The sequence below is a fragment of the Rhodococcus shunpengi genome, assembly GCF_048381395.1.
Lineage (GTDB): Bacteria > Actinomycetota > Actinomycetes > Mycobacteriales > Mycobacteriaceae > Rhodococcus.
This window is the reverse complement of record NZ_JBLWIU010000015.1, coordinates 57,672-115,342: the sequence shown is the minus strand read 5'-3', so window position 1 is coordinate 115,342 and position 57,671 is coordinate 57,672. Positions and strand designations below refer to the sequence as shown.

Genomic DNA, 57,671 nt, shown 5'->3' with positions numbered 1-57,671 from the left:
GCCGTCAACGCTTCACGATGTGGTCTCGGTCATCTCTGTGCCGGTTCGGCGCGTTGGCGTGTCGGTGATCGCCGGAAGTGGCACATCGTTGTGCGGGTGATGTCCCTGCGACGTCAGCTCCGGGCGGCGGAGCCGTCTTCATCCCAGTCGGGTAGGGCCGGCACTCGGGTGGCGAGGGCGGTATCGGCGACGATCAGCACGACTGCGATTGCGCGAGCCAGAGGCTGGATTACGAGGCTGGAAATCATCAGAAAACGGTCTTCCTTGGTCGTGGGTCGTCCGGTGGAGCCGGGGCGTCCCGTCGGGAGAACGGGTCTGCCGATCGTGGTCGGACCTGCCATCTACGTGCCGGAGTTGATCGTCCGGGCGGATCGGCTCGGACGACAGCAGCGGTAGTCGATTGTTCAACCATAATTATGCTACTCGGTTCCGAAAATCAAGTCGATCATGCCACGGAACCGAACGAGCAGCCGACATCGATGGTGCACCCTCCGATCGGATGTCCGAATCTCTTCTGCATGAGCGGTACCGTCCATGTTCGCAGGTGAACGTAAAGAGGATTCCGATAAGGGGGCGGGATTGGACGGTGAGAGCGATCGGCATACCGACTGTCCCGCAGGTAAATACCGGCGAACGGCACCGGCGGGACATGGCGAGCTCATCGACCGAACGGATGGCACACAGCCCCGCCCTGCGCCGCACGGTATGGAGGGCCCGGATGCCCTGCCCGTTGGAGGAGGGGGGACAGGCAGGGCATCCGGGACGGGGTCGGTTCACCGACCGGGATCCACGGTCCGCCGACAGGGGGTGACGGGTCGTGGTGGGTGTCGCAAGATCATGTTGTCGGTCGCTTCGCGCGTCGCCTATCTTTACGGTACCGGGTACCCAAAATCAAGTCTCGGGTCGGAAAAAGGGGGGAACGCGATGGCTACCGGCAGACGTGGACGTCCACAGGTGTCGTCTCGTGCGCAGGTCGAGGCCGCCGCGTTCGAGTTGTTTCTCGAACGGGGCTATGCGGAGACATCGATCATGGACATCGTTGCGGCCGCAGGGATCAGCAAGACCACCTTCTTCCGGTACTTCTCCAGCAAAGCGGCACTCGTGTGGTTTCCTTTCGAGGAAAGCACCCGCGATCTGCAGAGCGCCTTCGACACGGTCGGCGATGAGGTGCCGGTCATGGAAGCGATCCGGGCCGGGGTGATCGATACGGTAGCGGCCCGACTCGACGACGAGGGCGTCTGGACCGCCCAGATTCGGATCCTCGACGCCTCACCGGAACTCCAGGCCGAGGGTGCGCAACGGTGGTTGGTGTGGTCCGAGGTCGTCTCGACGTTCGTTGCGTCCCGTGTCGGTACGCGTCCGGCGGCGGTGGTGCCGGCTGCTGTCGGGGGTGCGGTGCAGTCCGTGGTGCTCGCCGTCCTGCGCGAGGGAGTGAGGTCTCCCGCATCCCCCAGTGAGGTGTTGACCATACTCGATAGGTCGTTGGCTTCGCTGGGGCACAGCCTGCAGAAGTGGATCGACGAACAACCTTGTAAGTAAGGCGCATCGGCCTCCTGCGCAGTGGCGGAACCTACGTGCGAGATGTGCCCGAGGGCCAGTGACGTGCGCACCGTCGATGTACCGGATCGATGCACCGCCGGTGGTGGTGGTTTGCCCGCGGACGGGACTCACCGTTTCCCGGCCCGTTGCCGTCCGGAATGCCGGCCGTCGATCGTGAGGCGCTGCATCGTGCCGAACCGCCGGCCCGGGCAGAGTTCGTCGCCGCTCGGCCCGATGGGGAACTGGTGAAGTATCTGGCCGGTGAAGCGCGTGGCGCCACTGGGTTCGGTATTCGCGACACTTCGAGCGATCGGAGTGGGTGCGCAGGTGCGAGTCGCACTTGTTCGGATGTCGAACTGCATCGCAGGCCGTGCCGGTGATGCACATCTCGAAAATTCCTCGCACACGATTTGTTCGTGCACGATCGATTCCAGTACGCTCGTCCTGTGACCACAGGTGACCTCGCTTCGATCGGGCTGGGGAACGACGACCTCTTGGCGTTGGACCGACAGGTCTGCTTCGCGCTTGCCGTTGCCAACCGGGCCGTCCTGGCTGTCTACCGGCCCATCCTCGAGCCGCTGGGGCTCACTCACCCGCAATACCTGGTGATGTTGGCGCTGTGGGGGAAAGCTCCGATGTCGGTCAAGGCGATCGGCGAAGCGTTGGCGCTGGACTCGCCCACGCTCTCACCTTTGTTGAAGCGCCTCGAAGCCTCGCAGCTGATCACTCGTTCGCGCAGTCGTGTAGACGAACGTCAACTGGTCGTCGATCTCACTGCCCGAGGTCGCGCCCTGCGGAACGAAGCCGAGAAAGTCCCGGTCGCCGTAGTCGAGAAGCTCGGTGTCTCGCCCGCGGAGCTCCAGGAGCTGCATCGGGCACTGACCCGTCTCAATGATGCTGCAGCACATGCAACAACCAGTTCGGATCGACGTCCGTCCCGAGATCCATCCGAGCCACCGGATACAACGAAGGGAACGCTGTGACGACCCCACTTCGCACACGACCTACCGTGATTCAGCGCCTGGCCTATGTGGTTGGCCGCCCCTTGCCTCCGCAGATGCAGGACTGGGTCCGTAACGACATCCTGGGGCCGGGTGGCGTGCGCCGATATCTTCTTCGGTGGAATGTGCCGGTCATCCCGCTGCTGCTGTTGTTCCTGCTGATCCCGGGACCGGTATGGATTCCCGTCTCGATGATGATGTTGCTGCTCTTGCCCTGGATGTACTTTTCTGTGGCGTTGATGAGCATCTGGCAACGTCATCGACTCCAGCAACACGGTCTCGATCCGGATCTGCTCAGTGCGAAGGCACAGGCGCGCGCCTCGCGTGAACGCGAGGATTACGAACGCCGGTTCGGTCGCGCAGCCTAGACAGTACGGGCAGCTCTGAACGCGGAGTCAGGGTTGCGGACCGGCGCCTATCTCACCCACGTTGGCGGATTGCCGGGCGGCAGGGCCCCTGCCCGGCTCTTGCGGCGGTGGTGGGATGCCCCGGCATCGAGGCACGACCGCACGGTCTACGGCCGATTTCGGTACCGCACACGGTGCACGAGGGGCGTCCTCGTGTAACCGGTGAGTGAGTGGTGCACATGGCGGCGACAGTCGTCGTTCGGCGTAGCGGTGCTGCGCAGACCGGGAAAGGAAGGTCAGCCCGCCGGCATCGCGGCAGGGCTATCAGGCAACGCGAGGGTCTGTCGCGGAGTTGCTCGGTGGCCGAGGAACACCGGCCGATTCGCGTGACCGAACAACAGGGGAAGCAGGTCGCGGGCAGCGACGGTTCCGTACCAGCCGCGGTGCGCGAACGATTCCCCGAATCGAGTGACTGCGTCGGGCCGCACGGTGGGTCCGACGACGAGGAGCGGGGTGGGGTCGGCGGTGTGCAGGACGCCGTCGGCCGAGGGAGTGGCGTGATCGCCGGTGATCGCGACAATGGCGCGCTCCGACAAGGACTCGAAGCGTTCGAACGCCGGGTCGAGCGCTTCGAGTACGTCCAGCTTGGCGCGTGGCTGTTTGGTGTGCCCGGCCTCGTCGGTGGCCTTGGTGTGGATGTGGACGAAGCGTGCACCCTCGTCGATCAAGTGCTCGGCCGCCTCGATACGTGTGGTCATATCCACACCGTGATCGGTGGCGGGAGGCAGGTGATGGTGCCGCATCCCGAGGAGCCCAGCGATGCCCCGATAGAGGCGGGTGCTGGTGACGGCAGCTCCTGCCACGCCGGCGTGGGTGAGGAAATCCGGCACGGGTCGCCGGCTGCCCGACCATTTGGTGGTCATGACGTCGAGAGCGGGGCGTCCGTCGGCGGCGCGTACTGCGTTGACCGGACTCGTGAGGAGATGACGCCGGGCGGTCAGCAGCAGTTCGTTGAGGCGTTCGGCCAGATCTGTCGCCTCCGGACCGGCCGATGTGACCTGCAACCAAGGGTGGAAGTCTTCGAAGAAGGGGTCCGAGTCGGTGACGTCGCCGCGGGTGTGGTGCGGGAGGACGAGCACCGCTTCCCCTCGACCGACCGGATGAAGCTGCGCGTCGGCCTTGTCGAACAGCGGTGCCAGTTCCTCGAATAATCGATCGGCGTCGGCAGCGTCGTCCTTACCTACGCGCCCGGTGATCCATACCTGTCCGTTCTGGACGCAGGACGTGCGTAGTGCGGCAAAAGTGGTCGCGGCGTCGAGCGGTAGGTCGATGCCCGCGCCGACTCCTTCGAGGACGGCACGTCCGGGAAACGGTATGTCGGAGTATCCGAACATGGCCCAATGGGCCAGTTCGGAGGCGGGGGCGCGTCCCCATCCGAACGGTATGTGCCACCCGCTGCTCCCGCGGGCGGTCAATCGGTCGAGGACGGGGGTGCGTGCCGCCTCAGCGGGGGTCCGGCCCGACAACTCCGGGACGGGTCGGTCCCCGAGCCCGTCGAGAGTGACCAGGATGACGGGCATCCGATCGTCGTCGAGGCGGGGCTGGGTTTCGCCGTAGCCGGGCATCCTCATGGCTGTTCCTCCAGCACGCTCGTGGCGATGAGCTCGCTGAGCAACGCCACGGTGGCTGCGGGCACGTGGTGTCGCCAGCTGTCGTCACCGGCCAGCATCGCCTGGCGGATGTCGGTCGCGTTCAGCTTGGTTACCGGGTCGCCGTCGACGACGGTTACCGCGTAGCCGGCCTGCGCGAGCCATCTGGCTTTGTCGTGTTCCCAGTCGCTGAAAACCCGCACGAAATGCCGTGCCGAGTGGGGTACATACTGCGGCCAGAGCTGCGGTTGGGTCAGGTCGAACGGCACGATGGTCACTCGTCCGGCCCGGACGTGGTCGGTCAGGGCAGCGTCGAGCAGGCGGGCCCGCTCGAAGTAGGTGAACGGATTGGCCGCCCGGGTGTGTCGGTGCGCCGAACTTGCTTCTTCGTGGTGTGCGCTCGGATCCGGGTTGGTGATCGCCACCACCAGGTGATCGCACTCGTTCAGGGCGATCTCGAACAGTTCCATGTGCTGATTGTGCACAGGCTGGAATCGGCCGGTGACACAACCGAATTCGGTCATCGTGTGCTCGTTTCAGCAGTGACGACGCCGGGACGGCCGTCGTCGACGAATTCACCGATCACGCAGGCATGGGCATCACCGCCGGCGCGCAGAGCGGCAACGACCGAGACGGCATCGTGGGGTGGAACGGCCAGAAGCAGCCCCCCGGAGGTTTGGGCGTCGGCCAATAGGAGCTGCTGCTCCTGCGGGAGCGAAGAAGGCTCGAACCACCCTTTCCGCAGTGCATTGACCAATGTCCTGCGGCTTCCGTCGGGAGCACAGCCGTCGGCGATCAGAGCCGTCACTCCGGGCAGAAGAGGAACTCGGTCGATGTCGATGCGAGCTCCGAGGCCGGCCGCGGCCGCCATCTCGTGCAGGTGGCCGATCAATCCGTAGCCGGTGATGTCGGTCGCTCCTTTCAGCCCGGCCTCACTGGCGATCCGGCTGGCCGAGTAGTTCAACCTGGTCATGCTCGCGACTGCAGCGGTACGTGAGTTCTGCGGGGCTTGACCACGTTTGATTGCGGTACTGATGATGCCGACCCCGATGGGTTTGGTCAGCACCAGTAGATCGCCGGGGCGAGCGCCACCTTTGGTGAGGATCTTGTCGCGCTCGACCTCACCGATCGCGACGAGGCCGTATTTGGGGATGGGGTCGGTGATGCTGTGGCCGCCGACGACCAGAGCGCCGGCGGCAGAGACAGCATCCGCGCCGCCGTGGAGAACCTTGTTCAACATGTCCGCGCCGAGGTCGGTGGGCCAGGCAAGGATGTTGAGGGCGATCAGGGGGCGGCCGCCCATCGCGTACACATCGGACAGGGCATTGGTGGCGGCGATCCGGCCCCAGTCGCGGGGGTCATCGACGAGGGGAGTGAGGAAGTCGGTGGTGACGATCCATGCCTTCGTGTCGTCGATGGCGTAGACGGCAGCGTCGTCAGGGGTGTCGAGTCCGATCAGCAATCCGGACTCGTCCGACTGGGGAACTCCGGCCTGTCGCATCATGGTGACTACGTCGTCGAGCATCGACTGTGGGAGTTTGCAGGCGCATCCTCCGCCATGGGAATACTCGGTCAGGCGGCGCATCGTGGTGGTCATGACACTGCTGCTTCGCGGAGTAGGCCACGGGCGATGGCGTTGAGCTGCACTTCGGAGGTGCCGGCGGGGATCCGCAGGTTGCGGGCCACTCGGAAGAGTTTTTCTTCCGGGGAGCCACGCAGCAAACCGTTGGCGCCGTGGACCTGGATTGCACTGTCGGCCAGGCGGTAGAACGCCTCGTCATTGATGATCTTGAGAAGGCTGATCAGGCGCGGCGCTTCCTTGTGCAGTGGGATCTCGAACGCGCCCCACTGGTCGAGTTCGGCTTGTGCGACCAGGGAGGTCGAGCGTGCTTGGTAGAACTCGAGAGCCATGCGGGCGATCAGGTGCTGGATCGATTGCAGATCACCGATGGGGCGGCCACCGGATTTGCGTTCCTGCGATCGGGAGATCGCTCGTGTGATGAGCCATTGGCCCCATCCGGAACACATGCCACCGCGGCACAATCGCCGCCAGTTGATCCAGGACATGGCCAGGGCGAAGCCGTCGCCCACCTCACGGACGATGTTCTCCGCAGGCACCCGCACATCACGGAATTCGAGTTCGCCGGTGAGTCCGTCGTCCATCATGGTCGGCAGGTCGGGGCCGCGCTCGAGACCGGGGGCGTCGGCATCGACGAGGAACATCGTCAGCGACCGGGTTCCGGCGCCGGGTTCGGTGACGGCGACGACCTGGTATACGTCGGCGAAATGGGAATTGGTGATCCATGCTTTGCGGCCGTTGATGATCCAGTCGCTGCCGTCTTGTTTCGCCCAGGTCTCCATACCCAGGACATCAGTGCCGACATTGGGTTCGGTGTTGGCGAACGCAGCAGTGATCTGACCTTTGATCAACGGCGTGAGATACCGCTCCCGCATCGCTTCCGACATGTGCTCGCTCGCGGGGTTCGGGCCCTCTGTCCATGCAAGGGCGGCCAAACCGAGCCCGAGACCGGAATGGCGGTAGACGAATTCCTCGACGTGGTGCATCTCCACGCGGTTGAATCCACCGCCTCCGAGTTCGGCACTGATGTGTGGGGCGTACAGGTTCAGGGCGCCGGCGCGCCGTTGCACCTCACGGCGAGCCTCCCACACGATCGGGTGCATTCGGCCTTCACTGTCGAGCTTCGGTTGTCCGGCAGTGCCGACGTTGTGCTTCGCGAGTTCCTCTTCGAGTGGACGGACGTCCTCGTCGAGGAACCGGCGAAAACGGTCGGTGTACTCCTGCACCCGAGCTGTAGGAGCGATCGACATGGAGTGTTCGGTCATCGTCTCTCGATTCTGTTTCAGGTCATAGCCTTTGGTGTGTAGCCACCATCTTCAGGTAGCTGTCGAGCATGGCTTCGGCGTCGTCGCGGACCGATTTCACGCGACCGGTTTTTGTCATCAGGAGCAATCCGAAGACCCAGGTGGCATGGACCACCGCGAGGTGGTGTGCAGTCTGCTCGGTTGCCAGTCCGTCGGTGATCAGACCATTCGCGATCAACGTCATCACTTGGTCGAACAGGGTGTTCAGTTCCTCGTCGAGCTTCTTGTTGAGGCCTGCAGGGCGGACTCCGCCGTACAGGTAGAAGCCGAGTTCGAAGTCGGCGGGATGGGTGTCGTAGAAGGACCACAAGCCGTGCAGTGCCGCGGCCGATGCCGGCCTGTCGGGTGAGGTTTCGACGGTGGTGGCCACTTCGGACTGCAGGGCGTGCAGGGAGTCTCGCAGCACTTCGGCGTAGAGCTCTTCCTTGGTGTCGAAGTAGGTGTAGATGGCTCCCGTTGTGTAGCCCGCGGCCTGGGCGATCTCGCGCATCGAGGCGGCGTCGATGCCGCGTTCGGCGAAGATGCGCTTCGCGGCATCGCGTATCAGTCCTTTCTTGAACTCCCGCACGGCACCGCGCCGTGACCCGGATTCGCGGACCGTGTTCTGAGCATTGATCGACATGTCATTTTCCATAACAGCGTTCAGTTTCCTTAACTGTAGTTCTCTTCTGTGAGGGGCGTCAACGGTTCCAGCTTGCCGGACCCACTGTCGGGGTTGTTCTGAGTGGTACCGGCATCAGGCCTGCGTCCCAGCCGTCGCCGATACCGAGCTACCGAGCGCGTGGATCCGGCGTCTGAACGAGACCCGGTGTACTCGGTCGGCCGAGGTGAGGACGGCCCCACAGTCGACAAGCTCGTGCACCGTCGACCACTCGCGCTCTGCGTCCACACGGATGCACCCACCATCGATGGTTCACATGATGCTCATGGCAACCTCAGCGATGCCCGACGGCATGCTGAACAGGCGATTTTCTCGCTGCCCGCCGCAGTAGCAGGACATGCTGCAGGCGCTGGTGACCGACGGCGTCATGGCACGGCCCGACGCTGCGGGCTGCACACTCCGATCCGGTCGTCGGAGATGCACCAGCGCCTGCTCGCGGCTTCCGGATCCGAGTCCACCTGCTCGGCGCCAAGCCCCGGTGTGTAGGCGGCTCGAACTTTCCCGTTGATGTGACCCTCAGCTGGGTGCACGGTGCGGTCCGGTCGGCAACGGGGTGGCTCGGCAGCCGTCTGTGCCGTCTCCTTCCGGGCGATCCTCGGTCGTTCTGTGTCGTCACTCTGTTCGACCTGAGGGAGGGAAGGGTGGTGTGGTCGAAGGGGTGGTCCGGTTCGGTCAGCTGGTGACCGAACCGGGTGATCGATTCCGGTAGGACTCCGACGTCGGTGACAGCCGGCACCACGTTCTGGCGGTGGACGAGATCGCCGTCGAGCCACCGACTACAGTGCGCTGCACTGCTGCTCGCAGCGCCTGTCCACCGAACGCCCGCAGCGACATCTGCGGATATATGCCGGCAGCTGTCAGCATCGGTACGCAGCGGAGACGACGCGAGGTCGGCTCCATAGCCGTTCGATACCACCGAGACCACGGTTGCGATCACAGCGGCGACGGTGGCCCCGGTCCCCGTGCTCGACGCACGTGCGATGTTCCCCCTCGGCTCGAGTACCGCGGCGACCGCGCGCTGACACCTGTCGGAACGGGTGCTACTCATCCGGTGGTCAGCACTTCACCGATCGGATCGACTTCACCGATGGAGGGCCGGCTCGGCGAATCGCAAGGCTCTTGACCCAGCCGGGGGACTGGTTGCGTCCCGGCACGCGAACACTCGGTGTGGCTGATGTACGGACAGGACGATGGACACCTAGCGTGCTCGTCCGGCGATCCGGTCACCGGCCGGGAGCGTTGCGGCGGCACACCGGGTCCCGATTCTCGGTCGGCAGGCGCGAATTCGACCGACCGGTCCAGGGGTCACGCTGGCCGTCGTCGCCGGTGGGTCCTGCCGAGCACTGGCATCGCGGCCCGGATGCATCTGGGCAGGTGCATACCGCTCGCGGACACCAGGCCGGAATGGTCCTGGAGGTCACCAGCGGTGCCCCCGGACAATCCCCGAGCGATCGAATTGCGGAAGGAAGCCAACCTGCCGGCTTCGGCTTCATCGGAAGTGACGGACCGAACGGTGTGCAAGCGAACAAGGGCAGGCCGGATACCGGGCTCTTTCTACGAAGCCTCCGTCGGTGGTGCTGATGCAGAAGCCGCCCACTCTCGGGCAGTGATGCCGTAGGCGTCTTTGAACGCGCGTGAAAACGTTGAGGGATCGAGGAACCCCCATTTTCTCGCCAACGCGCTGATCGTATATCGCCGACTCGTTGGGTCTGCCAGCTCAGTCTTGATGCGCTCGAGTCGGAGGGTACGGATGTGTTCGGCCACGCCCTGTCCCGTGGCCGAGAACAGTCGGTGGAGGGTCCGCACAGAGACGTTGTGCTCCGCCGCGATCTGTGAGGCACACAGGTTCGGGTCGGCCAGGTTCTGTCGGATATACGCAAGCACGCACTCGAGTAGGCCGTCGGAGGCGGCGGCTTGATCGGCAAGCTCGGTCCGTATCGCCGCTGACAAAAGATCGACAGCACTGTTGTGGAGTGAAGCTACCTCCGCCAAGTCTCCTGCATCGGTCGCATCGTTGATGCTTGTCATGAAGGATGAAACCACTCGTCCGATACCGCGATCGCCCCCGACATTCACCGCGGTCATCCTGCCGATGAAATCTTCGGTGAAGCCGAAAGAGTATCGCGGGAACTGGAATACGCTCATTCTCCAGTCTGTCGGGAACAGGATGTCGTAGGGATGGCGAGTGTCCCAGAAAACCAGTCCACCGCGACCGACTCGTGCAGTTCTGCCGTGCTGCTGCACGAGTGCATGGCCGGCGGACTGCACCCCAACCATGAGGTACTCACGCTCGTCCTGGCTGATCAAGCGACGAGTGCGGGTGATCTGCTGGGGCAGTGACGAGGACGTCGCGATACGTACCGTGCCCAAGTTGCCCGTCGAGACCGTACCGATGAAGGGTTGCTCGCTCGTGAGGGTGATGTTGAGCGGGACATAGCTGCGGCAGATGACATCGTGCCAGAGCGCGACGCGATCGGGTGCCGAGACCTGGTCAGAGGAGAAGAAAGTGTTCATCGACCTACCTGGTGCTAACCCCGTTCATTGTTCTTTTCAGGGTAGCCGTAATCGTGATGCCGGGCTCGGTCTCGATGTCGGCTCTCTGCGGTGCGGCGAGAAGGTCATCGCGACATAGGGTGGTGGGCGCCTTCAGCTCAGGGACTCTGGATGTCGATACAGGCCACGACGACCTCGATTACCCCATGTCGAGAAGGCGTGACCGGGGATACGTGGGGTGGACCTATCGGGGGTTACGGGCGGGCTGACTCGCTGCGATCGACGATGCGTTGTACTCGGTGATCCTCCGATTCCCCTGTCTCGCCCCTTCACGCACCCGTGGCGCTTCGGAGGCGCCACGGGTGCGCCCGAGTCAGAGGGTGGCTGTCGCCCGGTCCGTCTCGTCGGAATGTGTGGAGGGCAATGCGCGCTGTTCGTCCGCTCCGTTGAGCTCACGGACGCCGTCGAGTGCCCCGAACTGCGGCACGAACGTGTGCGTGGCATGGATGGTGGAAAGTGGGGTGTTGACGGGCGTGGTGCGGCGCTGATTGAAGTTCAGCGACAGCACATCCGGCCGTGAGTAGTGGCCCACGGGGTCAGCGGCCTGCTTCGCCAAGGTGATCGCAGACAGATCGATGTCGGCGTAGAGGATCCCCTCCTCATCTTCGGCGAGAGGAGTTGCGAGATCGCGGCCGTCGGGCCCGATGATGCGCGCGAAACCTCCGCCTCGGCCGATCAACTTTCGCTGTTCCTCGTTCTCGCAGAAGAACTCGTGGGCCTCCGGTGTGACCACCTGGGTGGTGCAGACCACGAAGGTTTGTCCCTCGAGTGCGTACATACGCGTGGCCGTGAGCTGGGCATCGACACCGAAGGCGGGGACCTCCGGCTGGTACAGCGACATGCCAGGCCAGCTCGCGACGTGCACCTGCTCGTGCATCGAGTACATTGCGTACTTGGTGAGCGTCTGGAAATGCTCCCAGCAGTTGAGCGCGCCAAGCCGTGCGAAAGGCATGTCGTACACGGAGATATCCGAGCCGTTTCCTTCTCCGTATACCGAACGCTCGACGTGGGTGGGCTTGAGCTTGCGGCGTCGGGCGACCAGTTGCCCCTCGGCGTCGATGATGAGCTGGGTCATGTACAAGCTGCCGCCATCCCGCTCGCTGATTCCCACCACTACGGCGATGTCGTGGTCGCGGGCGGCATCGCGCAACCGCTGTACGTGCGGGCTGTCCATCGTCAGGGAATTCTCGTGGTAGCGCACGGCGAACTTCGCCATTCCGGCGAGCGGGCTGTCGACCCAGATGTGGTACGGGTACCCCGGGATGAATACCTCGGGAAACGCAACGAGCTCGCACCCGTTCCGGGCTGCTTCCGCGATGATGGACACGGTCTTGTCGACCGTTTTGGCCGCGTCGAACCACACAGGCTGTGCCTGCACCGCAGCAACTTTGAATGTGTTTGTGTATTCGACCATGTCCGTACCTCCGTTGCTTGTGTTTGGCAGGACAGTACGAGGTGAAAAGGCGCGTGAATTGACGTGGAATGACACGGGTCCTGGCATTCTGCGCCACCCGTGTAGGGGAGTTCATCGAGCGGTTCGGCCGGGGGGTCCGAGGCGGCTCTTCGCCGTTTCGATTCGTCGAAGGACTGGCCGGGCACGTTGAAGGATGTTGAAGCGGTGGTGGTCGGTGTCCTTCTGCGGAACGGCGGATAGGTCGAGGTCTACGTCGGCTGTGCGTCCCCGTTTCTGGTTCGATCGTCGAGTAGCGGGGGGATCGATGGGTTTGTGGTAGTCGTTCGGCAGGAATGTGTCCACGCCGCAATTGCGTGCTCTCTGTGAGAGTAAGGGCGTGATTGCACTCCGCGAAGTCGGTGGTAGCATGCTGTTGATGCACCACATTACTTGTTGGACAGCGACTTCCGAGACGGTCAGGTCATGTGGTCGACTGTAGGCGATGTAGGTGCTTTGCAAAAGTAATAATTCGATTCGGGGTGGAAGTTCGGGTTCCGCTGCTCCCGCGTGTCTGAGGGTGTGGATGAGCCTTCGGCGCTGGGGTTCTCGGCCAACGGGATCTCGGTATCTAGCGGTGCGGCCTTGGGTGCACCCGTGAATTCTGATCGTGGCAATGCGTCCCTGCCCACGGTTCGAGGTGATCTCTGGTTTACCGCGGTAAACCGCAGTGGGGTTCATGGCGGTCCTCAGTAGCGCGATGGGTTGCCAAGTCGTGTGACTTGGTCACCGGTTCGCTGTCACAGTGACGAAAGTGATGCGCGGTTCAAGGTAGCGCGATCAGCGCTCGACCGTCAGGGCTTGCCCGCATCATCTCGTCAATCTGCATTCTTGAACCCCGGCACGCCACCGATCGGGCCGAGTTCGGCGCGGTATAGGGAACCCGTAAGTTTGCGGAGCCGTGTGGGACCGTTTCCGCATCGACAGTGTCAGGGAGATAGCAGGATTGAGATAGTTACCATGTATTCACTTGGTGCAGAATGTCTTTGAAGAGAAGGTGTTCGGTGGCGCTGGAGGTGGCGTCGACTCGGTCGGCGCTCTCACGTGAGGGTGAGAACGCAAGGCATCTGAGATGATTCGGCGAAAGCTTGTTCGGTAGACCTGTAAGGGTCTATCGTACGTGTTGCGCGTCTCGCGGAGATTACCGTGGTGCAGGCGCAATCATCATCTCCGTCAAGAGATGACGACGCGAGTCCGAAGTAGCCCCACCCTGGGGTGAAGCATACGGAGGTAACCTGTGGCTGTTCATGTCATGCTCAACCAAAAAGGTGGTGTCGGAAAATCGACGCTCACTATGAACCTTGCCGCTGTCAAAGCGGATGTCCTCACCGCCGTGACCGCCGGCGCCGATGACGATGTTCAGTCCCCGGTCGCCGCGATCTCGGTCGACCCGCAGGGCTCCGCAGTCTGGTGGGCTTCGCGGGTCGAGGAGTTGCCGTTTCTGATCGATCAGGTCCACGACAACCTCGACGTGCTCCGTAATCTCGACAAGTTGCCCGGCATCAAGCACGTTTATGTCGACACCCCGGGCTGGATCGACCTGTCCGGCGCCGACGACGGCACCGATGTGCTCGGCACCGGCAGTTCCGCCGACGCCCTGCGCGCCGTGCTCGAGGTCGCCGATCTGGTCATCGTTCCGATCGAACCCGAACCGCTGTGTTTCGATCCCACCGCGCGCACCATCAAGCAGGTCATCGAACCGCTCGGCAAGAAATTCATTGTTGTGGTGAACAATTGGGATCCCCGCGACGGCAAGGTCGACCTCGAGCAGACGCGCGAGTTCGTCCAGGCCAACGGCTGGCCGCTGGCGCGAACGGTGGTGCGGCACTACAAGGTCCACACCCGCGCCGCCGCCGAAGGCCGTGTCGTTACCGAGTACGAAGCCAACCGCGTCTCGTTGCAGGCACGGGAGGATTTCTACAAGCTCAGCCTCGAGCTCGCGGACGGTGGTCGCTGATGCCGCCCAAGGGTGGGCGCGCGAACTTCGCCTCCCTCGTCGGAGCAGTCGGCGACAATTCTCCGGTCGACCGCAAGCGCACCCCCGCACCCACGAAGACGAAGACGACGATCGAGCCGCTCGAAGGTCAACTGCTCGCCGATGTTCCGGTCGATCAGCTCATCGCCAACCCGCGCAACCCGCGTGACGAGCTCGGGGATCTGTCGGATCTGGCGACCATTACCGACCGGCAGCTGCAACCGGGCACCGTGGTCAGCCGCACGGCGTGGTTGAAACTGTGGCCCGAGGATGAAGACGATCTCGGTGCAGCGCAGTACATCGTCGTCAACGGCAACCGCCGGCTCGCTGCGGCCCAGAAGTACGGCCGCCCCGGCCTCGATGTGGTGCTGCGCGACAGCATCGCCGTCGACAAGGGCGAAATCCTGTGGGCGGCAACGAGTGAGAACATCGACCGCCGCGATTTCGACGTCCTCGAAGAAGCCAAGGCCGTGGAGTTGATGGTCTCCGAGTTCGGTAGTGCGGATGCGGCGGCGAAGAAGCTCGGCCGCTCCAAAGGCTGGGTGTCCCAGCGTCGTGCTCTGCTCAAACTCGCCCCCGAGTTGCAAGCAGCCCTGCGGGCAGGTGATCTCGCTGTGCGGCAAGCCCGTTCGCTGGCGCGGGTTCCGCTCGAGGACCAGGTCGCGGCGTGGGAAGCAGCCCAGAACCCTGAGCCGGCACCTGAAGCCGACGCAGAGACTGCCGAGCCTGAGGCGCCGCAGCCGAAAGAACCTGCGAGCAAGCTCGAGCCGGTGGACAAGGTGGCTCAGGCGCTCAAGCGTCTGGGGGCGGATCCGGATGTGCTGGCCGCGGCGGTGCGGAAGCACTTCACCGATGACGAGCGTCGCAAGCTCATCGATGCACTCGAGCTCCGGTAACGGCGATCCAAAGCCGATAGCGTTGCTTCACAGTGGTTTCCACTGCTCAGCCTTGCGTAGTGATGTACTTGGAATATGGGCCCGGCTTGGGAAGAGTGACTAGTGGGCCTGTAGTAGTGCATTGCTTGATAACCGCGGCGGTGCGGTTATGGTCGCGCTCAGTTGGACTTGTCGAAGACGACAGACCTTTTCTGGGGGTGCAGCTGCCGGTCACTTCATGTGGTTCGAGGATCGGGTGAAGGCTGTCGTGATTCCGAATCCTGCTATCCACTCAGGTATTTCGCGGTAGAAGCTTGAGGTGACCTGGTAGGGGCCGTTTGCGTGGAGCGCGGCGTAGGCGGCGATCCAGGTGCGCACCTCATGGGACGAGTGGCCGGCCTGCTCGACGAACCAGTCATTGGTCCACGTGTCTATTTGTTCAAGTTCGCCGGATGCCAGAATTTCGAGAAGATGCTGGTCCCAGTGGGGGTTCAACGGCTGAATGGTGGCGGTACCGGCAGCGAAATCTCGCCCGGCGGCGATGACGCGTCGTTCGCGGACTTCGCGTTCGGCGTCGCTCGGATTGCGGCCGTCGATCAACCGTTCGCGCACCTGCTCAGGCGAGGTGGTGAACTGCGGAATCGGTGGGTCGTGGGAGAGTCCTCCGGATCCGACGAACAGGACGCGTCTGCCCAGTTTGTTGGCTGCTCGTCCGACAGCTTCGCCGAGCAGCCGAACTCGGCTGATGGGGCCGAGGGGTTCGGCGACGGAGTTGATGAAGATCGGCACAGTCGGTACTGCGGTGATCGATCCGACGAGTAGTTGTAGTGCCTGGGCGAAACCGTGGTCGACGTGCATGCGTTCGGAGAACGCCGCGTCGATGCCGCTGTCGAGTACTTCGCGCGTAATAGTGTGAGCGGCGTCGCGGTCGACGTCGAGGGGGCCAGCTTCGGTGCCGTAGTCGCCGACGGACTGCGCAGCGGCTCCGATGCAGAACGGTGGCAACAGGTCGTAGAAGACCCCGTTGTAGTGGTCGGGGGCGAAGATGACGATCAGATCTGGGGCGAAATCGGCGATGAACCGGCGCGCGTGGTCGAAGGCGGCGTCGACGGCGTCGATGACTTCTTGATCGGGGTCGTTGCGTCCCATCAGGGGGGAGTGCGACATCGCGCACAGCGCCACAGGCATCGCGGAGTCTCCTTGCTGGTACTTCACGGCCTCTGCCCGGATGGTTCGAGCGAGAGCGGATGAGGTTCGTCGGATGGGTGGGTCCTGCCGGTGCCGCCAGGGGGTTCAGGGGAGGGCGGCACCGACTGCATCTGTCAACTGCGATCGAGGAGAAAATCCAGGTGCAGTTTGTTGAAGGTGTCGGGGTCTTCGTACTGGGGCCAGTGTCCGCAGTTCTCCATGACCGCCAGCTTGGCGCCGGGGATGTGGGAGGCGATGCGCTCTGCTTCGTCGACCGGACCGGAGGGATCTTTGGTGGTCCACAGAACCATCGTTGGCACGGTGATGCCGTGGAGGGTGGCATCGGTGATCATGTTCCGTTTGCGGGTTTCGAGGTCCTGCAAGGCCATGTTCATTTCGCATGCCTTGAGCCAGTCCGGTTGTTGGAAGATGGCCTGGCGGGTGCGGATGAGGTCGTCGGTGACCATGTTCGGGTCGGCCATGAGCCATTCGAGGCGTGCTTTGACGCGTTCCCAGCTCGGGTCTTTGGCGGCTTCCATCGACAGGGTGTAGAGCCGTTCCATAACCTGTGGGTTGGCCATGGTGCCGCCCATGGTGTTGAGCACGATCCTCTCGACTTTGTCCGGGTGGTCGTGAGCGAACTGGGCGGTGACCCATCCGCCCAGTGACTCGCCTGAGAAGGATGCCTTCTCGACGCCGATGGCATCCATGAGGTGCAGCACGTGGTCGATGTAGTGCTTGATCTCGAGCGGGTGATCGGGTTTGGCGGAGTAGCCATGGCCGATGAAGTCGATGGCCCAGACATTGAAATGCTCGGAGTGTGAACGCAGATTGCGGACATATGCTTCGGCGTGGCCGGTGATGCCGTGTAGGAAAATGAGTGTGGGCTTGGAGTCGTCCCCGGCGTGCAGATAGCGGGTGCGGTATGGGCCGGCCTGGATGAACCCCTGGCTGAATTCGACCTGGTTCAGATCGTCCCAGACGCTGGTGTACGGGCGGGTCATGCGTGTGCTCCCTCGATTGGTGTGATGCTGGCTGTGGAGGCTGGTGTTGCGTCGTCGGCGGTGACGTGCGGGACGACGATCGGTACGGCGTGGGTGCTGTACTGGGGCGTACCGCCGTTCCTGGCGCTTGGGGTCTCGTGCGGGGCGCGGTCGAGGACGATGGTGAGCGCGTTCTCGAGGTGGGTGAGTGCTTCGCTGTCGTCCCATACCGGAGCGCTGTACCGCCAGGCGACGTAGCCGTCGGGGCGCACGAGAAGAGCCCCGGCCTCATGGATTTCACGGATCTGCCGCCAGTACCCGTACGAGTCGTTGATGCCCGCTTCACCGATGACTATGGTGCGCAAGAACGGTAGGTCCAATGTGGCAGCGGCACGTTTCCATGCCTGGCCGCCGATGCCGGTGAGCAGGGTCATCTGTCCCTTGCCGGTGACGTCGAGGGTCGAGACCCGGGTACCGTCCGGGCCGACCAACCAGGCGTGTGGCAGCTTGGCGCCAGGACGAGTGGTGGCCTGCAGGTACAGTTCCCGGTCGCGTCCCCATACCTCCTCACCGGCTTCAAGGTCGGGGACCACCGCAGACGAGGCGTAACGCTGGTTGAGTTCGACGCCGTGGGCATTGAACTCGGTGTTCTTGACCTCGAGTGCCTCGTACAGGCGCTCGCGCAGGGCCGCGCCTTCGGGGGAGGGGGCTTTGAGCGTGATCAGGCCGGCGGTGACCGGGTCGTCGCTGGTGGGATCGAACCACTCGCGCAGACCGGCGTAGTCCTTGCGGGACTGGTTGGCGCGCGCGACGATCTGCCTGCCGACCGGGACCCGCTCGGGGGAGTAGGACTCGAGCAGTCCCGGTCCCGCGTATCCCTTGACGGCGTAGGCGATCTTCCAGGCAAGGTTGAATGCGTCCTGCATGGAGGTGTTCGAGCCCAGGCCGCTGCTCGGCGGATGCCGATGTACGGCGTCGCCGCCACAGAACACCCGGCCGGATTGATAATGCTCGGCCCACTGCTGATTGACGTACCAGAACGAGCGCGACACGATGTCGATGGTCAGCTCAGGGTCGCCGACAAGGGTACGGATCTGTTCGAGCACAACGTCATCGGATATGTCGGGTTCGCCCTGGGACATGTCGAAGCCCCATCCGGCGATCCACTGGCCCCAAGGTCTGATCGCCCGCAGCAGACCCATGCCGATCTCACCGAAACCGGCCTTGGAGTTGAAGATCCAATGCAGAATGCTTGGCCGGTGAGCGACGTACTTGCTCAGATCCGCGTTGAACAGGATGTAGGCGGTGCCGGCACGGGCGAGCTCGCCTTCGAAGGGCAGTCCGATCTGTTCGGCGATCTTCGAGCGGGCACCGTCGAAGCCGAGCAGGAAGCGCGCTCGCTGGGTGAACTCGGTGCCCGAGCGCACATCCCGGAATCTCACCGTGACACCGTCCTCGTCCTGGCTGTGATCGAGGTATTCGGTGTTGAAACTGATCAACGCACCGCGTTCGGCCGCGTTCTTGATCAGTACCGGTTCCATCAGGGGCTGAGGGATGTCGAGCATCGCGCACGGGCTGCCGGCGAGATAGTCGCCGTACCGGGCGCCGGTGCCCCATGTTTGCATCCGGACGATTTCTTCACCGGCCAGACTGGTGGTGAACAGGGTGTCGCCCATCTGGTCCCACGGGGTGGCGTATGTGCGGGCTTCGTCTTCGACGCCCAGGTCGCGGAGTACTTCGACGGCGCGTTGGTTGGTGATGTGCGCGCGGGGTGAGTTTGCGACCCAGGGGAACATCGAGACGGCGTGGACGCGTACACCGTAGGTGGCCAGGGCGAGAGCGGCTGTGCCGCCGGCGGGACCGAGTCCGACGATGATGACATCGGTGTCGTACGTGGAGTCGTGGTCGTTCATGGTGGTCACTTCACTTGTCCAAGGTCCGCAGGGACTGTGCGGCGTCGATGGTGGGCGGAGCCGAAAAGGATGCGGTGGCAGTTGCATTCGGTGTCGAGGTGCGCTGGTCGGCAACCAGTTGGCGTGTCGCGCCCTTGCGTCCCCAGCCGCCGGGCAGCAGGATCACCGAGACCACCGAGATGGCCGAGACGATCAGTAGGTAGAGCACGATCGAGTTGCTGGTGTTGGTGGAGGCGTACAGGGCGGTCGCAATGGTCGGGGCGAACGCCGAGCCCGCGACCTGGGAGATCGTGTAGCCGATCGAGACGCCGCTGTAGCGCACATCCGCATCGAAGATCATGGTGAACAGCGATCCGGTTACTCCGGCGGCGGGGGCCATGGAGATGCCGAAGACCAGTACCTGCGCGGTCATGAAAAGCCAGGGGTTTCCGGTGTCGATCAGTGCGAAGGCCGGGCCGATCGCCACCCCCATGGTGACGGCGCCGAGCAGGTACATGGTCTTGCGGCCGAAGGTGTCCGACAGGGCGCCGAAGACGGGATAGAGGAGGACGGCGACGAGGCCGGCGACGAACACGCCGGCCAGGGCGAAGGTGCGGCTGATTCCGGCGACGGTGGTGCCGTAGGAGACGAGATACGCCATGCAGATGTAGGCGAACACTCCCTGGGACAGGTAGGTGCCGGCAATGAGGAAGATTTCTTTCCAGTGCTTGCGGAATGCGACGGCGATCGGCATCCGCACTACAGCACTGTTGGCTTTAATCTCGGCGAAGTCGGGGCTTTCGGTCAGGGACAGGCGGATGAACAGGCCGATTACGATCAGGACCGCGCTGAACAGGAACGGTAGCCGCCAGCCCCAACTGAGGAACTGCTCGTCCGGGAGTTGAGAAGCGGCGAAGAACGCCAGGGTCGCAATGCTCGTCCCGGCGGGAGCACCCATCTGTGAGAAGGAGCCGAAGAATCCTTTCTTCGCGGTGGGGGCATGCTCGACGGCCATCAAGGTGGCGCCACCCCATTCACCGCCTACGGCGAAGCCTTGAACCAGGCGCAGCAAAGTGAGCAGGATCGGAGCGGCGATGCCGATCTGGGCGTAACCGGGTAGCAGTCCCATCAGTACTGTGGCGGCACCCATACCGACGAGAGAGATGACGAGCATCTGTTTGCGGCCGACCCGGTCACCGAAGTGGCCGAAGACGATGCCTCCGAGGGGTCGGGCGAGGAATCCGACGCCGAAAGTAGCGAAGGACAACAGGATTCCGATAGCAGGTGAAGCATCGGGGAAGAACAAGGTGGGGAAGACCAGTGCGGCCGCAGTGCCGTAGACGAAGAAGTCGTAGTACTCGACGGTGGTCCCTACGAAGCTGGCCAGGGCCACCCGCATCGGGGAGGTCTTCGTTGCGGAAGTCGGCGCGGTGGTCACGGTGTGGTTCCCCCGCTGCGAGTGTCGGAGCAGGCTGGCACTGCGAACAATGCTGGGTGCGAGGCGGTCGTCATGGCCGCGCCTTTCGTCTGAGATTCGTCGGGATGTCGAAGAGGGCCGCCGCAGAAAGGGGCCGAGCAACTGGAATGCTAGACGTCTAGTTGCGAAGCTACTCCAGCGCGAATGGTGACGCAAGTCTCTGTCGGAGGAAGCTGGATCGCTCTGTGGCGATCAATGTGATGCGGCGCTGCCTGAAGATACAGCGCCGCAGGCGGGGCGGAAGCCTGTAGGCCTGCCCGGTCGTGCAGAATCCGTTATAGGGAGCGGGCTCACCATCAGCGCGATGGCTGAGCACTCGATTCGTCGCGAATGACCGCGATCGTGCCGACGATATGGCGCTCCATCGCCTCACGCGCCGCAGCGGCATCGCGATTTCGGATCGCCTCGGCGATCTCGTGATGGTCGTGCTGGCGGTCGGGTAACGCACTCGCGAGCGGGTTGGTGATGCCGGCGGTGTTGATCAGGAAATCCGACAGATCCCACATCCGCTGACTGGTCTCCTCCATGATCCGTGAATGCGCCATCGCATGGATGGCGGCATGGAATTCCCTGTTGTGAACTCGGTATCCGTGGGCGCGAACCTCGGGGTCGTCGGAGGCGATCAAGGCATCGACGCGTGCAGAGATCAGATCCAGTTCCCGCACCTGCGCCTCGGTTCGCCGCGTGGCCGCCACCGCAGCAATGGCTCCTTCGAAACCACCGAACAGGGTGAAGAAGTCCTCGACCTCACGCGGGGTGTAGGAAACGACCTCGCATCCGACCTGAGGGACGATGTAGACCAGTTTGTCGCTCGAGAGGCGACGTAGGGCATCCATGACCGGCTGTTTGCTCACCCCGAATTCCTGCCGAATCGACTCGACGACGATCTTCTCGCCAGCGGTATAGCGGCCTTCGAGCAATCGGGTCTTCAAGATGTCGTAGAGCGCGGAGGACAGGCGTGCCCCGGAGGTGCGGACGTGCGCAAGGAGGGCGGCAGCCTCGGTGCTAGCCGTAGGGCCGGGATCGGTCGAGGTCATCGGCTCAGGCTTTCCGTCGGTTATCGGGTGGTGCTGGGAGCTGAAGGCAGCGACTTGCATTCTAGTACTTGTGGTGTGAGTCACTGTGAGCTACGTTCATCTGGAACGCTAGCATTCCAGTTCGCGATCAGCAGGCAGCATCCCCGATCGCGGAATCCACTCCGGAGGCATGCACACCCGCAGTGAGGCCGTCGGACACATTCCCGCTACGACGGGTAGGACGAGCCGAGTGCACACCACCGGGCCCCGTGCAAGGAGAAAACTTATGGAATTCTGTATCGGCACCTGCGCCAAGATCGATCAGGTCGCGATGGTGAAGCAGGCCGAAGACCTCGGGGTCACTCACTTCGGCGTCGGGGAAGGCCCGTTGCTGTTCTCCGATCCGTACCAGTTCCTCGCACTGGCTTCGCAGCAGACCACCGACATCCACCTGGGCACCATGGTCACCAACCCGCTGACCCGCATCGCCCCGGTCACCGCGAACTCCATGGCCACGCTCAACGCCCTGGCGCCAGGGCGAACCTTCCTCGGTATCGGTACCGCCAACAATGCGCTGCGTTCCATGGGCAACCGCACCGCGAAGATCTCCGAACTGTCCCACGCCATCGAGGTCTCCCGTGAACTGATGGCAGGCCGCCGGGTCAACCACACTTGGCTCGGACAGTCCCGGGAAGTGGAGTTCCTCGACAAGGAAAGCGGTTTCTACAACGTCACCGACCACATCCCGATCTGGGTTGCCGCCGGCGGGCCCCGCGGTCTCGCCGAAGCAGCGAAGTACGCCGACGCCGTCGTCTACTGCCTCGGACCGAACATCGACATGATCCAAATGATTCGCAGGCTCCTGGACAAAGCCGTCGCCGATGCCGGACGAGCCCCAGGCTCGGTCAAGCTCGTCTCGTTGTCCTGGTTCTACCAACTCGGCAACGGAGAAACCTGGGAAGACGGCGTCACCAACGGCTTCGGCTCCGGCCCGATCAGCTCATGCATCACCAACGCCGGACTGATGGACCAACACCGCGACGAACTCGGCGACTCGATCGTCGACGCCTCACTCACCGCCGCCCAGCAATACCTCGGCGACCCGAAAGCCGCGGACCAACCGCACTACCTCGACGTCTGGGCGAAGTACCTGCGCGGCCTCGACCCCCGGCACCGTCCGATCATCACCAAGGAACTCGTCGACTACTGGTGCCTGTACGGCTCTCCGGCCGAACTACGAGAAAAAACAGCCCTGATGCGCGAGGTCGGCGTCGACATCCTCCAAGTCTTCCTGTCCAACCCACGCACAGCCGCCCGAGACATCGACAACATCGGGCATTCGATCCTCGCCCACGCCTGATCCTTCCCCGTTCTGCCCAGGAGATACTGATGGAACTCGACCCGCGTACCACTGCGCTCGTGGCTGTCCACTGTCAAGGCGACGTCGTCGAACCTACCGGCGCCTTCGCCGACTTCTTCTACCAGCAGGTGACCGAGCGCAAGGTCATCGACCGCATCGCCACGCTCATCACCGCCGCCCGTACCGCCCACACCACGATCGTCTACACCCGGGTCGCATGGAAGCCGGACTTGTCCGATCTCGACGCCAACTCGCCCCTACTCGGCATCGTCGCCCAATCCGGTTGCCTCAAGGAAGGCAGCGAACTCGCCGAGATCATCGAACCCCTCACGCCGCATGATGAGGACATCGTGCTCACTCACCAGCGCATCGGAGCCTTCGCCCGTACCGACCTCGACACCATCCTACGCAGCAAAGGCATCACCACCCTCCTCTTCGCCGGTGTGGCCACAAACGCCTCAGTCGAGGGAACAGCCAGGGTCGCAGGCGATCTCGGATACCGAGTGGTGATCGTCGAGGATGCATGCTCTGCGGCCACTCTCGCAGCGCATCAAGCCAGCATCGACTCGCTCGCGCTACTGGCCGAGATCAGCACCGTCGACGAAGTCCGCGCTGCTTTGGCTACGACGATCACCGGCACCCCGATCTGACCGCCGACACCCAGTTCTCGGGCACAGCGCGTCGATGCCTATCCGCCCTCACATTGCTGATCTCAGACCAAAAAACGTCTACATCAGCAGTTCGTATATGAAGGCCACCATTTGCGACGCCCGCCTCGCCCAGCACATGCCCGAAGGAACTTCGACGGTATGTGCTGGGCGGTCCCGGTGAGCGCCTCCGTGGGGTGTTCTGTGAGGTATGCACTCGCGCCAAATAGAGCTGACACCGCGATACCGTCGGGCTGGCAGGAGTGCGCCGATCACTTTCCGTGCCGCCGGCAGGCACATCACCGGAAAGCATCGACGTTCTCCTCGGCCATTGCGCGAAGGTCTCGGCAGCTGCACGCGAAACGGCGGTAGCAGGCGTCTGCACCGTCGCGGTCGCTGGTCGGAGATGCCGATAGCCCTACACGGAGATCGGTCGCCCGTTGAGCAGTGTCCGTCGTAGTCGCCAGGTGCAATGCCGTTGGTCTCGACGATCCCAGCTGTGGCATCTGCATGCGGTCCGGTGCGTTGGCCTATCAGTGTTGTCTATGAATTGTCGGTGTCGGGGTCGAGTGTGAGGTGGTGGGTGATGATGTCGTGGGCGATGTGGGTGATCCTGCGGCGTTGGGTATATGCCATTGCTTGTAATCGGGCGAGGGCATCGGCGGCAGAGATCTGGAGTTGGACGGCGAGCATTCCTGCGGCGATGTGGACGTTGCCGCGGGGGAACAGTGCGGGATCCATCATGGGGGAAGAGGTGCGTGCGGGGTCGAGTTCATCGACGAGGGTGGGGCCGAGGGCGGCGGCGTAGCCGGTGGCGATGCGGTAGTGCTCGGTTTCGAGGGGGCCGGGTCTGGTCCGGTAGAGCTCGAGGACGCCGATATTGGTGGCATTGCCCACCGCGAGGGGGAAGGCGAAGAGGGCGCGGACGCCCAGGTCGAGTACCTCGGGGGTGAACATCGGCCAGCGGGTGGCCGTGGGGTCTGCGAGGTCGGGGTGTATCTCGGGGACGGATGTGCGGTAGGCGGTCAGGCAGGGGCCTTCGCGCAGGGTGAATTGGAGTTCGTCGACCTGCTCAGCGATGGTATCGGTGGCGTAGACCAGGTCTCGGGTGGTGTCACTGGCGAAGATTGCCACGGCTGCGCCGTCGACGCCGGTCAGATCAGCGCATCGATCGCAGTGGGTGCGGGTTCGGGTCAGGTGAGTCCCGGTCTGTCTGTCGGACCGGGCCGGGTCCTGAGGGTCGCTCATGATCTCGACTTCCCCGAAGATTGAGGGATAAACATGTCAGTTGATACTGACGTGACCGGTTGTATCCGGTCTATGACCTGCACCGACTCGCCGAGCGAGCGTGGGGATCGGACTTGGCGGCATATCATCACCGCGCGCAGCGCCGACCGGATCGACGCGGTCGAATCCCACCTGAGGTCCTGTGTGTCCCGGCGGCCGGGCAATTCCATCACCGAGACCGCTATCCGCAGCGAAGTCACGCGCAGGGGTCCGCTCGCGATGTGAACGGTGGCGCGTCGATGCTGCTCATCATCGGAGGGATCCGCTCGTTCAAGGCTTTCCGGGCGGAGATGGATCGCCCCGGCCTCGGATACCACTGCGGAGGGTGACGAACCGTGCATGTAGCCGGCCGCACTCGTTCCTGCAGAGGCGAAGGGCGGGAGCGCCGGGTGTGGCCCGGCAAGAGCAGCTCATCGGGTCACGGCTCGAATCGGTCGCGAGATAGAGGGTTGCATGCGAGCGGGTGATTTCACGGGTGAATTACCTAGTTGTATGAGGCCATGACGTTGGTGACACCGGTCCGGAGTTTGCTCGCGGGCGGTCGGTTACCGACGGCAGTATGCGGGCGATGATAGTTGTAGTGCACATTCCACACTAGTAGCGCCTGGGCGCGTTGCCGTTCACTGGCCCAGACGCGGGCGTAGAGGAACTCCTCGGCCAGGATCCGGTTGTAGCGCTCCACCTTCCCGTTGTGACGAGGCGTGTACGGGGTGATCCGCTGGTGCCGGCCACCGTGCAGTACCTTCGCGAAGTCCTTCGCCCGGTAGCAGGACCCGTTGTCGGTGACGACCCGGTGGATGTGCACGATGCCGTGGGCGGCGAAGAACACCCGCGCCCGGTGCATGAACCCGATTGCCGTCACGGCTTTCTCGTCGGACAGCGCCTCGGTATAGGCAAGACGGGAGAATCCGTCGACCGCCGAATGCAGATACACGTAGCCGGCGCGGGCGCCGGCGGTTTTGGCGCGGTCGACCTTCTTCGCCTGCTCGCTGCCACGACCGTGGACCCGCCAGCCACCGCCGTCGGGGATACGGCCAACTTTCTTGATGTCGACGTGCACCATATGCCCGGGCCAGCGGGCGATGATCCGGCGTGGCTGGCGATTGTTCTCGCCGTTCGGATCGAGGAATTTCCGCCGGTTCAGGCCGAGGTGAGCGAGGTGCCGGCTGACGGTACGCACCGAGATGCTGATGCCGTCGGCGCCCAGTTCGTGGGCGATACGAGCGGCGGACCACTTGCGGCTCCGCCGCAGTGTCTCGATCCGCGTTACGGTCTCGGCCGGAGTCGCGGTGGGCTGATGGTGCGGAACGCTGGGACGATCGAGCAGACCGAGTTCGCCGTGTTCGCGGTAGCGGGCCATCCATTTGCTGGCGCAGGCCCGGGAGATCCCCATCTCGGCGGCGACATGGGACAGCGGGCGGGTCTGGCAGCGCTCGACGAGACGGCGGCGACCTTCGACGGACAGCGGGGCGTTACGGTGGAGCACGGACGGGTTCTTTCGTTCGGCGGATGAGTTGGTGGTACTTCCCATCCTGCCGCCGGAAGACCCGTCCGCCTTCGTCAGCCCCTCGTTCCGGTGTCTACAACGTCATGACCCGCAACACCTAGGGATGGCATCGAAAGTGCGCCCGGCGTAGTCGATGCGTTCGTTCCGGTGACCGCCGGTGCCGGGAACCAGTAGATCCACGGACAGGGGAGTGTCGTCCCTGCACCTGGCAGCGGTCGTCTATGCAGGGAAAGGGCGTCAATCATCCGTAGTGGTACCGACAGGCGGCGATGCGGACCTCCGTGTCGGTCACCTTGTAAACAAGCCGGTGCTCGTCGGTGATTCGTCTGGACCAATACCCGGCGAAGTCGTACTTGAGAGGTTCGGGTTTGCCGATTCCCTCATTGCCATTGCGCTGGATATCGACCAGTAGGGTATTGATCCTCTTGAGGATCTTTCGGTCCTGTTGTTGCCACCAAAGGTAGTCCTGCCAGGCGTTCTCGTCCCACACCAACAGCATGTCAGTCGACGTCGAGCAGGCTGTGCGACTGGCCGCGACCGGCTTCGAGCCTCTCCATTGCGTCCAAGAGGCGACGAGCGTTGGCGGGGGAGCGCATCAGGTGCGCGGTCTCCCGGAGGGACTCGTAATCATCGAGGGAGACCATGACCACGGGTTCGTGGCCGGCACGGGTGATGATGACTTCCTCGCGGTCATTGGTCACTGCGTCGAGGACCTCGGCGTAGCGTGCCCGCGATTCGGTGTAACTCATCGTTTTCACGTGTACCTCCTGTACGTAAAAGCGTACAGTATTTTTCCGGGGCAGGCAATTGGTGGCCTGTCCGCCGGAACATTGCGGAGGGATGTGGGGTTATGCCGAGCTGGTGGCGTGGGTGCGGGGAGGGCGAGACCCCTCGTCGGTCCCGTCGCCGTTCGACGACGTCGAGGATGCTTTCGATTGGCTCCCTCTTGAGTGGCATCCCGACCGGTTCGATGTCGCCGAGGCCACGGCTGTGATCGCCGCGGCGATGGCCGCGCCGGTTCGCGTGCCCGACGAACTCGCCGCGCTGCGCACTCGGCTCGAGCACCGCGGTGACCCGGCGCTGACACACCTGCTGGAACGGGCAGCTACTCACCCGGTGGTCGAGGTCGATGACTCGGAGGCCGCGCAACTTGTCGAGTCGTATCTCGAACTGCTCGACGCGATCGGCGACGGGTTGCAGCTCGCCGCCGCCGGCTACCTGCCACCGGCAGTGGTCGAGCACCTCGCCGCCCGGACGGCGCCGACTACGGCCAACGCTCCGACGACCGCGTCAACGGCGTTGGGCGGCTATCGGCATCGGGACTTCGATACCCGGTTGACACCCTCGATGTGGCGATCCCCAAGTTGCGGCAGGGTTCGTATTTCCCGGACTGGCTGTTGCAGCGGCGCAAACGGGCCGAACGAGCTCTGACCACTGTGGTGGCGACCTGCTGTCTGCTCGGGGTGTCCACCCCGAAGGATGGAGAAACTCGTCGCCACCCTTGGGATCACGTCGTTGTCGAAGTCGCAGGTCAGCGTCATGTCGAAAGAGTTGGACGAGCAGGTCGAGGCGTTCCGCAGCCGGCCACTCGACGCCGGTCCCTACACGTTCGTCGCCGTCGACGCGCTGGTGCTCGAGGTCCGGGAGAACGGGCGCGTGGTCAATGTCCACACGCTGGTGGCGGTCGGGGTCAATGCCGAGGTCTACCGCGAGGTACCCGGTGTCGATATCACCTCCGCCGAGGACGGTGCCGGCTGGCTGAGCTTTTTCCGCGGCCTGGTCGCCCGGGGCCTGTCCGGGGTGCAGTTGGTGACCTCCGGCGCGGATTCGGTTCATGCCCAATGCGATCGGGTGATCGACGCGCTGGAGGATAAGCTGCCGAAGGTCGCGCAGCATCTTGACGCTGCGCGAGTGGACCTGCTGGCGTTCACTGCGTTTGAAGAAGCAGATCTGGAGGCAGATCTGGTCGGACAATCCGCAGGAGCGGTTGAACAAGGAGATCCGGCGTCGCACCGATGTGGTCGGGATCTTCCCGACCGGACCGCATTGATCCGACTGGTCGGGGCCGTGCTCGCCGAACAGCACGACGAGTGGATCGAAGGGCGTCGCTATCTCGGACTCGACGTCCTCGCCCGTTCCCGCAGCAACACGCCCGCTCAGTCCGTCACTGAACCGACGGAGGAGGTGACGCCCGCCTTGACCGCATAACCCGACGAGGAATCCCGCGACGACCTCGCACACCACGTCCCGGGACTTGACCCACCTGTTCCTACCTCAGTCCCAACTGCTCGGGTTGATTACTGAGGCGGTGGGACAGGCAGGTCTGCGGGGGTCGACACCCCCCATAGGTACCGCATTCGGTACCAGAACAGGTACCATGATGGGTATGCCCGGACTCAACATCCAGTTCACCGACGACGAGCAGGCACTGATCCGCGACGCCGCTGATCGCGAGGGGATCTCCCTCAAAGCGTTCGTGCACAACGCTTCGCTCGACGCTGCCAGCAGCCGTAAACACCTGCGCGACGAGTTGCTCGCCGACATCTTCGACAAGTCCGCCGAACTCAACGACCGACTCGCGTGACGTTCTACCTCGACCGCGACGACCTTCTGACGATCGCTGCGCGTGTCAACGGCGGATCGCCCGCTGTGCGCGAGATGGGCCTGCTCGACGCAGCGATCGCACGTCCGCAGAGCACCGTGTTCGGTGTCGACGCCTATCCCACACTGTTCGAGAAGGCAGCCGCGTTGCTCCATTCGATCGCCCGAAACCCCGCCCTCGTCGACGGCAACAAGCGGACCGCCTGGGCCGCGACATGGCTGTTCCTCGGTTACAACGGCATGCGCCTGCAGCGCGGCTTCGACGTGGACGCCGCCGAGGCCCTGATGAATGACACCGCCACCGGCGCTCACGAGGTCGCCTCGATCGCCGCCTCCCTCGCCACGTTCACGGCCTGACCACCCCCGACGGCACTGCTTCGGGTACCGGGCGGTGTTCGCCGTCCACGCGCCGGAGGTTACGGCTGGCGCCTCGGCGCAGGGTGCATCCCACCGCCCGCCGCACGCGCGGTCTCGGCGGCGTGAACCAGCGGGCCGAGCGCGGTACCGGCGTTTCCGGCTCGTCGACATGCCCCCGAAGCCCCCTTACCGAGGCGAGCCGGGCATTTGGCAGGGAGCAGCGCCAAGATCGCGGCGGGTGTTTCCCCGGGAAACGGTGTGACGTCTTCGCTGTTTCCCGGAAACGGCGAGGATCTCCTCGGCCGCGGTCGGCGGGTGGGGTCACCGCCGCCCCAGCGCGCGCAGCTCGTCGATCACCTGCAGACGTTCGTCCTCGGTCAGCAGCACACCGAGCGGGGACAGGTTGCGCGTCTCGTTGCCCGTCTCATCGTCAGCCTCGACGATTCGGCGAAAGGCCTCGACATCGTTGTCCCGAACGATCTGTTCCCATCAATCGAGCGTCTCGGTGAAGAGGCTTGGACACGTAGTGCTCGACCAAACCGGCAAATCACACGTAGTGCCGAGCACTCGGACCTCGCTCCGTGATCTTCTTGCGCTGTGGGGCACGTACGCCGTGCGCTGAGTCCTACGGCCTGGCGACGGCGGTGGTCAGACGACGACTGCGTCCGACAGTCCGCCCGGTTCGACCGACTGCGGCCGCTGGTGTGCCTTGACGCCGATCAGGGTGCGGCAGTCCGGGCTGACCAGCCACATCCGCGCGGCGTGTTCGATTTCGAACCGTCCGTCGGGCCTTGACCCCAGTCCGTGGACGCGGGTGGTGGATTACGCGACGGATGCCAGCGTAGCGGTGTCGCCAGCGAGGGAATATCGGGGTGGACTCCCGTACCACGAGTTACTTCGGAAGTTGGTCGATCATGTAGCGGGTTGCCATGTCGACCTTTCGCCGCCATGCTGCAACGGCTCCCTCCACGTCATGAGCCTTGATCGCATTGAGAAGGTCGATACCGTCTTGAACGATGTCGTGTGCCGGGTAGTGGTAGGTGAGTCCGAGAATGCTGACGAACAGTCGAATCTGCAAGGTCAGCCGGACGAACATAGCTTCGATGCGCGGCATCTGCGCCGCACGGGCAAGTTCGTCCTGGAACTCGAGGTCCACCGAGCCGGCGCCTTCGCTGTTACCTTTGTGAGCCTGCCGCACGACTTCAGTGAACACTTCGTCGACGATGCTGGGAAGTGGCTCTGTCGACGCGGCGAGTCGCCGGATCAGGATGGACCCCAGATGTGCTCGGGCGGTGTACGTTTCTGTCACATCGCGTTGGGTGGGGGAGGGAACGAAAATTTGCCCTGCGGTGTCCTGGTGGACAAGTCCGTCGTCTGCAAGAGTGCGGAGCGTGTCGATGATCGAGCCACGCGATCGTTGCACGCGTTGAGCCAGTCGTCGCTCCGAGATCCGTTCTCCTGGATAGAGTGTGCCGTCGGCGAAGCTTTCGTACAGGCCCCGCATGACGACAGCCGAATCGCTGTTGCGTGCAATGGCGTTGTATCCGGAGATGGCCGAGCGGTAGTCGGAGGGTGCATGGTGCATGGTGCGTGACCAGGTGAACGGTTCGCGCGGATTCTGGTACCAATGTCGTAGTCGGCGTTGTAATTCTGCGAGTTCGGGTATCTGGCGGTCGTCGATCTTGCGTGCGAGGCCGTGGAGTTGTGCGAGCCAACGTTCTGGAGGGATGACAACGGCGTTCAGGTGACGGTTGCGGATCAACCACCGTTGTGTCGCGGTATCGGGTTCGAAATCGAGGAGGACGATCGCGGTTCGGTCGGCGGGCAGTGCTGCTGTGACCTGCTGTAGCAGCGAGCTGGCGGAGTCGTCGATGTCGGTGTGTTGCGTGAGAGTGTCCGCCGCGAGTCGGGCGCAGAGGACGGTCTCCAGGGGATCGGTCAATGCCGCTGGGCGGCGTTTGTGATGGGTGGGGCGGGGAGTCGCTGGTGAGTGGAGTCCGAGGATCCGGTGGTGTGGGCCGATATGGACGTACGCAAGTAATGCGCTGCGGTCGGCCAGCATCGGCAGGTCGTCCAGTGGACTGCGTGGGAAGGCAGCAAGACGTATCCGGTGGACCGTGGACTGACTTAATCCGAGTTCGTCGGCGATGAGTCGAGTAGTCCAACGATCGGCGGGTGGTGGAACCAGTGTCTGCGCCAAGATCAACGAGTCCCTGTCTGCTGCGACGGAAGGGCGTCCCGGACGAGGCCTGTCGGACAGGCCGGCGATTCCTTGTTCGATAAACCGGTCCTTCCATTTGCGGACCGTGTGGTAACTGACGTCGAGGCTTCGCGCTGCGTCCGCTATGCTCCCCTCGCCGCATGCCAAGACGATCTGCGCCCGTAACGAGGCACGGAGCGTAGAACTCGGAGCGTTGGCCAATTGAGCGAGTGCGATCCGCTCGTCCTCAGTGAGCCGAATCGATGGGGTCACGAAGATGCAGCCTCCTCGGACGCCTCGTTCTCACGATGAAAAAACCTAGGCGATGTGTTCGGTCCCTCGTAGACGCTGCTGGAGGATCGACGCCATCGAAGGTGAAGGTCCGACACGTTCACCATGAATATTTATCCACACAATTGGATGTGGAGCACGGTTGACGTTCGTGTCGGTCGTTATGAGGGTGCGCGTCCTCGCCCAACCCCGACGTATCCGTGTGGATGCCCACGCATCAACTCCGCAGTCTTGATCGTCCTCTGGGTTCACGGATCGCCCACGGTGGTTACGTGGCCGATCCGTGAAGCGGAGAGCGTCGCGGCGACTGATCCGGGTGGATATCTTCGGTTGGCCGGACCGTAGGTCAGGCTCCGTTCAGCCGGTCCAATGCGAGCTTGAGCAGAGCTTCGGCTTCGGCGTCGAGGTCGTCGAGCGGCGCCCGGGGGCTTCCGATCGGTTCTCCCTGCAGGCGCATCCCGGCTTTGACAGCTTGGGTGAAGGGGATTGCCATCATCGCGTCGATGACCGGGAATACACGGAGCCACTCGTCGCGAGCGCGGTGGAGGTCACCCTCGCGGATCGCGCGGACGACGGCGACAATCTCGTTGGGGACGACGTTTGCTGCGCCGGCCATGATGCCGGCCGCGCCTTCGGTAAGGGCGCTGAAACTGAAGCTGTCCCATCCCATGATGAGTTTGATGTCTTGGCTGTGATGGTGGATCAGGCGCAGCGCCTGTTCCCAATCGTGGCTGGAGTCCTTGACGTATTCGATGTTGTCGATCTCGCGACCGAAGCGCGCGATCCCTTCGGCGCTGAGGTTCACACCGGTCACGCCGGGGTTGTTGTAGAGCATGATCGGGATGTTGGCGGAGCCTGCGACGGTCTCGACGTAGCGGTTGATTTCGTTGTCGGTGAGCGGTTCGTAGTAGGGGGTGATCAGCATGAGGACGTCGGCGCCGGCCGCTTCGGCGGCGGTGGAGAGGTCCACCGCTTCACGGGTGGTGAGCGATCCGGTGTGCGCGACGACCGGAACTCGTCCCGCGACGTGCTCGATCACGATGTCGAAGATCTGGCGGCGTTCGGCGTTGGTGAGGGAGGTGTACTCACCCGTTCCGCCGCCGACGACGAGGGCATCGACGCCGGCGTCGATGTTGCGGTCGACTACTCGCTGCATCAGCCGGGCATCGATGGTGTCGTCGACGGTGAACGGGGTGGGAAGAGCGGTCAAGACGCCGCGCAGTTCCTTGGCCATAGCGGCCTCCTCAGATGGTTCGGTTCGGGTGGGGGTCATGCGCCGCGGGTCTGGCGCGCAGTGGCCAGAGTGCTGGCTGCTCCTTGCGCGGCAGTGAAGCCGGAGCTGACTGCGGTGTCGGTGTAGAAGGTGCCGAGGAAGTCACCGGCCAGGAAGACTCGTTCCGAGGGCCGGGTGAGTTCGGGCTGGAGCTTGTGACGGCCGGGGAAGCAGTAGGGCGATCCGAATTCGAACTTCTCCACCCGCGCATCGGTGACGATGTCGGCGAAGCCGGGGAAGATGTCGTCGAGATCGGCGAGGTAGGTGTCGACGATCTCTTGCTCGGGCAGGTCGAAGAGCTTGTGGCCCAGGCTCGCGGGCGAGAATGTCATCATGCTGCCGCCGGGCTGGCGGGTGGTCTCGCGTCCTCGAGTGAGGTTTCCCTGATTCAGTGCGACGGTGAAGGACCGATTGGGGGTCGCAATGCCGTAGGTGCCGTCGTAAGGCATCGGCTGCTGCTCGTTGGTCAGGAAAGCGCCGGCCACGTGCGGTCCGTACTTGATCTGCCCGAGTGCCTCGCGCAGTTCCGGACGGAGATTCACGGCCATCTTGCGGGTGATCGGTGCCGGGGTGGCCAGTACTGCGGTGCGGGCCTTGACCTCGACGTCCTTGCCGCCCTGCGTGTACCGGACGACAACGTGATCACGGTTCTGCACAACTTCGTTGACGTGGGCATCGAGCTCGATGCTGCCGCGGATGGATTGCGCGATCGTCTCGGTCAAGGTCGCAGCGCCGCCGACGATGTAGTTGCCCAGACCCTGGCCGATGTTCCAGATCAGGTTGAAGTAGCCGATCCCGGCACCGGCCGAGAGCTGCTCGGGGTCTGCGGCCGAACGCATTGCCACTGAACAGTAGAAATCTCGTGCCGCGGGGGTGGTGTGGCCGATGTAGTCGGCGAAGGTGCGATCGTCTTCGAAGTCGAAGATTCGTTGCTGCCGGACTTCGGGTGTTTCCCCGCTGCGTCGCCGCGCGGCCTTCTTGTATCGCAGGACGTCGGGTCCGAGTCGTGCCCCGATCTTCAGGATCGCTCGACGATCCTTCCACGCCAGGGGGATCCGGAAGGGGTAGGTGTGGATCAGACCGGTGCTGAGGAATCTGCCGTTCATTGCCATTCCCTGCAGTGATCCAGGGATCGCGGCCCAGCGGGTGCCGGTTTCGGCCACCAGTTCGGCGCTGGCGCTTCCTTCGCCGGCAAACATGTGCCCGCCCCAGTTCATGACGTACGGGCCGTGCTGTTCGGACCGGATGCGGCCGCCGACGCGGCCGCTGTCCGCCTCGAGAACTTGAATATCCCAGTGCCGCAACCGCCATGCTGCGGACAGGCCGGCCAATCCGCCGCCGATGATCACTACGTCTTTCATGATATTTCCGTTCGGTCAAGTCGCGGGGGACGCGGGGTGGGGGATGGCTTTGGTGGCCTCCTGCAGGGCGAGGAAGCGGGTGTAGAGATCGTCGTAAGCGGCGATGTTCGCGGTATCGGGCTTGTAAGTGTTGTGGAATTCCAGGCCTGTGCGGGCGATGTCGACGGCGGAGTGCCATAGTCCGACGGCGACGCCGGCAATGATGGCTGCGCCGCGGCAGCCGGCGCTGCCGGCTCCGCTGACGGTGTGCACGGGGCGTCCGGTGGCGTCTGCTTTGATTTGGCACCATACGGCGCTTTTCGCGCCGCCGCTGAGGGAGATGATCTCTTCGATCTTCACGCCGAGGTCTTCGGTGGAGGAGATCATGCGGCGCAGCACCATGGCCACGCCCTCCATTACTCCGCGGGCGAGGTGCTGTTTGGAGTGTGAGAGGGTCAGGCCGAAGAAGGCGCCGCGGGCGTGGGGATCGAGGTCCGGCGGTCCGGAGCCTTGCAGGTGCGGGAGCACCACCAGGCCGTCGCAGCCGGGTTCGATCTGCCGAACTTCCTCGTCGATGAGCTGATAAGCGTTGATGCCGCATAGTTCTTCGATCTGCTTCTCGGTGGAGCAGAACTGGTCACGGAACCAGCGCATCACCATGCCGCCGGTGGAGAAAGTGTGCAGCATGTATTGGCCGGGAAGCGCTGCGGCGAAGCACGGTACTCGACCTGCGGGATCGAGTCGGAGCTCGTCGACGACCGTGACGGTGGTCAACGCCGACCCGGTGCTCTCGGAGAAGATGCCGGGCGTGACGTTGCCCAAGCCGAGTGCCCCGCACGCTTGATCGAGGGCTCCGACGGAGACCGGCAATCCTGCGGGCAGACCGAGCTCGGCGGCAGCGGAGCTTTTCAGTGCGCCGATGATTTCGCCCTGCGGGGCGATCTCGGGCAGTTTCGCGTTGTCGATGCCGAGGTAGTCGAGCATGTCCGGCCAGTATTGCCGGGTGTTGATGTCCCAGAACAATGTCGAGCACAGGAGTGAATCCTCGCTTACCAGCCTGCCGGTGAGCCGCTGCACGATGAAGTCCTTGAGCAGCGCGAAGCGGGCGGTCGCGGCGAAGCGAGCGGGGTCGTTGCGTCGGAGCCAGAGGATTTTTGCGGCTGGCCAGATGGGATCCATTGCGGGTTGCCCCGTGACCGCGTGGATGGTGGCTCGGCCGAAGTGCTGCTCGATCTCGTCGGATTCGGCCGATGCCCGGTTGTCCATCCAGACGATCGCCCGTCCCAGCGGCTGATCATGGGAATCGAGGCACAGCATCGTCTCACCCTGGGCGGACAGGCCGAGTGCCCGGATTGAGGAGACGTCCACTGTCGACTCGCGCAGTAGCGATGTCACCGCATGGGCGAATGTATGGATGTAGGTGTCGGGTTCGAGTTCGACGTAGCCTGCGCGGGGAGTGAGTAGGTCGTATTCGGCAGTGTGTTCGGCGACTTCGGCTCCGTCGGCTCCGAAGAGTGCTGCCTTGATCGCGGTGGTGCCGATGTCGACGCCGAGGACGTACCAGGTCATTGTGCTGCCTCGCTGACGGTTTCGCCGGCTTCGACGGCGGCGCGGAGATTGTCGCGGAACGAGTGTCCGGGGCGGAGAGTGCCCTCGAACAAGGCGCCGCCGATGGTGAAGCCGAATGGGCCGAGGTCGTGCATCAGTCGGATTCGCTCGACCGAGTTGATGCTGCCTGCGACGATGGTTCGCTCTCCGCCGGCTGTTGCTATGACGCGGCGTGCCAGTTCGATGGGGTCGCCGTCGGTATAACGGTAGGCGACCAGATCGACCCCGTCCACGCCGAGTTCGAGGAGGCGGGTTACGTCCTGTTCGATATCGTCGAGTGTTCCCGAGAGGGTGATCGGCGGACCGTGGGTCTCTCCGCAGAACGGGAAGTACTTCATTCCGGCATCTCGGACTTTGTTGCGGACGGTCTCGGTGAACTGTCCGCCGGTGAGGTACTCGATGCCGCAATCGGCGGCGAATGACACAGTAGAGAGCATATCGGTCTCGGAGAAGTTGACAGCTTCGAGGACCGCGGTCTTGCCGGCGTCCCGGAAGTCGGTGACCAGCTGCTCGGATTCTTTCAGGGACAGTCCGATGTCCTTGAAACCCCAGAAGTTCACCGGAAGATCGGCCGCTTCGCGGAAGACTTCACGGGCGTTGGGCACGGTCACGTCATGGTGGGTCAGCATGACGATGATTTCTGGCCTCATGGTTCTCCCTAGATGTACGCCGGTGGGTCAGCATTAGGTGTTCACTGGTCTGCTGAAGAGAGAGTTGTAATACAACTTTGGTGTGTGACAGTAACGAGGGCCACACACTCTGTCAACGGCACATTTCTCCGGCCCCGTATTACGGCCGTTGCTTGATCAACGTTGTGCTTCAAGGCATGCTAGGAGCCATGACAAAGGCGAAATCGGACAATTCAACATCGTCATCGTCGGCGGTGGTGACCGATGAAGCCGGTCACAAGATCAGCACCTCGGCTCGCGCCGCGCTCGCTCTCAAGCGCCGGTTGTCTGATGAATTCTGGAGCGCGGGCGACCGGCTTCCGTCCGAACCGGTACTGGCCAAACAACTCGGCGTGAGCCGGGTCAGCCTTCGCGCCGCCCTCGGGCAACTCGAGAACGAGGGGCTGATCACTCGCCGACACGGCTCGGGAACATACGTCAACTCCGTTCGTCCGCTGGTGCGCAGCTTGCACAAGAACATCGGCGCCGACCAGCTCATCCGCTCCACAGGACACACTCCCGGAATCGCGGAGATGTCCTGGCGGCGTGCCGAGGCCGACGACAAGATCGCGAACTGCCTGGGCCTCGAAGTCGGGGCGCCGATCATCGATCTGTACCGTGTGCGAACGTCCGACGGCACCCCGGTCACCATCGAGCACGATTACTTCTCCGCCGATCTCGTACCGCCCGGACCGCTCACGATCGGGCCGTCGTTGTACAGCTTCCTGTCCGAGACGTGCGGTATCGACGTGGTGTTCGGCGTTGCAGAGCTCGAACCTGCCCAGGTCGGCACTGCCTACGCGCCGATTTTCGGGGTCGAGCCGGACGAATTCTGCATGATCATCCGGCAGGTCGACTACACGGAGACCGAGCAACCCGTCTCGTACTCGATCGAATATCACCTCGCGAGCGCGTTCGATTTCCAACTGGTTCGCCTGGGTCCGGTGAGCCCCGCAGGAGGGTAACGCTCCTGGCCGAGTTCGCGCCCGACCCAGGAGTTCGGCGCGAAGTCGGTCCGAGGCGTGGTGAGACGACCGATCTCCGGGGCCGGGCACCGGCGGTACGTTCGCGACCTGGAAAAAACCCGTGCACCCCTCCCGCGGGTGCCCCGCCGAAACCGGTCCCGGCGAGGTATGCCCGGATGAGTGCGCGTACGCGTTCGTGCCGTACGCATGTGCGCGGAATACGTCCGAGTGCTCGTGTGGCCCGTACCGATGTTCGATGACGGACCGAGCCTCATCCTTGTCGTCTGGCCGCGATGGTGCACGTGCGCCATGGGGGCGAAGCCCGAGTACTCGGATAGGCCGAGTTGCCTGATCGAGGTGCCGGTCGCCGCGTCCCGCACAGGCCTTCGCCTGACCGTCAAGCGTGCTGCACCTCCTCGCCCTCGTCGACTACTGCACCGGAGCGATCCGTCGTCACCACGGATCGGATGATTGCCCGATAGTGCTGGCGCAGTATGTATTCGAGGTGAAGTTCGGTCTGTTCCATTGTGGAGTAGCCGCAGGGGAGCGACTGAGACGGCGAAGCCCACCGACTGTAAAAATATTTTTCACGGTTGAATGCGGATTTATGCGCTTTACTGCAACTGTGACCTGCGCGACGATTCTTGTGTCGCCTTCGGAACCCGCTCTGCGGCAGCCGCGGCATTTCGACTCTCCGTCCACGCTTCAGGAGGAATCCATGTCCCACGCAACGGTCAACCGGTTCGCCAGCAAGACGATTGCCTTCCACGAAATCCCCATCATCGACATCGCCGGCCTTGTCGACGGAAGCGACGTCGAGGCAGTCGCGCGCCGGATCGGGCAAGCCTGCGAACAGGTCGGCTTCTTCTACGTCAAGAACCACGGCGTTCCGTCCGAGCTGGTCAAGCGCATGTATGCAGCCACCGAGGAATTCTTCGGCCTCCCCGACGAGGCCAAGAACAACGTACACATCGAGAAGTCCGGCCCGACCGCGCGCGGATACATCCCGCCGTTCGCCGAGAACGCAGACCCGCAGAACAACGTCGACCTCAAAGAAGCCTTCGACTACGCGGCGAAGCAGGATCGCGTGTCACCGTTCTTCGGGCCGAACCTGATGCCTGCGGAGCTGCCCGAATTCGAGATCACCTGCGACGAGTACTACGCCGCCATGCGCACACTGGCCGGCCATCTGGTCCGCGCATTCGCCATCAGCCTCGGTCTGCCCGCCGACTACTTCGAGCGGATGCAGACCGACCCGATCACCATCCAGCGCCTGCTGCACTACCCGCCGCAGGACCCCACTGCGAACGACAACACGATCGGCATCGGTGCCCATACCGACAAGGGCATCTTGACGATTCTTTCGCAGGACAACGTCGGTGGTCTGCAGGTGCAGAACAAGGACGGGGAGTGGATCAGTGCCCCGCCGGTCGAGGACGCCTTCGTCATCAACATCGGTGACCTGGTCCAGCTGATGACGAACGGGAAGTACTCCTCGACGATCCACCGGGTGGTCAACGAGAGCGGCGCGGGACGCTACTCGGTGGCGTTCTTCATCGATCTCGATTTCGACGCCTTGGTCGAGACCGTCCCCACCTGCGTGGATGCCGACCATCCTGCGAACCCTGCACCGTTCACCTGCGGTGAGTACAAGAGCAAGTGGTTCATGAACGTCTACCCGCACCTCAAGGACGGCTTGGAGTCGGTGAGCGTCAACGGCTGACGCACGTCGAGCAGGTTGGGGGCTCCGACGGGTCGTCGGAGCCCCCAACCGTTGCGACCGATTGTCGATTGCGGCGCGGAAGACGCTGCCCCTACTGTTGACCAGGTGAATGCATTTGCCACGTTCAGGCGGCCCGGTGCTTGACCCCAGGATCAAAGTCCTGCAGGCGGTCGACTACTACGGAACTGTCACAGCCGCTGCGTCCGCACTGGCATACACGCCGTCCGCGATCTCGTACCAACTGCGCCAACTGTCGGAGGTGCTCGGGGTCGAGTTGACCGAGCCCTCCGGTCGCGGCATCAAGCTCACGCCGGCAGCTCGCATCGTGCTGCGTCACGCGGTCATCATGCAGGAGCAATGGGAGAGGGCCCAAAGCGAACTCGCGGAAACGGCCGACGAGATGTCGGGGCCGTACACCCTCTGCGGCTTCTCCACCGCGACCACCCAATTGTTGCCCTACGCCGGCAGAGTCCTCTGCGAGCGCCACCCCCGCCTACGCGTGCGGCTGATCCAAGCCGATCCCAATGAGTGCTTCCGACTCCTCCAGATGGAGGAAGCCGATCTTGCCTTGGTGATGGTGACTGCGGACTCGCCCGCCCTGGACGATCTCCGTTTCGACCAACAGTTCCTGGTGGACGATCCGCTGGATCTCGTCGTTCCCGCGGATCATCAACTCGCGTCCCGCCGGAGGGTCACACTCGCGGATGCGGCCGACGAGACCTGGGTGGTCGGGGCACCGGGCGGGGCCTATCATCAGCTCACCGTGACTGCGTGTGTGGCAGCAGGATTCACCCCGAACATCGTTCATCAAGCCGATGAGTGGGAGACCGGAGCAGCGATCGTGTCCCAGGGCATGGGAGTCATGCTCGTGCCGCGGCTATGGCTGCTGAGTTCGGAGTGGGCAGTCACCCGGATTCGGCTGACCGGCGAACCTGTCCCGGCCCGCAAGATCGTTGCTGCCACCCGCAGAGGCGCCGCACGGCACCCACTCGTCGCGGAGACGCTCGAGCTGGTCAAAGCGCGGTGCACGACCTTGTACTCGAATCCACACAACGAATCCGGAAGTACTTCGGACGATGCGAATGACCGAGGAGACACCACCGATGAGCTCCCTACCTGAGGTGCCGATCCGGCGCGACGAGATCGCGCACATCGCCCGCACCGCATTGGCACTGGCCGGCGCGTCCCCCACGCTCGCGGACCTGCTCGTGGATGCGGCCCTGTTCGCCGAAGATCGGGGGATGCGCGGTGTCGGCGTGGCGCACCTACTCGATTACCTGCGCGCTCTCGACACCGGCCGCCTGGACGGGAAGGCCGTTCCGCAGTTGACGCGGCCCGCGCCGGGGGTGATCTCCTGCGACGCGCGGGGCGGATCATTTCATACGGGGTTCGATATGGCCTTCGATGAACTCCTCACCGCTGCCCAGTCGCTCGGTGTCGCGGTGTTCCTGCAATCGGGCGCCTTCGCCGGTGGGCAACTCGGGTGGTTCACCGAACGCCTCTCGACGCACGGGTTGGTGGGACTCGGCGCCATCAACTCCAATGCGCTGTTGGCCACTGCGCCGGGAACCGGTCGCGTCCTGGGTACCAATCCGTTGTCGTACTCGTTTCCTCGGATGGGACAGCAGGTCATGACGGTGGATCAGTCGTCGAGCGCGGCGGCCTACGTGAACGTTCGGGACGCGGCGTCGAGAGGCGAGAAGATCCCTGACGGTTGGGCCCTCGACGCTGCCGGGCAGCCGACCACCGATCCCGATGCCGCACTCGAGGGCGCGATGTTGCCGTTCGGGGGCTACAAGGGTGCCAATATCGCGTGGATGGTCGAGCTTCTCGCCGGCATGTCCGGAGCCAATTGGTCCATCGACGCACCGTCTTTCGACTCGGGATCGGAGAACCCGGGGGTGGGCATGTTCTTGCTGGCGTTCGATGTGAACAAACTGCAGCCCGACTTCGTCGCGAGGGCAGATGCTCATGTAACCCGGTTGAGTGCTCTCGGCGTTCGTCCTCCCGGAACGTCACGCACGGTGCCCCTCAGTGAGATTCAGGTCCGAATGGACGTGCTGGACGAACTCGGTGCGCGTATCGGGGAGCTGTCCACAGTCGATCGATGACCGCTCGATGGGGGGATGGACGAGAGCGGTGTATTCCGCTCGAGGCTCTCGGGGTAGATGGCCGCCGGTGGTGATTTCTGACGATTCGGTGAGTCATTCGCGGGTCGGACGTCTCGTCGAATGCGTGGATGTTACGGGTCCGGTCAGGCCATCCTTGTGTGGCATGACCGCCACCGAGGAGGAGCCTGTTCGCCGTGTGATGCCGCTACTGCCGAGTCCGGACGGGTGAACACCTCCGGACTCGGCAGTAGCGGTGGGGCTCCGTGCCGACAGCAGCGGTTGTTCGGTGGCCGTCGCGACGAAGCGTTCGTGTGCGGGAATGAGGCAGCCGCATCGGGTGGTTACCGAATGCGCTTGCAACATCATTTGTTCGAAGGTTCCTGCGGACTGGTCGGTCCGAGAAAGAGATCGTCGTGCGACTCGATCTTCGTGAAGCCGAGGCGATGCGGCTCCCTGATCCGAGGGGCGATGGGGACGCTACGACGCGGACGGTACCGAGGGTCCGCCGGCCCACACCATGACGACCGGGGTAGTGCTGCGATTGTGGATCCGATGCGGAACCGTAGGCGGTACAGCCCATGCGTCCCCGGCTTTGAGCAGGTATTCCTGCTCCCCGTCGTCGAGATATCCCTCCCCGGAGACGCAATAGAACACCTCCCATGCACCCTCGTGTCCCGGATCCACGGCACCGGTGTCTCCGGGCTGCACGGTCGAGCTGCCGAACCACATCGCGTCGTTCCGGAAGTACTCCCGGCACAGTTCGGGCCCTTCGTAGAAGACGTTGGCGGCGTCCTGGCGAACGATGTACGGAGTTTCCGTCGTCATGTCGTGCTCCTTCCGTTGTGGGGCAATAGGTTTCGTGTAGATGTGGTCGATCGCGTATTTCGTCGACCGCGTGCGCGTGATGCTCGAGTCTGCATTACGAACAAATAGTTGTCATACAACATGTCGTATCGAGAACATACGTTCCCTGAATTGGGGCTGTCAACAGGGATAAGACGGGAGTTTCGCGGGTCCGGATGGGACAACTTCGACAGCGAGGAGGGGGCCTGCCCCGGCGCCTTCGGGTCGATGAGAGGCCCTCCTCCGTCCACGCCGCACTCATTTGACCCAGAAATTCGTACAACAGGGTGTGCCCGATATTTGGCATACAGTCGCCAGTTATACGGGCGATTTGTGGGTAGCTGATGCAGGTACTTGTGGTTCAGCTAAGCCGAGTTTTTACCGCGGTCTGGTGCAATGTGAGCTCCGCAATACACTCGACACACTCGAACACCCGGCTGAACGGCACCCAAGGCGGGTGACCCGTCTACCTGGTGCCCCGAGATGCCCGACCCGTTGCTTACCCCTTCCACGACCGACTATCGGCCGCTGAGCAACAGTCTTGGGCTGTCCCCACGGACGTGGCGTGCGGCGACGAGAAGCTATCAGCGGATCACTCGCACGCCCCACACGGTGGGAACACCGACAGCGGAGTCGGGATGACAACGATCGGTACGGCTTGTGAGTCGGGATCCCCATCTCCAGAAGCCTTGAACTGCACGACACCACCGTACGTTCAGTTCTCGATCAACCTCAGGTCCAGGAGACACAGCCATGATGCACCCCCTTCCCACGAGGAGAATCAGATGACGACGGTGAATTCCATGAACACCGCGACGTCACCGACGTCCCCCGCCTTCAAACGACGCTTCATGATCAGACTCGTCGGCGTGCTGCTCGGCGGAATGTTCCTCGACGGATACATCCTCGGCATTGTAGGACCGGTGACCGCAACGGTCAGCGACGACCTCGGATTGTCAACGCTCGAGATCGGCCTCGTCGCCGCAGCGTCCTTGATCGGCATCTTCGTCGGCGCACCACTGGCCGGCTGGGCGACCGACAGGTTCGGACGCAAGCCGATGTTCCTGGCAGACATCGGACTGTTCGTCATCGCCTCCGGACTCCAGATATTCGTGGGAAGCACGAATCTGTTGCTCACCGCCGCAGCGCAGCTCTTCATCGTCCGCTTCCTGATGGGCATGGCCATCGGCGGCGAGTACTCCATCGGGTGGCCGTTGATGTCCGAATTCTCCCCGCCCCGACTGCGTGGACGGCTGATCGGCCTTACCTTGATCGCGTGGTACGCAGGTTTCATGGTCGCCTATGCGGTCGGATTCTTGCTCATCGAATACACCGACCTGAGCTGGCGCCTCATCTTGGGTAGCAGTGCCGTCATCGCCCTGGTGATCTTCTTCGCCCGTCTCGGCCTTCCCGAATCACCGCGATGGCTCTGGAACCAGGGACGCAAGGACGAAGCCCGCGCTGTTGCCCTCAAGTACATGATGGAATCCGCCGAACTGGACGATATCCAACGCGAGCAGGTCAAGAAGGGCAGCTTCAAGCAGCTGTTCAACAACGCAAACTGGCGGGCGACGCTCTTCACCTCCGGATTCTGGTTCTGTGCGGTCACTCCCTACTTCGCAATCGCTACTTTCGCCGACGACATCCTCCATAATTACGGACTCAGCGGCGGACTTGCCGGGGGAGTCGGGTTGTCTGCCCTCGCATTGCTCGGAGTCGTAGTAGCTGTTCTTCTGATCGATCGGGTCGGTCGCCGAGCGCTCACCGTTCCGCCGCAGTGGCTGTGCACCGTGGTGCTTGCCATCATCGCGATCTGGGCGGGTGCACCGGCGGTCATCGTGCTGGGCCTGTTCCTCGTCTTCTCGTTCTTCAACGCGATGTACACGACCCTGACCGGTATCTACCCGGCCGAGATCTTCCCCACCGAGATCCGCGGTATCGGAACCGGGTTTGCGACCTCGGCGAGCAGGATCGGCGCCGCACTGGGCACCTTCCTGCTGCCCTGGTCGATCACCCATCTGGGTTCGTCGGTGTCGATGGTGATCGCCGCGGTCATCGCAGGGCTGGGCGCGGCACTGTCACAGTGGCTCGCTCCGGAAACCAAGGGACAAAGCTTGTGTGACACGGCCGGCGAGGTCACGCACTAGAACCTCGAACCCGGCGATGACCGCAGATGCGGTACGCCAATGGGCGAAGACCCTACAGCCCGCTCCGCGGTCATCGCCAAGGAGGAGCGTCCATACCAGCAGAGTGACGGTGTCCCCATGCGCACCTCGGCGATCTCCAGGATCCCAGTGCGGCGGCGGCCCAATCCATGGCCTGGGAGACCTTGCCCGAGACGAGACGAGACGAGCCAGGCCGAAGTTATCTTCGGTTCAACGAACTTCGCCGCAGGAACAGTGGGCAATTTCCACCGAGCACACGCCCCGGACGCAGCCTATCTGCCGGTATCGAGGACGGAGAACCCCGACCACGAACACCGAGTGCTTCGGCAGCGGTGACCTCACCCTCGATTCATCGTGGAGCGTCTCCACGACCGCATCTACGTCATCTACGAAAGGCTTCTCTGTGAGAGCTCTGATCGCTCCCTACACATTCCCTGGGTTGCTCAGCGCAGTGCACATCGCCGAGCATCTCGCGTCCGGGCTGTCCACCGTAGGAATCGCCACTCGCCTGCTTCCACTCACCGCCGGGAGAGAAGGCAGTATCGACGCCGCGGTCTCCGCCGGATTCACCCCACACCCGGTTACTGTGGCGGGAGAAACCGGACTGCCGCACTACAGTCGGATCGCCCTGCATGAGTACACCGTCGTAATCGACCTCGCGACCATCTGCGGACGAGCCACCTTGCCCGGCGGCCGCAGGATGCCACTGGATGCGTCGAGCCTCGGCCTCGGCCAGGCCATCGGACACGCCCTACGTCACGACCCGGACCGACTGGTGCTCACGCTGGGCGGCAGTGCCGGCGTCGACGGAGGCATGGGCATGCTCGCGGCGTTGGGCTTCACCTTCCATGATGTCGACGGCCGCCAGCTCCGAGCCTGCGGGCGCACCTTGTCGCGGATCCACACGGTCGACTGCTCCCGGACAGTGAACCTAGAGGGCATCGAGATCGTGGTCACCAGCGACGTCACCAGCCCACTGCTCGGCCCTACCGGTGCAACAGCGGTGTACGGACCGCACACAGGTGCCACCGACGCCGATGCCCGTCTTCTCGACGCCGGCCTCGACAACCTCGTCGAAGCATTCGTCCGCAGCGGCTACCCTCACGCCCGGGACATCGCGAACGCCCCGGGCGCGGGTAGCGCCGGTGGTATCGGCTTCGCAACGATGCTGCTCGGCGCCCGCATGGTCTCCGGCGCCCAGTACTTCCTCGACCTCTTCGACTTCGACGGAGCTCTCACCGATGTCGATCTTGTCGTCACCGCCGGCGTCAGCGTGGACGAGCAGGCCGGGCACGGCAGACTGTTTTCTGTACTCGCCGAACGAGCACGCCCCCTTCCTGTCATCGCAGTGGTCGAACGAGCGCGTCTTCCTCGACCTCACGGGGACAGCTCAGGTTTCGACCACATCTACGCACTGTGCGATTACACCCAACGAGGTATCAACACCGATCCCCGCCTGACAGGTGAGTCGCTCCGTCGTATCGGGCGCGACATCGGCATCACGGCAATCACATCGAATACGAGATCTCTCCTTCCGACTGGCAGCCTCGCCGGGTCTACCGGTATCTGAACCCTCACTGCTGATTCGAGAGAGCAACCGCGGATCCCACAACCACCCCCAAGGTGGTCGAGCGATACTCCGGCGCCCCTGTGAGATCGCTGCTGGCCCGCTCCGATATCTGGGAATGACAACTACGCGCCCGGTGCCGTGGCACGGACGGCTCACTGTTCTATCCCCCGACAACATCCGCGGACCCGCCCGCGCGCGGCTCGAAAAGCTTGCGAAAGACGTCTGTCGCCGATGTCCTGTGCTGGCGGCCTGCCGAGATCACGCGCTGTGTACTCGCGAACTGCACGGAATCTGGGGCGGGATGACCGCCAGAGAGCGTGCCCTCTGGTGCTGCGACACAGCGTCGTGACTAGCGCATCCCGCCGCCTCGTGTCCGCGTGATATCCCCAGCACCCATGCGGGCCGGTACCTCGGCAGTCGAGCGCGTCGCTGCCGTCCGTACTGCGACTCCTTCTGGAGGAACTTCCATGACTGTCACCGAGCACCGATCATCCGAGCTCACTTCCCGACTACCCGCCGGCCCCGGCGCCCTACTGTCCCCGCGGCGGGCGAAGATCGTCTGCACCCTCGGACCGGCGGTCGCCACCGACGGCAAGGTGCGTGCCCTGGTCGAGGCCGGGATGGACATCGCCCGGTTGAACTTCAGCCACGGCGACCACACGGACCACCAGGCCAACTACGACCGGGTCCGGTCGGCAGCGGCTGCTACCAGTCGATCTGTCGGGATCCTCGCCGATTTACAGGGACCGAAGATCCGCCTCGGCCGCTTCGCCGCCGGCGCCACCGTCTGGGCCACCGGCGACACCGTACGCATCACCGTCGAGAACTGCCCCGGTGACCACGACCGGGTCTCGACCACCTACGCCCACCTGGCCGCCGACGCCCGCCCGGGAGATTGTCTGCTCGTCGACGACGGCAAACTCGCCCTGACCGTCACCACCGTCGACGGTCCGGATGTGGTCTGCACCGTCGTCGAGGGCGGGCCGGTATCGAACAACAAGGGCCTGTCCCTGCCCGGCATGGACATCTCTGTCCCCGCATTGTCGGACAAGGACATCGACGACCTCGAATTCGCTCTGCGGCTCGGGGTGGATCTGGTCGCCCTGTCCTTCGTGCGTTCGGCCGCCGACATCGACCGCGTCCACGAGGTGATGGACCGCGTCGGACGGCGCGTCCCGGTGATCGCGAAGATCGAAAAACCCGAGGCCGTGGACAATCTCGAGGAGATCGTGCTGGCCTTCGACGCGCTCATGGTCGCCCGCGGTGACCTCGGCGTCGAGGTCCCCCTCGAACAGGTCCCGCTGGTTCAGAAGCGGGCCGTGCAGCTCGCGAGGGAGAACACCCGCCCGGTCATCGTCGCCACTCAGATGCTCGAGTCGATGATCCAGAACTCCCGTCCTACCCGTGCCGAGGCCTCCGATGTCGCGAACGCGGTCCTCGACGGCGCGGATGCGGTCATGCTCTCCGGCGAAACCTCCGTCGGGAAGTACCCGCTCGAGACCGTCGGGACCATGGCCCGCATCCTCGCCGCCGTCGAACAGAACTCGACCGCCGTACCTGCTTTGACCCACGTGCCCCGCACCAAGGGTGGAGTGCTGTCCTTCGCCGCCCGCGACATCGGCGAACGCCTTAATGCCAAGGCTCTTGTCGCGTTCACCCAGTCCGGGGACACCGTCCGCCGCCTCGCCCGTCTGCACACGCCGCTGCCGCTGTTGGCCTTCACACCGCTACCTGAGGTTCGTAACCAGCTGGCACTGACCTGGGGCACCGAAGGCTTTCTCGTTGATCCGGTGCACAACACCGACGACATTATCCGCCAGGTCGACACCGCGCTCCTGCAACTCGATCGCTATCGGCACGGTGACCTGGTCGTCATCGTCGCAGGGTCCCCGCCGAACAAGACCGGATCGACGAACTTTGTTCATGTCCACCGCATCGGCATCGAGCACTAGACGCTTGTTGGTGAGAGGCGCTGGCGTAGCGATCGGAGTCCTGGCACGGTCACCGAGTCGCTGAAGGTGCGAGATCGGCTGCCACAGCCGCACCTCCTGTTCGGTGTGGTCGAGTCAAACAACAAAGCGGAGGAACTCCGTTCGTCGATACGGCACACCGCGGACCTTGCCCTTGAGGGCAAGTCACACACCTGTAGATGACGCGTGCACCCACGACGACGATCGACATCGATTTCATCCACCGTACGTGGGCTCCCGGCAGGCCAGGAGGTTGATGCCGTCCTCGAGCGTCGAGGGAGGTTCTTCTTGGTCTCAGCCGACTACGTCGATGCGTCAAGAGCACCGAGCGGCTTGTGGACACGGCGCTGCATCGCCCAGTGTCGCGCGAACACCGAACTGTGTCGACGTACCGAGGTTGCTGACGTGAAGGACTTTTGCCGGTCACTCTCACACACATGCTCCGGTTCGCCGAGATGTCACCCGACCCGGACGCCCTTAGCCAATGACCCGTCGGCGAAGTACCGGCGCGGATTCGAACCCACATAGCAAATCTCGAAAAACTTGTTCACACTCGAGTTCTCATGAGCGACGGGGACGTTGCCAGCGCTAGTTGGAGGACCGGCCCGTCGGCGCATCATCGACATGCTTCGCGAGCCCGCGCAATGCACAGGATCAAGGGGAGTGAACGAGGCGGCGAGGAACATCGACCGCAGCATTTGTCTGTACGCAAGTACATTTGCGGCAAGGCGAACGAGTTGCGCAACAAGACACGGCAGAAACTCGAGGACGTCAAGGTTGAAATCAACAGCGAAGTAATGCCCGTGCGTTCCGCTGTCAAATAGTCTGCCACGCACGGTAGCTGGCGCGAAACACGCTCGCAGCCAATGCTGCAACGTCATTCCCATCAGTACGACGACGCACTCACGACAGAGTGGACGAGCAGTGCACAAGCCACCGACCAGCTGCAAGCCATTCACACCTACAGCCGTCCCGGCACGATCGCCGACGGTGATCTGCACGATGTCACCGAGCTCGCCGCGAACGGTGCGATGCAGAACGAGACCGGCCGCCAGCGGGACGTGCCGACAATGGCGGCCAGGGCGTTGCGTCGACCCTGTCAGCTCCGTCTGACGAGCCTGCGGGTGTTTCACCGCGTCCGCTGTTCCCCGCGCCCGAGAGCCGGAGCCGGTCAACGTCGGTATCTCCGTCGGCCCGGCAACAACTACGAGCCGGTGCTGACGATCACGGCCCCGCAGAGCTCCGACGTGGTTGTTCTTATTCCTTCATCCTCCGTCCCGGAACGGACCGTTCCGGGACGGGGCGTCACGAGAACAGACGGAGAGCGACCCCGGTAGCCGCCCGGCGCCGTCTTGCCGCGATCCGCCTGCGTCGACTCGGCACGGGTCACCAAGGTCGAGTTGCAGGCAGGGATCCGTCTTCGGATGCTGTCGATGCCGGCGGAGCCGGGTTTGTGCTCGGAGGACAAAAGTGTGGCGAAAGCTGAGCCCAGCGGGACATTTCGCTGCAGGTCGGACGGTCGTAGTGTCTTGGGTCACAACCTCGAGAAAAGGTGACCCAAGGTATGACGGACATCGACTACTTCGTATGGGATCTCGCGGCAGAACGCGGCGACGCACAGTGCCTGCGCGACGACCACAGCAGTTTCACGTACCGCCGGTTCGCGGATCGGGTCGACGCGTTCGCAGCGCAACTGCACGACCGCGGGCTCGCGGCCGGCGAGGTACTGGCGGTGATGCTTCCCAACCGAGTCGAGTTGCTTATCGCACTGATGGCGGCCTGGCGGATCGGCGCGATCGCCACCCCGATCAACCCGGACTTCACCGAAACCGAAGCCGACTACCAGATCGAGGATTCGGGCGCCGTTCTCGTTCTGAACGAAGGGGTCGGCGCGCCGTCCGCCGGCCGACCCACCATCGCGGTCGACGACATGGCCACGGAGCTTTCCTCCGTCCGATTCGAGCACCTTCGGCCGAGCGCGGACGATATCGCACTGTTGATCTACACCTCGGGGTCGACGGGACGTCCCAAGGGCGTTCAGCTCACCCACAGCAATCTGAACTACATGGCGTCCGCGTTTCGCGAGCATCTCGCCGTCACCGCCGACGACCACTGCCTGTTGATTCTTCCGCTCTTTCACGTCAATGCGATAGCGGTCAGCTTCCTCACCCCGATGGTGGCCGGAGCGCAGCTCACCATCACTGGCAAGTTCTCACCCGGCCGATTCTTCGAGGACGTCGCGCGTTTGCAGCCGACCTACTTCTCGGCTGTGCCCACTATCTACGCGCTCCTCGCTTCACAGCCGGATGACGTGGGCGTCGACACCTCGTCGCTGAGATTCGGAATATGCGGGGCTGCACCGATTTCGAAGGAACTCCTCGACAGGGTAGAGGAGAAGTTCGGGCTCGTCATCGTGGAAGGGTATGGCCTGACCGAGGGCACATGCGCGTCGGCGTGCAACCCGATCGACGGGCCACGCAAACTCGGCACCGTCGGCCCGGCACTGCCGGGGCAGAAGATCGCGATCGTAGGACCCGAGGGTGACCCGCTACCGACTGGCTCAACCGGCGAAGTGATCATCCAGGGCCCCAACGTGATGCGTGGATATCTGAACCGTCCGGAAGACACCCGACGAACAATCGTCGACGGCTGGTTGCACACCGGCGACGTCGGACGCCTCGACGAGGACGGCTATCTCACACTTGTGGACCGGATCAAGGACATGATCATCCGCGGCGGCGAGAATCTGTACCCCAAGGAAATCGAGATCGCACTGGCCACTCATCCCGCTGTTCTCGAATGCGCCGTGATCGGTGCTCACCACGAGGTCTACGGTGAAGTGCCTGTCGCGTACGTCGTCTCGTACCCCAGTTACGAAGTCACCGAAGCCGAACTGCTCGAACATTCCGCCGGGCTGCTGACGCGGGTGAAGGTCCCCGCCGAAATCCACCTGGTCGCGGATCTGCCGCGAAATCCGGTCGGCAAGATCGACAAACCGGGGCTGCGCCGGGCTCATCACCGCGCATTCGCACTCTGATACCACACTCCATCCACTCGGTCGTCGATCCGACGCACCCGAGGTGATGGCCTCTATAAGCCAACGAACCCAGGAGCTCGCCATGGGATTCAAGACCGGAAATCCTCCCGCCATCGACCCCGACACCTTCCTCGACCGACCGCTACTCGACCGACTTCGTGTGACGGCGACACATTGGGTGGACTACGGATTCGGCACACCGAAGATGGTGCACACCATCTATATCTTCAAGTTGCTGTTTCTCTACCTCGGGGCAGGAACCGCAGTCGCCACTCTCACCTCGGGACTGAGCTGGCTCGACGTCATGTCTTGGTGGAACCAGCCGATCGTCTACCAGAAACTCGTCCTGTGGACGGTCCTGCTCGAGACGCTCGGCATGGCCGGCTCGTGGGGTCCTCTCGCAGGGCACTTCAAGCCGATGACGGGCGGGTTCCGGTACTGGCTCAAGCCCGAGACCATTCGGCTCCCACCATGGCCCGGCAAAGTTCCGGGCACCAAGGGTGACTCCCGAACAGTGTTCGATGTGGCTGTCTACGCCGCAATCCTCATGAACCTGGTCCTCGCCGTCACTCTTCCGGGTGTGCCCAGCGCCTCGCTCGATGCCGTGGTTGCGGAGAACAGTGGACTGGTCCGCCCGTGGCTCATGCTGCCGCTGATCGCACTGCTCGTGATCATCGGTCTGCGCGACAAGGTGATCTTCCTGGCTTCTCGGGGCGAACAGTATCTTCCCGCGATGGTGTTTTTCGCATTCCTGCCGTTCGTCGACATGATCGTGGCCGCGAAGCTGCTGATCGTCATCGTGTGGATCGGTGCCGGGGTGTCGAAGTTCGGCCGCAATTTCGCATTCGTGATCCCCCCATGATCAGCAACACCCCTTGGCTGTGGTCGAAGACGATCAAGCGTCTGCATTATCGGAGCTTCCCGAACGATCTGCGTCCGTCGCCGGTCGCCAGCAGTGTCGGGCATGTCCTCGGCACACTCGTCGAGATCGCGGCACCGCTGGTTCTGTTGTTCTCGACCAACCGCACCGTGACCTTGTGCGCGGTCGTATTGATGGTCGCGTTCCACCTGTTCATCGCGTCGACCTTCCCGCTGGCGGTGCCGCTTGAATGGAACCTTCTGTTCGCGTATCTGTCGGTCTTCCTGTTCTGGGGCTACCCCAACGAGGCCGGCTTCGGGATCGGTGATATGTCGTCGCCGTGGCTGACGATCGGAATCGTTGCCGCGCTGTGCTTCTTCCCGGTCCTCGGCAATCTGCGTCCGGACCTCGTCTCGTTCCTGCCGTCGATGCGGCAGTACTCGGGTAACTGGGCGACCGGCGTGTGGGCACTCGCGCCCGGCGCCGAGGAGAAACTCGAGAAGCACATTGTCCGCCCCGCGGCGAACACCCGCACCCAGCTATTGTCGATGTACACCCCGCAAGAAGCCGACATCGTGATGCATCAGCTCCTCGGCTTCCGCGCGATGCACAGCCACGGACGCGGCTTGTTCTCGCTGATGCTGCGTAAACTCGGAGACGACATCAACCGGTACACGCTGCGCGAAGCCGAATTCGCCTGCAACTCGATCGTTGCATTCAACTTCGGTGACGGGCACTTCCACAACAAGGGACTGATCGATGCAATCCAACGGCGATGCAACTTCGGTCCCGGCGAGTTCCTCGTCACCTGGGTCGAATCGCAGCCGATCCACAAAGCAACGCAGGAGTACCAGGTGATCGACGCAGCGCTCGGGGTCGTCGAACGAGGAACGTTCAAGGTCGCGGACGCTATCGACGAACAGCCGTGGCTGCCCAACGGTCCGATCCCTGTCAACGTGACCTGGACGATCGACGTGGACGTCGACCGCGCCATGACCGATCCGGGAAATCTCACCGAACCCAAGATGCGCGACCGCGCCACCGCCGAGCGCAAGGAGACCCGTCGATGAGCACCGCGGTCGTGGTCGGCAGCGGACCCAACGGACTTGCTGCCGCCGTCCACCTCGCACAGAACGGCGTGGACGTTCAGGTTCTCGAGGCCGCCGACGAAATCGGCGGGGGCACCCGGTCGGGCGAACTGACCGTGCCCGGCCTGATCCACGACCACTGCTCGGCCTTCCATCCGATGGGAGCCGGATCCCCCTATCTGCAGACTCTCGACCTCGAGCGTTACGGTTTGCAGTGGCGGTGGCCCGAAATCGACTGTGCGCACCCTCTCGACGGAACCGACGCAGCGCTGTTGCACCGTTCCTTGGAGGACACCGCCGAGGGTCTCGGCGGGGATGGTCCGCGCTGGCGCCGGATGTTCTCCGACCTTGCGACGGGGTTCGACGATGTGGCCGCCGATCTGATGCGGCCGGTGCTCAACATCCCCCGCCATCCGTGGCGCCTGGCAGCGTTCGGTCCGCGTGCGCTGGTGCCTGCCACCGTCGCGGCACGCTGGTTCCGGACGAGGCAGGGGCGCGCGCTGTTCGGTGGTGTCGCCGCGCACGCCTACCACCGACTGGACCGGCCCGCGTCGTCTGCAGTGGGCCTGATGATCACTGCTGCCGGCCACCGCTATGGCTGGCCGGTGGCGGAGGGTGGTTCGGCGGCGATCGCCCGGGCGCTCGCGGCGACGCTCGCCGAACACGGAGGTAAAGTGCACACCGGTGTACATGTGCGCAGCTTCGCGGACATTCCGGCCGCCGACGTGGTTCTACTGGATGTCGCCCCCGGGGCGGCCTTGGAGATTCTCGGTCCGGCGCTCCCGAACCGGATCGCGAAGGCGTACAGAAAGTTCCGGCACGCCCCGGGTGCGTTCAAAGTAGACTTCGCGATCGACGGGCCGATTCCGTGGTCCGACCCGGCGTGCGCCCGCGCGGGTACCGTCCATCTGGGTGGCGACTTCGACGAAATCGAGCGGGCAGAACGCGAAGTGACTGAGGGGCGGCTGCCGAAGCGCCCGTTCGTCCTACTGGGTCAGCAGTACGTCGCAGACCCCACCCGCTCTGCCGGGTCGATGAATCCGGTGTACGCGTACGCCCATGTGCCGGCAGGTTTCTCTGGCGACGCAACCGATGTGATCATCGCGCAGATCGAACGGTTCGCTCCTGGTTTCCGTGACCGTATCGTCGCACAGGTGACCAGTGCCCCGGCCGATCTCGCCCGAGACAACCCCAATCAGGTAGGCGGTGACATCATCGGCGGTGCCAACGCCGACCTACAAGTGGTGTTCCGCCCGCGTATTGCTCGCGACCCGTACAGCACCGGTGTCGACGGTGTGTATCTGTGCTCGGCGTCGACGCCTCCCGGTGCGGGTGCACACGGTATGTGCGGATACAATGCGGCCGAATCGGCCTTGAGGCGCCTGCGGCGGACGGGAAAGAGACTGCGGTGACGATGCCCCCTGGCGGCGAGCCGAGTGCGTTCCCGCTTCCGAACTCCGCCGTTGCTCCGGACGTGCTGGCGACTACGGCCGCGATCGCGCACCGGCTCGAAGCTCGGTCGGCAGAGCTGGTTCAGGGAATGACGTCGATGCTGTCCTCGGGGATCGATCGGCTCGACGACGATCCGCAACTTGTCGATCTGCTCGGTGCGAGCGTTCAAAGCAATTTCCTGACCATTGTCCACATGCTGGCGAACAACATCCCGGTCGATCATCTTCAACCGACAACTGCGGCAGTGGAATACGCCCTTCGCCTTGCTCAGCGTGACGTCTCCTCGCACTCGCTGGTACGGGCGTACCACATGGGTCAGGACTACCTGCTCACGGTCTGCTACAGCGAGATCGAGGCCAGTAACCTGCCCCCGGCGCAGGTCATGGCAACACTCAAGCACATCTCGGATGTCCTGTACCGCTATATCGACTGGATAACACTCTACGTTTTCAGCGCGTACGAACGCGAAAGGCGGCGGTGGATCGGTGCTCGTGGCAATGTCCACTCGTCGACGATCCACGGCGCGCTTGCCGGGAACAGTACGGAGACAGGCGAGTTCGAATCGGAAACCGGGTATCGTCTCGACCGGTACCACGTGGCGATCATCGCTTGGTCGGCTCCGGACAGCGTGAGCATGCTCACTCGTCTCGACCGCTATGTGCGGGATATCGCGCGCCATCTCGGAACGGAATCAGCGCCCATTCTCACTGCCATCGACCGGGCCACAGTCTGGGGATGGTTACCGTTCGCCCGCAGGCCTTCACATGTCGACACGACAACTTTGGCCGCTTCAGTGCCCGGTGGGGCGGATTTCCGAGCCGTCCTGGGGCTCCCGGCCACGGGCATCGAGGGCTTTCGGCGGTCTCACGAGCAAGCGCGGGCAGCCCAGTCCGTTGCTAACCTCGCCGCCACACCCGCGCGCCCGATCATCGGTTTCGGTGATGCGGGTGTCGCAGTGACCTCTTTTCTCGCCGCAAATCTGGACTCGAGCCGCGCTTGGGTCCAGGAGATACTGGGCCCGCTCGCCGAGAACACGGCGCAGGCCTCGGACCTGCGCGCAACGTTGAGTACTTATCTCGAGACCGGCGGGAGTCCTCTCCACACTGCACAGCAGCTGAACCTGCACCGCAATACCGTCAAATACCGGATCGCCAAGACGCTCGGCGATCCGGCTACGGGATTGTCGAACCACAGCAAACTCGACCTGGCGCTTGCATTGCGTGCGTGCGAGTACCTCGGGCCGTCGATACTTCACAGAGATTAAGCATACGCAGATTGCGTCGACGCACCGGACCCACGAGGCCGGGCCTTCGATGTCGCATCGTATTCCACCATTCGATCGCCGGACATCCGTGTCGCCGCCCCGCAACACCCCCCCGCGTTCCTCAAAATTGGAAGCAATTGTCTCGAAACCACTTCCGGGGAAAAGCTCGAGGGTGACGTCGGGGCTTCAGGCACTGATCACGAAGGTTCAGACCAGTGATGCAGTGAGCCCGTCGGCAAGTACATAGTAGTCACCGGTGTGCCAGCCTACGCGGCCGGAAGTCGGATAGATACGACGTTGACGGGGGCTGACCAGGCTCGTATGAAGTCATGCTCGACTCGGGCCGAGATGCGTCGGACAGCGCCGCCGCCGCCAGCACCCGGACCCATCGATTCGAGGACAAGCCTGCGGCCGCCCGGTACCTGCTGCAGGGTCGCACGTATCGGCGATGAAGGCACTTCACCATCAACGTCACCCGATCATGCTGCAGCTTCCCGGACAGGGCCGATACTCCGGGCCGGATGATCTCCGAACGTCGTCACAGTTCGCGACGGAAGTTATCGAACGGGTGCAGAGTCCTGGGCGGGGGTGACCCGGATCAGCACATCGGTGACGCACCCCGGCCTTTCGATGCCGTCGATGTCCACCGTCACCCGGACCGTCGCTTGTAAGCCGGTCGACACAGGTGACACGTCGATGATCTCCCCGCGTCCCCGCACCCGGCTTCCCACAGGCACCGGATGCGGGAATCGCACCCGATCGGTTCCGTAGTTGACGGACATCCCGACGTTCTCGAGATGGAAGATCTCGTCGAGAAAACCGGCGACCAGAGACAAGGTCAGGTATCCGTGGGCGATGGTGCTGCCGAACGGGCTGCGGGCGGCGCGCTGCGGGTCGACATGGATCCATTGGTGGTCTTCGGTGATGTCGGCGAAGGCGTCGATGCGGTGTTGGTCGATGGTCATCCAGCGGCTGTGCCCGAGGTCGGTGCCGGCGGCGGTGGCGAGCTGGTCGTAGGTGAAGGTGGGCATCAGATGGAGATGCCTCCGTCGACGGGCAGAACCACGCCGGTGATGTATCCGGCTTCGCGGGAGGCCAGGAAGGCTACCGCTGCGCACATTTCGGCCGCATCACCGAAGCGGCCCATCGGGATGGTGGCGGCGAGTTCGGCTTTCTTGTCGTCCGGGATGGAGGCGACCATGCGGGTTTCGGCGTTGGGGGAGATGGCGTTGACGGTCACGCCGAAACGGGCGAGTTCCTTGGCGGCGGTCTTGGTGAAACCGATGATGCCGGCCTTGGCGGTGGCGTAGTTGGCCTGGCCGGTGTTGCCGCGCAATCCGGTGTAGGAGGTGACGTTGACGACCCGGCCGAAGCCCTGGGCACGGAAGTGGGGCACGCACGCGCGGGTGAGGCGGAAGGTGCCACCGGCGTGGACGGCGAGGACCTGTTCCCAGTCGTCATCGGTGAGCTTCCACAGCACCTTGTCGCGCAGGATGCCGGCGTTGTTGACGATGACGTCCACGCGTCCGGTGTCGGCGATGATGTGGTCGACGGCGCGGTCGATGTCGTCGGTGCTGCTCACGTCACCGTGGAGCGGTCGCGCGCCGATGTCCGCTGCCGCCTTGCCGATCTCGTCCTTGTCGTAATCCATGATGAAGACATCGGCGCCGGCGCGGACGAAGAAGCGGCCGAGTTCGAGGCCGATGCCGCGGGCACCGCCCGTGACGACGACGGTCTGTCCGGTGAAATCGTAGGTCAGGTTCTGCATGGGGTCCGCCTTCGAGAAGAGTTGTTGCGGCTCAGAGGAGCTCGAGGATGGTGGCGTTGGCCTGACCGCCGCCTTCACACATCGTCTGCAGGCCGAAACGGATGTTGTTGGCGCGCATGTGATGCAGCATGGTCGTCATGATCCGGGCGCCGGAGCCGCCGAGAGGATGCCCGAGGGCGATGGCGCCGCCGCGGGGGTTGACCTTGGCCAGGTCGACACCGAACTCGG

The 57,671-nt window shown here is 63.7% G+C and carries 47 protein-coding genes and 3 pseudogenes (1 of these 50 only partly in view); 25 read left to right on the top strand and 25 right to left on the bottom strand.

Features of this window, described 5'->3' with window-relative positions; all coding sequences use genetic code 11:
- Positions 1–924 precede the first annotated feature (924 nt).
- The 3 genes from ACNJ7K_RS11055 to ACNJ7K_RS11045 all read left to right on the top strand — a co-directional run bounded on the left by ACNJ7K_RS11055 (position 925) and on the right by ACNJ7K_RS11045 (position 2,908).
- Positions 925–1,539: an acyl-CoA-like ligand-binding transcription factor gene (locus tag ACNJ7K_RS11055; RefSeq protein ID WP_088898923.1), complete on the top strand. Its 615-nt coding sequence runs from the start codon at positions 925–927 to the stop codon at positions 1,537–1,539.
- 446 nt (positions 1,540–1,985) lie between these two features.
- On the top strand, positions 1,986–2,522 hold the full coding sequence (locus tag ACNJ7K_RS11050; RefSeq protein ID WP_085470883.1) for a MarR family winged helix-turn-helix transcriptional regulator: 537 nt from the start codon (positions 1,986–1,988) through the stop codon (positions 2,520–2,522).
- Between the two features lie 26 nt (positions 2,523–2,548).
- Positions 2,549–2,908: a DUF5313 family protein gene (locus tag ACNJ7K_RS11045; RefSeq protein ID WP_255312755.1), complete on the top strand. Its 360-nt coding sequence runs from the start codon at positions 2,549–2,551 to the stop codon at positions 2,906–2,908.
- A 275-nt stretch (positions 2,909–3,183) separates the two neighbouring features.
- Here the strand turns inward: ACNJ7K_RS11045 and ACNJ7K_RS11040 are convergent, their stop codons facing one another.
- The 7 genes from ACNJ7K_RS11040 to ACNJ7K_RS11010 form a co-directional block, all read right to left on the bottom strand.
- Positions 3,184–4,518 carry a BPG-independent phosphoglycerate mutase family protein gene (locus ACNJ7K_RS11040; protein WP_225623862.1) on the bottom strand — a complete coding sequence of 445 codons (1,335 nt, stop codon included), beginning with the start codon at positions 4,516–4,518 and terminating at the stop codon, positions 3,184–3,186.
- Positions 4,515–5,060, bottom strand: a complete 546-nt coding sequence (locus tag ACNJ7K_RS11035; RefSeq protein ID WP_006553299.1) for an adenylyltransferase/cytidyltransferase family protein — start codon at positions 5,058–5,060, stop codon at positions 4,515–4,517. The genes ACNJ7K_RS11040 and ACNJ7K_RS11035 overlap by 4 nt, the downstream gene beginning before the upstream one ends.
- Complete coding sequence (gene selD, locus ACNJ7K_RS11030; RefSeq protein ID WP_088898919.1) at positions 5,057–6,133, bottom strand: selenide, water dikinase SelD; 1,077 nt, start codon at positions 6,131–6,133, stop codon at positions 5,057–5,059. The genes ACNJ7K_RS11035 and selD overlap by 4 nt, the downstream gene beginning before the upstream one ends.
- A complete protein-coding gene (locus ACNJ7K_RS11025) occupies positions 6,130–7,380 on the bottom strand; it encodes an acyl-CoA dehydrogenase family protein (protein WP_088898918.1) in 1,251 nt (416 codons plus the stop codon). Before ACNJ7K_RS11025 ends, selD begins: the two co-directional genes overlap by 4 nt.
- Before the next feature lie 22 nt (positions 7,381–7,402).
- On the bottom strand, positions 7,403–8,041 hold the full coding sequence (locus ACNJ7K_RS11020; RefSeq protein WP_006553302.1) for a TetR/AcrR family transcriptional regulator: 639 nt from the start codon (positions 8,039–8,041) through the stop codon (positions 7,403–7,405).
- A gap of 1,593 nt (positions 8,042–9,634) precedes the next feature.
- Positions 9,635–10,594 (bottom strand): AraC-like ligand-binding domain-containing protein, encoded by a 960-nt coding sequence (locus tag ACNJ7K_RS11015; protein WP_006553303.1) that lies wholly within the window; start codon positions 10,592–10,594, stop codon positions 9,635–9,637.
- A gap of 352 nt (positions 10,595–10,946) precedes the next feature.
- Positions 10,947–12,122 (bottom strand): carbon-nitrogen hydrolase family protein, encoded by a 1,176-nt coding sequence (locus ACNJ7K_RS11010; protein ID WP_230792356.1) that lies wholly within the window; start codon positions 12,120–12,122, stop codon positions 10,947–10,949.
- Positions 12,123–13,335: 1,213 nt separating this feature from the next.
- On the opposite strand from ACNJ7K_RS11010, the gene ACNJ7K_RS11005 reads away from it, so the two are divergent.
- Together ACNJ7K_RS11005 and ACNJ7K_RS11000 are read left to right on the top strand one after the other, a co-directional pair.
- Positions 13,336–14,040, top strand: a complete 705-nt coding sequence (locus ACNJ7K_RS11005) for a ParA family protein (protein WP_085471009.1) — start codon at positions 13,336–13,338, stop codon at positions 14,038–14,040.
- The gene (locus ACNJ7K_RS11000; RefSeq protein WP_192378922.1) at positions 14,040–14,954 is read left to right on the top strand and encodes a ParB/RepB/Spo0J family partition protein; all 915 of its coding nucleotides are present in this window, start codon (positions 14,040–14,042) and stop codon (positions 14,952–14,954) included. Before ACNJ7K_RS11005 ends, ACNJ7K_RS11000 begins: the two co-directional genes overlap by 1 nt.
- A 210-nt stretch (positions 14,955–15,164) precedes the next feature.
- Here the strand turns inward: ACNJ7K_RS11000 and ACNJ7K_RS10995 are convergent, their stop codons facing one another.
- The 5 genes from ACNJ7K_RS10995 to ACNJ7K_RS10975 all read right to left on the bottom strand — a co-directional run bounded on the left by ACNJ7K_RS10995 (position 15,165) and on the right by ACNJ7K_RS10975 (position 21,510).
- Entirely contained in the window at positions 15,165–16,121 is a 957-nt protein-coding gene (locus ACNJ7K_RS10995; RefSeq protein ID WP_192378923.1) for a 3-carboxyethylcatechol 2,3-dioxygenase, read from the bottom strand.
- A 134-nt stretch (positions 16,122–16,255) separates the two neighbouring features.
- The gene (locus ACNJ7K_RS10990) at positions 16,256–17,125 is read right to left on the bottom strand and encodes an alpha/beta fold hydrolase (RefSeq protein ID WP_192378924.1); all 870 of its coding nucleotides are present in this window, start codon (positions 17,123–17,125) and stop codon (positions 16,256–16,258) included.
- Positions 17,122–19,017: an FAD-dependent monooxygenase gene (locus ACNJ7K_RS10985; protein WP_442978202.1), complete on the bottom strand. Its 1,896-nt coding sequence runs from the start codon at positions 19,015–19,017 to the stop codon at positions 17,122–17,124. The genes ACNJ7K_RS10990 and ACNJ7K_RS10985 overlap by 4 nt, the downstream gene beginning before the upstream one ends.
- Positions 19,018–19,027: 10 nt before the next feature.
- A complete protein-coding gene (locus tag ACNJ7K_RS10980; protein ID WP_230792368.1) occupies positions 19,028–20,395 on the bottom strand; it encodes an MFS transporter in 1,368 nt (455 codons plus the stop codon).
- 374 nt (positions 20,396–20,769) lie between these two features.
- The gene (locus tag ACNJ7K_RS10975; protein ID WP_064060777.1) at positions 20,770–21,510 is read right to left on the bottom strand and encodes a GntR family transcriptional regulator; all 741 of its coding nucleotides are present in this window, start codon (positions 21,508–21,510) and stop codon (positions 20,770–20,772) included.
- A gap of 265 nt (positions 21,511–21,775) precedes the next feature.
- Between ACNJ7K_RS10975 and ACNJ7K_RS10970 the strand changes: the two genes are divergently transcribed.
- Positions 21,776–22,849, top strand: coding sequence for an LLM class flavin-dependent oxidoreductase (locus ACNJ7K_RS10970; RefSeq protein ID WP_487041692.1), 1,074 nt, complete (start codon positions 21,776–21,778; stop codon positions 22,847–22,849).
- Positions 22,850–22,878: 29 nt separating this feature from the next.
- Positions 22,879–23,499, top strand: a complete 621-nt coding sequence (locus ACNJ7K_RS10965; protein ID WP_088898909.1) for a cysteine hydrolase family protein — start codon at positions 22,879–22,881, stop codon at positions 23,497–23,499.
- A 540-nt stretch (positions 23,500–24,039) separates the two neighbouring features.
- Here the strand turns inward: ACNJ7K_RS10965 and ACNJ7K_RS10960 are convergent.
- The 4 genes from ACNJ7K_RS10960 to ACNJ7K_RS10945 all read right to left on the bottom strand — a co-directional run bounded on the left by ACNJ7K_RS10960 (position 24,040) and on the right by ACNJ7K_RS10945 (position 27,048).
- Positions 24,040–24,744: a GAF domain-containing protein gene (locus ACNJ7K_RS10960; RefSeq protein ID WP_487041691.1), complete on the bottom strand. Its 705-nt coding sequence runs from the start codon at positions 24,742–24,744 to the stop codon at positions 24,040–24,042.
- Positions 24,745–25,267: 523 nt separating this feature from the next.
- Entirely contained in the window at positions 25,268–26,269 is a 1,002-nt protein-coding gene (locus tag ACNJ7K_RS10955) for an IS481 family transposase (RefSeq protein WP_487041690.1), read from the bottom strand.
- A gap of 262 nt (positions 26,270–26,531) precedes the next feature.
- Positions 26,532–26,789, bottom strand: coding sequence for a Txe/YoeB family addiction module toxin (locus ACNJ7K_RS10950; RefSeq protein ID WP_139000135.1), 258 nt, complete (start codon positions 26,787–26,789; stop codon positions 26,532–26,534).
- A gap of 1 nt (position 26,790) precedes the next feature.
- Positions 26,791–27,048 carry a type II toxin-antitoxin system Phd/YefM family antitoxin gene (locus tag ACNJ7K_RS10945; protein WP_139000136.1) on the bottom strand — a complete coding sequence of 86 codons (258 nt, stop codon included), beginning with the start codon at positions 27,046–27,048 and terminating at the stop codon, positions 26,791–26,793.
- A 52-nt stretch (positions 27,049–27,100) separates the two neighbouring features.
- Here ACNJ7K_RS10945 and ACNJ7K_RS10940 point away from each other — a divergent pair.
- The 6 genes and pseudogenes from ACNJ7K_RS10940 to ACNJ7K_RS10915 all read left to right on the top strand — a co-directional run.
- Positions 27,101–27,256 (top strand): annotated as a pseudogene (locus ACNJ7K_RS10940) (IS1096 element passenger TnpR family protein); the annotation flags it as partial.
- Between the two features lie 356 nt (positions 27,257–27,612).
- Positions 27,613–27,705 (top strand): annotated as a pseudogene (locus ACNJ7K_RS10935) (transposase); the annotation flags it as partial.
- Between the two features lie 64 nt (positions 27,706–27,769).
- Positions 27,770–28,498, top strand: a complete 729-nt coding sequence (locus ACNJ7K_RS10930; protein WP_487041689.1) for a transposase — start codon at positions 27,770–27,772, stop codon at positions 28,496–28,498.
- Between the two features lie 178 nt (positions 28,499–28,676).
- On the top strand, positions 28,677–28,874 hold the full coding sequence (locus ACNJ7K_RS10925) for a type II toxin -antitoxin system TacA 1-like antitoxin (protein WP_139000137.1): 198 nt from the start codon (positions 28,677–28,679) through the stop codon (positions 28,872–28,874).
- A complete protein-coding gene (locus ACNJ7K_RS10920; protein ID WP_487041688.1) occupies positions 28,871–29,248 on the top strand; it encodes a type II toxin-antitoxin system death-on-curing family toxin in 378 nt (125 codons plus the stop codon). Before ACNJ7K_RS10925 ends, ACNJ7K_RS10920 begins: the two co-directional genes overlap by 4 nt.
- Positions 29,249–29,506: 258 nt before the next feature.
- Positions 29,507–29,833: a hypothetical protein gene (locus ACNJ7K_RS10915; protein WP_487041687.1), complete on the top strand. Its 327-nt coding sequence runs from the start codon at positions 29,507–29,509 to the stop codon at positions 29,831–29,833.
- 307 nt (positions 29,834–30,140) lie between these two features.
- Here the strand turns inward: ACNJ7K_RS10915 and ACNJ7K_RS10910 are convergent, their stop codons facing one another.
- The 5 genes from ACNJ7K_RS10910 to ACNJ7K_RS10890 all read right to left on the bottom strand — a co-directional run bounded on the left by ACNJ7K_RS10910 (position 30,141) and on the right by ACNJ7K_RS10890 (position 36,610).
- Positions 30,141–31,721: a helix-turn-helix domain-containing protein gene (locus tag ACNJ7K_RS10910; protein ID WP_487041686.1), complete on the bottom strand. Its 1,581-nt coding sequence runs from the start codon at positions 31,719–31,721 to the stop codon at positions 30,141–30,143.
- Between the two features lie 364 nt (positions 31,722–32,085).
- Positions 32,086–32,973 (bottom strand): dihydrodipicolinate synthase family protein, encoded by an 888-nt coding sequence (locus tag ACNJ7K_RS10905; RefSeq protein WP_487041685.1) that lies wholly within the window; start codon positions 32,971–32,973, stop codon positions 32,086–32,088.
- 35 nt (positions 32,974–33,008) lie between these two features.
- Entirely contained in the window at positions 33,009–34,373 is a 1,365-nt protein-coding gene (locus ACNJ7K_RS10900; protein WP_487041684.1) for a flavin monoamine oxidase family protein, read from the bottom strand.
- Positions 34,374–34,388: 15 nt separating this feature from the next.
- The gene (locus ACNJ7K_RS10895; RefSeq protein WP_487041683.1) at positions 34,389–35,921 is read right to left on the bottom strand and encodes a xylulokinase; all 1,533 of its coding nucleotides are present in this window, start codon (positions 35,919–35,921) and stop codon (positions 34,389–34,391) included.
- Positions 35,918–36,610, bottom strand: a complete 693-nt coding sequence (locus ACNJ7K_RS10890; protein ID WP_487041682.1) for a hypothetical protein — start codon at positions 36,608–36,610, stop codon at positions 35,918–35,920. The genes ACNJ7K_RS10895 and ACNJ7K_RS10890 overlap by 4 nt, the downstream gene beginning before the upstream one ends.
- Positions 36,611–36,846: 236 nt before the next feature.
- Between ACNJ7K_RS10890 and ACNJ7K_RS10885 the strand changes: the two genes are divergently transcribed.
- From ACNJ7K_RS10885 to ACNJ7K_RS10870, 4 genes are all read left to right on the top strand, one after another.
- Positions 36,847–37,593, top strand: coding sequence for a GntR family transcriptional regulator (locus ACNJ7K_RS10885; protein WP_487041681.1), 747 nt, complete (start codon positions 36,847–36,849; stop codon positions 37,591–37,593).
- A 403-nt stretch (positions 37,594–37,996) separates the two neighbouring features.
- Positions 37,997–39,316, top strand: a complete 1,320-nt coding sequence (locus ACNJ7K_RS10880) for an isopenicillin N synthase family dioxygenase (RefSeq protein WP_487041680.1) — start codon at positions 37,997–37,999, stop codon at positions 39,314–39,316.
- 136 nt (positions 39,317–39,452) lie between these two features.
- Positions 39,453–40,436 (top strand): LysR family transcriptional regulator, encoded by a 984-nt coding sequence (locus tag ACNJ7K_RS10875; RefSeq protein WP_487041679.1) that lies wholly within the window; start codon positions 39,453–39,455, stop codon positions 40,434–40,436.
- On the top strand, positions 40,420–41,427 hold the full coding sequence (locus ACNJ7K_RS10870) for an Ldh family oxidoreductase (protein ID WP_487041678.1): 1,008 nt from the start codon (positions 40,420–40,422) through the stop codon (positions 41,425–41,427). The genes ACNJ7K_RS10875 and ACNJ7K_RS10870 overlap by 17 nt, the downstream gene beginning before the upstream one ends.
- 477 nt (positions 41,428–41,904) lie before the next feature.
- On the opposite strand, the gene ACNJ7K_RS10865 is transcribed toward ACNJ7K_RS10870, so the two are convergent.
- Entirely contained in the window at positions 41,905–42,252 is a 348-nt protein-coding gene (locus tag ACNJ7K_RS10865) for a cupin domain-containing protein (protein ID WP_487041677.1), read from the bottom strand.
- A gap of 803 nt (positions 42,253–43,055) precedes the next feature.
- On the opposite strand from ACNJ7K_RS10865, the gene ACNJ7K_RS10860 reads away from it, so the two are divergent.
- The 8 genes and pseudogenes from ACNJ7K_RS10860 (at position 43,056) to ACNJ7K_RS10825 (ending at position 55,675) form a co-directional block, all read left to right on the top strand.
- Positions 43,056–44,417: an MFS transporter gene (locus ACNJ7K_RS10860; RefSeq protein ID WP_487041676.1), complete on the top strand. Its 1,362-nt coding sequence runs from the start codon at positions 43,056–43,058 to the stop codon at positions 44,415–44,417.
- Positions 44,418–44,838: 421 nt separating this feature from the next.
- Positions 44,839–46,005 (top strand): glycerate kinase, encoded by a 1,167-nt coding sequence (locus ACNJ7K_RS10855; protein WP_487041675.1) that lies wholly within the window; start codon positions 44,839–44,841, stop codon positions 46,003–46,005.
- A gap of 115 nt (positions 46,006–46,120) precedes the next feature.
- Positions 46,121–46,354, top strand: a complete 234-nt coding sequence (locus ACNJ7K_RS10850) for a WhiB family transcriptional regulator (RefSeq protein ID WP_487041674.1) — start codon at positions 46,121–46,123, stop codon at positions 46,352–46,354.
- 118 nt (positions 46,355–46,472) lie between these two features.
- The gene (gene pyk, locus ACNJ7K_RS10845; protein ID WP_487041673.1) at positions 46,473–47,957 is read left to right on the top strand and encodes a pyruvate kinase; all 1,485 of its coding nucleotides are present in this window, start codon (positions 46,473–46,475) and stop codon (positions 47,955–47,957) included.
- Between the two features lie 1,582 nt (positions 47,958–49,539).
- Entirely contained in the window at positions 49,540–51,012 is a 1,473-nt protein-coding gene (locus ACNJ7K_RS10840; RefSeq protein ID WP_487041672.1) for a class I adenylate-forming enzyme family protein, read from the top strand.
- Positions 51,013–51,094: 82 nt separating this feature from the next.
- Positions 51,095–52,941 (top strand): annotated as a pseudogene (locus tag ACNJ7K_RS10835) (DUF3556 domain-containing protein).
- The gene (locus ACNJ7K_RS10830; protein WP_487041671.1) at positions 52,938–54,371 is read left to right on the top strand and encodes a phytoene desaturase family protein; all 1,434 of its coding nucleotides are present in this window, start codon (positions 52,938–52,940) and stop codon (positions 54,369–54,371) included. The pseudogene ACNJ7K_RS10835 and the gene ACNJ7K_RS10830 overlap by 4 nt, the downstream one beginning before the upstream one ends.
- A 2-nt stretch (positions 54,372–54,373) precedes the next feature.
- The gene (locus ACNJ7K_RS10825) at positions 54,374–55,675 is read left to right on the top strand and encodes a PucR family transcriptional regulator (protein WP_487041707.1); all 1,302 of its coding nucleotides are present in this window, start codon (positions 54,374–54,376) and stop codon (positions 55,673–55,675) included.
- Positions 55,676–56,232: 557 nt separating this feature from the next.
- On the opposite strand, the gene ACNJ7K_RS10820 is transcribed toward ACNJ7K_RS10825, so the two are convergent.
- The 3 genes in view from ACNJ7K_RS10820 to ACNJ7K_RS10810 are tightly spaced (at most 31 nt apart) and all read right to left on the bottom strand, a layout consistent with a single transcriptional unit that may run on beyond the window.
- Positions 56,233–56,706 carry a MaoC family dehydratase gene (locus tag ACNJ7K_RS10820; RefSeq protein WP_487041670.1) on the bottom strand — a complete coding sequence of 158 codons (474 nt, stop codon included), beginning with the start codon at positions 56,704–56,706 and terminating at the stop codon, positions 56,233–56,235.
- The gene (locus ACNJ7K_RS10815; protein ID WP_487041669.1) at positions 56,706–57,443 is read right to left on the bottom strand and encodes an SDR family NAD(P)-dependent oxidoreductase; all 738 of its coding nucleotides are present in this window, start codon (positions 57,441–57,443) and stop codon (positions 56,706–56,708) included. Before ACNJ7K_RS10815 ends, ACNJ7K_RS10820 begins: the two co-directional genes overlap by 1 nt.
- Before the next feature lie 31 nt (positions 57,444–57,474).
- Positions 57,475–57,671 carry the 3' portion of a thiolase family protein gene (locus tag ACNJ7K_RS10810; RefSeq protein ID WP_487041668.1) on the bottom strand. The gene runs 946 nt beyond the window's last position, so only the last 197 of its 1,143 coding nucleotides appear in the window; the start codon falls outside the window, past its right edge; it ends in the stop codon at positions 57,475–57,477.

Excerpts from the sequence above, each read along its gene's own strand:
- ACNJ7K_RS10870 (WP_487041678.1), top strand. The coding sequence starts at position 40,420 with ATGAGCTCCCTACCTGAGGTGCCGATCCGGCGCGACGAGATCGCGCAC.
- ACNJ7K_RS11020 (WP_006553302.1), bottom strand. The coding sequence starts at position 8,041 with ATGTCGATCAATGCTCAGAACACGGTCCGCGAATCCGGGTCACGGCGC.
- ACNJ7K_RS10900 (WP_487041684.1), bottom strand. The coding sequence starts at position 34,373 with ATGAAAGACGTAGTGATCATCGGCGGCGGATTGGCCGGCCTGTCCGCA.
- ACNJ7K_RS10895 (WP_487041683.1), bottom strand. The coding sequence starts at position 35,921 with ATGACCTGGTACGTCCTCGGCGTCGACATCGGCACCACCGCGATCAAG.
- ACNJ7K_RS10830 (WP_487041671.1), top strand. The coding sequence starts at position 52,938 with ATGAGCACCGCGGTCGTGGTCGGCAGCGGACCCAACGGACTTGCTGCC.
- selD (WP_088898919.1), bottom strand. The coding sequence starts at position 6,133 with ATGACCACCACGATGCGCCGCCTGACCGAGTATTCCCATGGCGGAGGA.
- ACNJ7K_RS10825 (WP_487041707.1), top strand. The coding sequence starts at position 54,374 with ATGCCCCCTGGCGGCGAGCCGAGTGCGTTCCCGCTTCCGAACTCCGCC.
- ACNJ7K_RS10990 (WP_192378924.1), bottom strand. The coding sequence starts at position 17,125 with ATGACCCGCCCGTACACCAGCGTCTGGGACGATCTGAACCAGGTCGAA.
- ACNJ7K_RS10965 (WP_088898909.1), top strand. The coding sequence starts at position 22,879 with ATGGAACTCGACCCGCGTACCACTGCGCTCGTGGCTGTCCACTGTCAA.
- ACNJ7K_RS10815 (WP_487041669.1), bottom strand. The coding sequence starts at position 57,443 with ATGCAGAACCTGACCTACGATTTCACCGGACAGACCGTCGTCGTCACG.
- ACNJ7K_RS10950 (WP_139000135.1), bottom strand. The coding sequence starts at position 26,789 with ATGCTGTTGGTGTGGGACGAGAACGCCTGGCAGGACTACCTTTGGTGG.
- ACNJ7K_RS10970 (WP_487041692.1), top strand. The coding sequence starts at position 21,776 with ATGGAATTCTGTATCGGCACCTGCGCCAAGATCGATCAGGTCGCGATG.
- ACNJ7K_RS10980 (WP_230792368.1), bottom strand. The coding sequence starts at position 20,395 with ATGCGGGTGGCCCTGGCCAGCTTCGTAGGGACCACCGTCGAGTACTAC.
- ACNJ7K_RS10820 (WP_487041670.1), bottom strand. The coding sequence starts at position 56,706 with ATGCCCACCTTCACCTACGACCAGCTCGCCACCGCCGCCGGCACCGAC.
- ACNJ7K_RS11040 (WP_225623862.1), bottom strand. The coding sequence starts at position 4,518 with ATGAGGATGCCCGGCTACGGCGAAACCCAGCCCCGCCTCGACGACGAT.
- ACNJ7K_RS10960 (WP_487041691.1), bottom strand. The coding sequence starts at position 24,744 with ATGAGCGACCCTCAGGACCCGGCCCGGTCCGACAGACAGACCGGGACT.
- ACNJ7K_RS10840 (WP_487041672.1), top strand. The coding sequence starts at position 49,540 with ATGACGGACATCGACTACTTCGTATGGGATCTCGCGGCAGAACGCGGC.
- ACNJ7K_RS10890 (WP_487041682.1), bottom strand. The coding sequence starts at position 36,610 with ATGAGGCCAGAAATCATCGTCATGCTGACCCACCATGACGTGACCGTG.
- ACNJ7K_RS10860 (WP_487041676.1), top strand. The coding sequence starts at position 43,056 with ATGACGACGGTGAATTCCATGAACACCGCGACGTCACCGACGTCCCCC.
- ACNJ7K_RS10995 (WP_192378923.1), bottom strand. The coding sequence starts at position 16,121 with ATGCCTGTGGCGCTGTGCGCGATGTCGCACTCCCCCCTGATGGGACGC.
- ACNJ7K_RS10850 (WP_487041674.1), top strand. The coding sequence starts at position 46,121 with ATGACAACTACGCGCCCGGTGCCGTGGCACGGACGGCTCACTGTTCTA.
- ACNJ7K_RS10975 (WP_064060777.1), bottom strand. The coding sequence starts at position 21,510 with ATGACCTCGACCGATCCCGGCCCTACGGCTAGCACCGAGGCTGCCGCC.
- ACNJ7K_RS10865 (WP_487041677.1), bottom strand. The coding sequence starts at position 42,252 with ATGACGACGGAAACTCCGTACATCGTTCGCCAGGACGCCGCCAACGTC.
- ACNJ7K_RS11025 (WP_088898918.1), bottom strand. The coding sequence starts at position 7,380 with ATGACCGAACACTCCATGTCGATCGCTCCTACAGCTCGGGTGCAGGAG.
- ACNJ7K_RS11015 (WP_006553303.1), bottom strand. The coding sequence starts at position 10,594 with ATGAACACTTTCTTCTCCTCTGACCAGGTCTCGGCACCCGATCGCGTC.
- ACNJ7K_RS11055 (WP_088898923.1), top strand. The coding sequence starts at position 925 with ATGGCTACCGGCAGACGTGGACGTCCACAGGTGTCGTCTCGTGCGCAG.
- ACNJ7K_RS10985 (WP_442978202.1), bottom strand. The coding sequence starts at position 19,017 with ATGAACGACCACGACTCCACGTACGACACCGATGTCATCATCGTCGGA.
- pyk (WP_487041673.1), top strand. The coding sequence starts at position 46,473 with ATGACTGTCACCGAGCACCGATCATCCGAGCTCACTTCCCGACTACCC.
- ACNJ7K_RS11000 (WP_192378922.1), top strand. The coding sequence starts at position 14,040 with ATGCCGCCCAAGGGTGGGCGCGCGAACTTCGCCTCCCTCGTCGGAGCA.
- ACNJ7K_RS10925 (WP_139000137.1), top strand. The coding sequence starts at position 28,677 with ATGCCCGGACTCAACATCCAGTTCACCGACGACGAGCAGGCACTGATC.
- ACNJ7K_RS10905 (WP_487041685.1), bottom strand. The coding sequence starts at position 32,973 with ATGGCCAAGGAACTGCGCGGCGTCTTGACCGCTCTTCCCACCCCGTTC.
- ACNJ7K_RS10930 (WP_487041689.1), top strand. The coding sequence starts at position 27,770 with ATGGAGAAACTCGTCGCCACCCTTGGGATCACGTCGTTGTCGAAGTCG.
- ACNJ7K_RS11035 (WP_006553299.1), bottom strand. The coding sequence starts at position 5,060 with ATGACCGAATTCGGTTGTGTCACCGGCCGATTCCAGCCTGTGCACAAT.
- ACNJ7K_RS11005 (WP_085471009.1), top strand. The coding sequence starts at position 13,336 with ATGCTCAACCAAAAAGGTGGTGTCGGAAAATCGACGCTCACTATGAAC.